This window comes from Streptacidiphilus rugosus AM-16 (genome assembly GCF_000744655.1).
GTDB lineage: Bacteria > Actinomycetota > Actinomycetes > Streptomycetales > Streptomycetaceae > Streptacidiphilus > Streptacidiphilus rugosus.
In genome coordinates, this window is record NZ_JQMJ01000004.1 from 5,210,282 (window position 1) to 5,267,485 (window position 57,204).

At 73.8% G+C, this 57,204-nt stretch carries 50 protein-coding genes and 1 pseudogene (2 of these 51 only partly in view); 16 read left to right on the forward strand and 35 right to left on the reverse strand.

Features of this window, described 5'->3' with window-relative positions:
- The 9 genes in view from BS83_RS42455 to BS83_RS32950 are tightly spaced (at most 26 nt apart) and all read right to left on the reverse strand, a layout consistent with a single transcriptional unit that may run on beyond the window.
- Nucleotides 1–2,541 carry the 5' portion of an adenylate/guanylate cyclase domain-containing protein gene (locus tag BS83_RS42455; RefSeq protein ID WP_051944463.1) on the reverse strand. 528 nt of this gene lie to the left of the window's left edge, so only the first 2,541 of its 3,069 coding nucleotides appear in the window; it begins with the start codon at nt 2,539–2,541; its stop codon lies beyond the left edge, outside the window.
- Nucleotides 2,535–2,723 (reverse strand): aroma-sacti cluster domain-containing protein, encoded by a 189-nt coding sequence (locus BS83_RS32915; RefSeq protein WP_037607083.1) that lies wholly within the window; start codon nt 2,721–2,723, stop codon nt 2,535–2,537. Before BS83_RS32915 ends, BS83_RS42455 begins: the two co-directional genes overlap by 7 nt.
- Complete coding sequence (locus tag BS83_RS32920) at nt 2,702–3,433, reverse strand: iron-containing redox enzyme family protein (protein ID WP_051944464.1); 732 nt, start codon at nt 3,431–3,433, stop codon at nt 2,702–2,704. Before BS83_RS32920 ends, BS83_RS32915 begins: the two co-directional genes overlap by 22 nt.
- Nucleotides 3,430–4,425 (reverse strand): radical SAM protein, encoded by a 996-nt coding sequence (locus BS83_RS32925; RefSeq protein ID WP_037607085.1) that lies wholly within the window; start codon nt 4,423–4,425, stop codon nt 3,430–3,432. Before BS83_RS32925 ends, BS83_RS32920 begins: the two co-directional genes overlap by 4 nt.
- The gene (locus BS83_RS32930) at nt 4,410–5,534 is read right to left on the reverse strand and encodes a radical SAM protein (protein WP_051944465.1); all 1,125 of its coding nucleotides are present in this window, start codon (nt 5,532–5,534) and stop codon (nt 4,410–4,412) included. Before BS83_RS32930 ends, BS83_RS32925 begins: the two co-directional genes overlap by 16 nt.
- Nucleotides 5,535–5,560: 26 nt before the next feature.
- Nucleotides 5,561–6,169 (reverse strand): GAF domain-containing protein, encoded by a 609-nt coding sequence (locus tag BS83_RS32935; RefSeq protein WP_051944466.1) that lies wholly within the window; start codon nt 6,167–6,169, stop codon nt 5,561–5,563.
- Nucleotides 6,166–7,011 carry a S8 family serine peptidase gene (locus BS83_RS32940; RefSeq protein WP_084714511.1) on the reverse strand — a complete coding sequence of 282 codons (846 nt, stop codon included), beginning with the start codon at nt 7,009–7,011 and terminating at the stop codon, nt 6,166–6,168. The genes BS83_RS32935 and BS83_RS32940 overlap by 4 nt, the downstream gene beginning before the upstream one ends.
- Nucleotides 7,008–8,411, reverse strand: a complete 1,404-nt coding sequence (locus BS83_RS32945) for a radical SAM/SPASM domain-containing protein (protein WP_037607086.1) — start codon at nt 8,409–8,411, stop codon at nt 7,008–7,010. The genes BS83_RS32940 and BS83_RS32945 overlap by 4 nt, the downstream gene beginning before the upstream one ends.
- 4 nt (nt 8,412–8,415) lie before the next feature.
- Nucleotides 8,416–9,492 carry a hypothetical protein gene (locus tag BS83_RS32950; protein ID WP_157597422.1) on the reverse strand — a complete coding sequence of 359 codons (1,077 nt, stop codon included), beginning with the start codon at nt 9,490–9,492 and terminating at the stop codon, nt 8,416–8,418.
- Nucleotides 9,493–9,791: 299 nt separating this feature from the next.
- On the opposite strand from BS83_RS32950, the gene BS83_RS32955 reads away from it, so the two are divergent.
- Nucleotides 9,792–10,811, forward strand: coding sequence for a helix-turn-helix domain-containing protein (locus BS83_RS32955; protein ID WP_157597423.1), 1,020 nt, complete (start codon nt 9,792–9,794; stop codon nt 10,809–10,811).
- A gap of 581 nt (nt 10,812–11,392) precedes the next feature.
- Nucleotides 11,393–12,523 (forward strand): hypothetical protein, encoded by a 1,131-nt coding sequence (locus BS83_RS32960; RefSeq protein ID WP_198035359.1) that lies wholly within the window; start codon nt 11,393–11,395, stop codon nt 12,521–12,523.
- Between the two features lie 61 nt (nt 12,524–12,584).
- Here the strand turns inward: BS83_RS32960 and BS83_RS32965 are convergent, their stop codons facing one another.
- Complete coding sequence (locus tag BS83_RS32965) at nt 12,585–13,340, reverse strand: uracil-DNA glycosylase (protein ID WP_037607089.1); 756 nt, start codon at nt 13,338–13,340, stop codon at nt 12,585–12,587.
- A 117-nt stretch (nt 13,341–13,457) separates the two neighbouring features.
- Between BS83_RS32965 and BS83_RS32970 the strand changes: the two genes are divergently transcribed.
- Nucleotides 13,458–13,817: a DUF488 domain-containing protein gene (locus tag BS83_RS32970; RefSeq protein WP_037607090.1), complete on the forward strand. Its 360-nt coding sequence runs from the start codon at nt 13,458–13,460 to the stop codon at nt 13,815–13,817.
- A gap of 585 nt (nt 13,818–14,402) precedes the next feature.
- Nucleotides 14,403–15,248 (forward strand): lytic transglycosylase domain-containing protein, encoded by an 846-nt coding sequence (locus tag BS83_RS32975; protein ID WP_051944467.1) that lies wholly within the window; start codon nt 14,403–14,405, stop codon nt 15,246–15,248.
- A 96-nt stretch (nt 15,249–15,344) separates the two neighbouring features.
- Here the strand turns inward: BS83_RS32975 and BS83_RS32980 are convergent, their stop codons facing one another.
- The 3 genes from BS83_RS32980 to BS83_RS42990 form a co-directional block, all read right to left on the reverse strand.
- Nucleotides 15,345–16,571: an agmatine deiminase family protein gene (locus tag BS83_RS32980; RefSeq protein ID WP_084714513.1), complete on the reverse strand. Its 1,227-nt coding sequence runs from the start codon at nt 16,569–16,571 to the stop codon at nt 15,345–15,347.
- A gap of 177 nt (nt 16,572–16,748) precedes the next feature.
- Nucleotides 16,749–17,150, reverse strand: coding sequence for a hypothetical protein (locus BS83_RS32985; protein WP_157597424.1), 402 nt, complete (start codon nt 17,148–17,150; stop codon nt 16,749–16,751).
- 103 nt (nt 17,151–17,253) lie between these two features.
- Nucleotides 17,254–17,802, reverse strand: a complete 549-nt coding sequence (locus BS83_RS42990; protein WP_037607092.1) for a COG4315 family predicted lipoprotein — start codon at nt 17,800–17,802, stop codon at nt 17,254–17,256.
- Between the two features lie 110 nt (nt 17,803–17,912).
- Between BS83_RS42990 and BS83_RS32995 the strand changes: the two genes are divergently transcribed.
- Nucleotides 17,913–18,284: a PPOX class F420-dependent oxidoreductase gene (locus BS83_RS32995; protein ID WP_037607093.1), complete on the forward strand. Its 372-nt coding sequence runs from the start codon at nt 17,913–17,915 to the stop codon at nt 18,282–18,284.
- 7 nt (nt 18,285–18,291) lie between these two features.
- Here the strand turns inward: BS83_RS32995 and BS83_RS33000 are convergent.
- The 4 genes and pseudogenes from BS83_RS33000 to BS83_RS42465 form a co-directional block, all read right to left on the reverse strand.
- A pseudogene (locus BS83_RS33000) lies at nt 18,292–19,174 on the reverse strand (NAD(P)-dependent oxidoreductase).
- 174 nt (nt 19,175–19,348) lie between these two features.
- A complete protein-coding gene (locus BS83_RS33005; RefSeq protein WP_232248572.1) occupies nt 19,349–22,384 on the reverse strand; it encodes an aminotransferase in 3,036 nt (1,011 codons plus the stop codon).
- Between the two features lie 124 nt (nt 22,385–22,508).
- Nucleotides 22,509–22,901 (reverse strand): hypothetical protein, encoded by a 393-nt coding sequence (locus BS83_RS33010; protein WP_037607095.1) that lies wholly within the window; start codon nt 22,899–22,901, stop codon nt 22,509–22,511.
- On the reverse strand, nt 22,901–25,399 hold the full coding sequence (locus tag BS83_RS42465; RefSeq protein WP_051944469.1) for a DUF4132 domain-containing protein: 2,499 nt from the start codon (nt 25,397–25,399) through the stop codon (nt 22,901–22,903). The genes BS83_RS33010 and BS83_RS42465 overlap by 1 nt, the downstream gene beginning before the upstream one ends.
- Before the next feature lie 191 nt (nt 25,400–25,590).
- On the opposite strand from BS83_RS42465, the gene BS83_RS33020 reads away from it, so the two are divergent.
- From BS83_RS33020 to BS83_RS33030, 3 genes are read left to right on the forward strand one after another with little or no spacing between them, the layout of a single operon-like run.
- Nucleotides 25,591–25,992, forward strand: a complete 402-nt coding sequence (locus BS83_RS33020) for a YciI family protein (protein ID WP_037607096.1) — start codon at nt 25,591–25,593, stop codon at nt 25,990–25,992.
- A gap of 3 nt (nt 25,993–25,995) precedes the next feature.
- A complete protein-coding gene (locus BS83_RS33025; RefSeq protein WP_051944470.1) occupies nt 25,996–27,288 on the forward strand; it encodes an RNA polymerase sigma factor in 1,293 nt (430 codons plus the stop codon).
- A 7-nt stretch (nt 27,289–27,295) separates the two neighbouring features.
- Nucleotides 27,296–28,003, forward strand: a complete 708-nt coding sequence (locus tag BS83_RS33030; RefSeq protein ID WP_037607097.1) for a ribonuclease H family protein — start codon at nt 27,296–27,298, stop codon at nt 28,001–28,003.
- 34 nt (nt 28,004–28,037) lie between these two features.
- On the opposite strand, the gene nadE is transcribed toward BS83_RS33030, so the two are convergent.
- The 6 genes from nadE to katG form a co-directional block, all read right to left on the reverse strand.
- On the reverse strand, nt 28,038–28,880 hold the full coding sequence (gene nadE / locus BS83_RS33035) for an ammonia-dependent NAD(+) synthetase (protein ID WP_037607098.1): 843 nt from the start codon (nt 28,878–28,880) through the stop codon (nt 28,038–28,040).
- A 23-nt stretch (nt 28,881–28,903) separates the two neighbouring features.
- Complete coding sequence (locus BS83_RS33040) at nt 28,904–29,317, reverse strand: STAS domain-containing protein (protein ID WP_037607099.1); 414 nt, start codon at nt 29,315–29,317, stop codon at nt 28,904–28,906.
- 19 nt (nt 29,318–29,336) lie between these two features.
- Nucleotides 29,337–29,519, reverse strand: coding sequence for a DUF6126 family protein (locus BS83_RS33045; RefSeq protein ID WP_037607100.1), 183 nt, complete (start codon nt 29,517–29,519; stop codon nt 29,337–29,339).
- Entirely contained in the window at nt 29,516–29,866 is a 351-nt protein-coding gene (locus BS83_RS33050; protein ID WP_037607101.1) for an ArsR/SmtB family transcription factor, read from the reverse strand. The genes BS83_RS33045 and BS83_RS33050 overlap by 4 nt, the downstream gene beginning before the upstream one ends.
- Nucleotides 29,867–29,974: 108 nt before the next feature.
- Entirely contained in the window at nt 29,975–30,643 is a 669-nt protein-coding gene (locus BS83_RS33055) for a Type 1 glutamine amidotransferase-like domain-containing protein (protein ID WP_037607102.1), read from the reverse strand.
- An 85-nt stretch (nt 30,644–30,728) separates the two neighbouring features.
- Nucleotides 30,729–32,954, reverse strand: a complete 2,226-nt coding sequence (gene katG / locus BS83_RS33060; RefSeq protein ID WP_037607103.1) for a catalase/peroxidase HPI — start codon at nt 32,952–32,954, stop codon at nt 30,729–30,731.
- Between the two features lie 212 nt (nt 32,955–33,166).
- On the opposite strand from katG, the gene BS83_RS33065 reads away from it, so the two are divergent.
- On the forward strand, nt 33,167–33,577 hold the full coding sequence (locus BS83_RS33065; protein WP_037607104.1) for a Fur family transcriptional regulator: 411 nt from the start codon (nt 33,167–33,169) through the stop codon (nt 33,575–33,577).
- 196 nt (nt 33,578–33,773) lie between these two features.
- Nucleotides 33,774–36,116 (forward strand): ATP-binding protein, encoded by a 2,343-nt coding sequence (locus BS83_RS33070; RefSeq protein ID WP_084714515.1) that lies wholly within the window; start codon nt 33,774–33,776, stop codon nt 36,114–36,116.
- Nucleotides 36,117–36,124: 8 nt separating this feature from the next.
- Here BS83_RS33070 and BS83_RS33075 read toward each other — a convergent pair whose 3' ends face one another.
- Together BS83_RS33075 and BS83_RS33080 are read right to left on the reverse strand one after the other, a co-directional pair.
- A complete protein-coding gene (locus BS83_RS33075) occupies nt 36,125–36,742 on the reverse strand; it encodes a DUF1707 SHOCT-like domain-containing protein (RefSeq protein ID WP_232248574.1) in 618 nt (205 codons plus the stop codon).
- 88 nt (nt 36,743–36,830) lie between these two features.
- The gene (locus tag BS83_RS33080; protein ID WP_037607105.1) at nt 36,831–38,375 is read right to left on the reverse strand and encodes an NCS1 family nucleobase:cation symporter-1; all 1,545 of its coding nucleotides are present in this window, start codon (nt 38,373–38,375) and stop codon (nt 36,831–36,833) included.
- A gap of 164 nt (nt 38,376–38,539) precedes the next feature.
- Between BS83_RS33080 and BS83_RS33085 the strand changes: the two genes are divergently transcribed.
- Nucleotides 38,540–38,947 carry a hypothetical protein gene (locus BS83_RS33085; RefSeq protein ID WP_037607106.1) on the forward strand — a complete coding sequence of 136 codons (408 nt, stop codon included), beginning with the start codon at nt 38,540–38,542 and terminating at the stop codon, nt 38,945–38,947.
- A gap of 59 nt (nt 38,948–39,006) precedes the next feature.
- On the opposite strand, the gene BS83_RS33090 is transcribed toward BS83_RS33085, so the two are convergent.
- Entirely contained in the window at nt 39,007–40,452 is a 1,446-nt protein-coding gene (locus BS83_RS33090) for a glyceraldehyde-3-phosphate dehydrogenase (protein WP_037607107.1), read from the reverse strand.
- 231 nt (nt 40,453–40,683) lie between these two features.
- On the opposite strand from BS83_RS33090, the gene BS83_RS33095 reads away from it, so the two are divergent.
- Nucleotides 40,684–42,522, forward strand: a complete 1,839-nt coding sequence (locus tag BS83_RS33095; protein ID WP_084714517.1) for an ABC transporter ATP-binding protein — start codon at nt 40,684–40,686, stop codon at nt 42,520–42,522.
- A 260-nt stretch (nt 42,523–42,782) separates the two neighbouring features.
- Here BS83_RS33095 and BS83_RS42470 read toward each other — a convergent pair whose 3' ends face one another.
- The 5 genes from BS83_RS42470 to BS83_RS33120 form a co-directional block, all read right to left on the reverse strand.
- Entirely contained in the window at nt 42,783–43,373 is a 591-nt protein-coding gene (locus BS83_RS42470; RefSeq protein WP_051944472.1) for an Rv1733c family protein, read from the reverse strand.
- A gap of 152 nt (nt 43,374–43,525) precedes the next feature.
- Nucleotides 43,526–44,098 (reverse strand): YbhB/YbcL family Raf kinase inhibitor-like protein, encoded by a 573-nt coding sequence (locus tag BS83_RS33105; protein WP_037607109.1) that lies wholly within the window; start codon nt 44,096–44,098, stop codon nt 43,526–43,528.
- A complete protein-coding gene (locus BS83_RS33110; RefSeq protein ID WP_037607110.1) occupies nt 44,095–44,655 on the reverse strand; it encodes an isochorismatase family cysteine hydrolase in 561 nt (186 codons plus the stop codon). Before BS83_RS33110 ends, BS83_RS33105 begins: the two co-directional genes overlap by 4 nt.
- Nucleotides 44,652–46,394 carry an MFS transporter gene (locus BS83_RS33115; RefSeq protein WP_051944473.1) on the reverse strand — a complete coding sequence of 581 codons (1,743 nt, stop codon included), beginning with the start codon at nt 46,392–46,394 and terminating at the stop codon, nt 44,652–44,654. Before BS83_RS33115 ends, BS83_RS33110 begins: the two co-directional genes overlap by 4 nt.
- Entirely contained in the window at nt 46,391–46,831 is a 441-nt protein-coding gene (locus BS83_RS33120; protein ID WP_037607111.1) for a MarR family winged helix-turn-helix transcriptional regulator, read from the reverse strand. The genes BS83_RS33115 and BS83_RS33120 overlap by 4 nt, the downstream gene beginning before the upstream one ends.
- 206 nt (nt 46,832–47,037) lie before the next feature.
- Here BS83_RS33120 and BS83_RS33125 point away from each other — a divergent pair, with 206 nt between their 5' ends.
- A complete protein-coding gene (locus tag BS83_RS33125; RefSeq protein WP_037607112.1) occupies nt 47,038–47,394 on the forward strand; it encodes a hypothetical protein in 357 nt (118 codons plus the stop codon).
- Nucleotides 47,395–47,464: 70 nt separating this feature from the next.
- Here the strand turns inward: BS83_RS33125 and BS83_RS33130 are convergent, their stop codons facing one another.
- The 3 genes from BS83_RS33130 to BS83_RS33140 all read right to left on the reverse strand — a co-directional run bounded on the left by BS83_RS33130 (nt 47,465) and on the right by BS83_RS33140 (nt 53,145).
- Nucleotides 47,465–49,024, reverse strand: coding sequence for a multicopper oxidase family protein (locus BS83_RS33130; protein ID WP_198035360.1), 1,560 nt, complete (start codon nt 49,022–49,024; stop codon nt 47,465–47,467).
- A gap of 768 nt (nt 49,025–49,792) precedes the next feature.
- Complete coding sequence (locus tag BS83_RS33135; RefSeq protein ID WP_037607113.1) at nt 49,793–52,360, reverse strand: ABC transporter permease; 2,568 nt, start codon at nt 52,358–52,360, stop codon at nt 49,793–49,795.
- Nucleotides 52,357–53,145, reverse strand: a complete 789-nt coding sequence (locus tag BS83_RS33140; protein ID WP_037607114.1) for an ABC transporter ATP-binding protein — start codon at nt 53,143–53,145, stop codon at nt 52,357–52,359. The genes BS83_RS33135 and BS83_RS33140 overlap by 4 nt, the downstream gene beginning before the upstream one ends.
- Nucleotides 53,146–53,437: 292 nt before the next feature.
- Between BS83_RS33140 and BS83_RS33145 the strand changes: the two genes are divergently transcribed.
- Complete coding sequence (locus tag BS83_RS33145) at nt 53,438–54,265, forward strand: amidase domain-containing protein (RefSeq protein WP_037607115.1); 828 nt, start codon at nt 53,438–53,440, stop codon at nt 54,263–54,265.
- 12 nt (nt 54,266–54,277) lie between these two features.
- On the opposite strand, the gene BS83_RS33150 is transcribed toward BS83_RS33145, so the two are convergent.
- A complete protein-coding gene (locus BS83_RS33150; RefSeq protein WP_232248575.1) occupies nt 54,278–54,772 on the reverse strand; it encodes a molybdopterin-binding protein in 495 nt (164 codons plus the stop codon).
- A 295-nt stretch (nt 54,773–55,067) separates the two neighbouring features.
- Between BS83_RS33150 and BS83_RS33155 the strand changes: the two genes are divergently transcribed.
- Both BS83_RS33155 and BS83_RS33160 read left to right on the forward strand, forming a co-directional pair.
- Nucleotides 55,068–56,570 carry a PucR family transcriptional regulator gene (locus BS83_RS33155; RefSeq protein WP_037607116.1) on the forward strand — a complete coding sequence of 501 codons (1,503 nt, stop codon included), beginning with the start codon at nt 55,068–55,070 and terminating at the stop codon, nt 56,568–56,570.
- Nucleotides 56,571–56,632: 62 nt separating this feature from the next.
- Nucleotides 56,633–57,204, forward strand: partial view of an SMP-30/gluconolactonase/LRE family protein gene (locus tag BS83_RS33160; RefSeq protein WP_037607117.1) — the 5' portion only. It continues 319 nt past the right edge of the window; 572 of the gene's 891 nt are visible here — the first part of the coding sequence; the start codon lies at nt 56,633–56,635; its stop codon lies off the right edge, out of view.

Consider the following 57,204-nt stretch of genomic DNA (forward strand, 5'->3'; position numbering starts at 1 on the left):
CCGCGCGCCCGCACCGTCCCCGGCGGACTGCCGCAGCAGCGCCTCGGAACAGCCGACCAGCGCGTGGAGCACCGGCGCGTCCGCGGTGTCCTCGCCCAGACCCCGGCAACGGCGCAGCGCGTCGTCGACCGGCCGGTCGCCGTAGGCCAGGCAGAGCGACAGATTGGCGTGGATCTCGGCGGTACCGAGGCCGGGACCGGTCCGCCGGACGCCGTCGTGCGCGCGCAGCAGCAGCCGCTCAGCCCGCGGGTAGTCGCCCGAACCGATCGAGTCCAGCCCGGCGAGCAGCAGCAGCCTGGCTTCCGAACGCAGGTCGCCCGCCCGTTCGGCGGGCTCCCGCGCCGAGGCCAGCGCCTCCGGCCCGGCCGGGCGCAGCGCCAGCTCGTTGGCGAGCAGTTGGAAGGCGGCCGCCGGATTGGCGGCGGCGGGGACCTCCGCCTTCATCGCGTCGATCAGGCGCAGCGCCTCGTCCGTCCGCCCGCAGGCGGCGAGGGCGTAGCTCTCGATGGACGCGATCTCCAATGTCAGCGCGGGCTCGGCGGATCCCAGCCGACGAGCCCGCGCGACGAGTTCGACCGCCTGGCGGACGTCGCTGCGGCCCACCGCGCAGCGGGCCGCCGCGACCAGGCAGCCCGCGGCGAGCTCGGCCGCCGCGAGTTCCTCGGCCGAACCCGGACGGAGTTCACGCAGGCAGGCGTGGGAACGCTCCGCATGGACCGCCGCCGGGTCGAGCGCGGAGGGGGTGTCGGCCGCGCGCCGCTGCAGATGCCGCGCCACGGCCGCGTGGACGGACGCCCGGTCGGCCAGCGACGACTGCGCGTAGGCGACCTGGGCCGCGCTGTGGCACTCGTAACGGCGACCGCCGCCCGCGGAGCGCCGCTGCTGCCTCGGCGCCAGCCCCAGCGCGGTCAACTCGGCCAGCGCGTCGCCGAGTTCGCCGGGTTCCAGGCCGCAGGTCGCGGCCAGCGCGGCCGATCCGACCGAGGTGCCCCAGGCCCCGAGACAGGCCAGGACCCGCCGGGAGGCCGGGGACAGCGCCTCGATCCTGGCCCCGAGCGCGGCGCTGGCCGAGGGGGCGACCAGATCGTCGATCCCGTCCGCGGCGAGCGCCGCCAGCTGTTCGAGGAAGAGCGGGTTCCCGCCGGCCCGGTCCACGAGCGCGTCGGCGTCGGCGTCGGCGCCGACGAAGTGCAGTTCCAGGTCGGGGACGGACCGTTCGGCCCGACCTGGCCCGGCCCTGAGCAGGCCGAGCAGCCTGCGGCTGTGTTCGGTGGAGAGCGGCCGCACGGTGAAGGCCGGCGCGACACCGTCCGTCCCGCGGACACCGCCGGGCACCTCACGCCCCGCGAGTACGAAGACGACCGAGCCGCCCGACCCGGTCGGGCCGGCCGCCGGAACCGTGCCGTCGACCACCTCCCACAGGGCGTCAGGAGCCCACTGGGCGTTGTCGACCAGCAGCACCACGGCCCGCTCCCGGCTCAACGCGGCCAGGCGCTGCCCGATCCGCCACCTGACTTCGGCCGTCGAGGCGGCGGGCCCCGGCCGGGCGGTCCCGGCGGCCGGAGCGGCTCCGCCGCGCTGGAGCGCCGCGAGGTCCCGGTCCAGCTGGAGCAGCCGCCACAGCCCCTGCTCCCGGTCGTCCCTGTCGCAGTCGACCGGCAGCACCAGGGCCTGGTCCAGCTCGGTCGATCCCTCCAGGCGGCGCAGCAGCGCGGTCTTTCCGCTGCCGACCTCGCCGTCCACGGTGATCACCGACCGGCCCGCCGTCCGCAGCCGCACCGCCAGCTCCGCCCGCACCCTGCCGAGCAGGTCCCGCTGGTTGACGAAGGGCGCGGCGGGCAGCGGCTCCTGCGCGCCGGACGCCACCGTCCAGGCCTGCAGCGCGGTGTCGAAGCCCTTGGCCGTCACCGGGGGGACCTGGTCGCAGCGGACCTGGTCGCGCACCAGCAGCCAGGTCCTGACGTCGATCAGCGCGCCGCCGACCGGCGCCGCGCTCTGCAGCCGGGCCGCGCGGTTCATCACGGCCCCGATGGCGAAGGAGGAGTCCCGGTCGGCGAGTACGACCTGCCCCGAGGCGACGCCGAACCTGACGGTGAGCCGGATGCCGTGCCCGTCCTCCGCCACGGCCTCGGCGTCGGACCTCGCCAGGCCGTCCAGCGCGGCCCGCACGGCGCGCAGCGCGTCGTCGTCGGCCGGCCGGTCCGCGCCGAAGACGCCGACCACCGCGTCGCCGATGAACTTCTCCACGCGTCCGCCGCAGCTCTCGATCGCGGCGCGCATCCTCGCGAAGTAGCGGTCGAGGACGCCGTGCCAGACCTCCGGGCTGAGCCGTGTGGCGAGCTGCGTCGAGCCGGAGATGTCGCAGAAGGCGACGGTCACGAAGCGCAGCCCCATCGGGGTCCGCTTCGGGGTGCCGACGGGCGTCCCGCAGGTCATGCAGAAGCGGGCGGCCTGCGGCAGCGGGGTGGCGCAGCCGGGGCAGTCCCTTCCCCCGTGGCGCGCCGCCGGATCGTTCGCCGGATCGTGCGCCGGGGTCACCACAGCAGCGCGCCTCCCTCGATGCCGTGCGCCTCGACGTCCGCGCCCGCCTCGTCGAGCCGGCGCTTGACATCCACCAGGAGCGCGATCTCCTGGTCGCTGAGCGAGGTCAGGACGGTCAGCTGCTCCTCGGTCGCGTACGCGAGGTCGAAGCCGAGTCCGATCAGGCGGTCCAGGTCGGCCATGGTTCCTCCGTGGGGGTGTGCGGGCGGCTGCCGGGAGCCGCCCCGGCGAGGATGGCGGCGACGATCTCGGTCAGTCCTGACGCGCTGGTCGTCGCGGCGCTCAGCAGCAAGCGGTGACCGTCGGCGTCCAGGTCCAGGGAGTCGAGGAAGTCGCCGAGGCGGTCGCCGTGGTCCCGGTCGAGACCGGCGTGGGCGCGCAGGGCACGGAAGGCCGAGGCCGGCAGACCGGTACGGCGGGCGAGCGCGTCGGCGGTGCCGGGGGCGGGCGGGTACCACTCCAGCAGGGCGATGTGGCCGAGCAGCCCCAGCGGGTGGACGTGCCGGATCCAGTACCCGGGCGCCCCGGCGAAGCGGGCGACCGCGCCGCCTGGCAGGGCGCGGCGCAGTTCCTCCTGGTCGCCGCCGACCGCCGCGTAGTCGGCGAGCAGCCAGCGGTCGTGGCCGTGCTCCTCCCGCAGGTGCGCGGCGAGCCAGGGGGCGAGCTCCGCGCTGACCGGGTCGTCGCGGCGGAGGCACTCGGCGAGGGCCTCGGCGATCAGCGGCTCGGTGGCGCGGACGATCTGATAGGCCGTCCGCAGCCAGCACCGGTAGCGCGCGGCGTCGGCGTCCGGGGACCACAGCCGCGCGCCGGCGAGCGTGACGGCGGGCGCCAGCTGGTCCAGGGCCGCGCGCAGCCGTCGTCCCGCTCCGACACGGGCGGCCGCGCTCATGGCCCGGTCCCGTCGACGCCGGCTGCGCCGGCCACCGCTCCCGCGACCGCCGCCGCGACGGGCGAGGCCGCGACCGCGTCGTGGGCCGCCCAGCAGGCCCCGCAGACGCTCGGGTAGCGCCCCGCCGACAGTCGCTCGAAGCCCGGCAGTCCGCTCAGTGCGCCGGGTCCGGTCCGCGCCATGATCCGCAACAGCGGGTCGGCCAGGAAGGCGTCCAGGGCCTCGCCGAGGCCGCCGCCGGAGCGCCGCAGCGCAGCCGGTCCGCTTCCGGTGATGACCTGCTCGTTGCAGCACCCGGTGACCGTCCCGTCGTGGCGCACGGTCGCCGCGGACGCGGGCAGGCACGGTCCGAACTCCGTGACGCGGCGTCCCGCCGCCGCCGGGAGGAGCCGGGCGGCACGCCCGAAGGGCAGCAGCCGGGTCGGATGCAGCTCGGCACGTTCTGCCCAGTCGGGGCCCAGACGCTCCGCCAGCAGCCGCTGCGCGCGCTCCCGCTGCCCCGGTCGGTCGATCAGCTGCAGCACGACGCGGCAGCCGGCCGCCGCGACCGCGTCCACGGCCTGCCCCAGCCGGTCGGGGCCGAGCCGGTCCGCGTGATAGGCGTCGACGCCGAGGAAGACCGTGGACACGCGCGCGAGCACGCCGCGGATCCAGGAAGGCACCGGCCCGGGTCCGGCCCAGTGCCCGCTGGTGAAGACCACCACCGCCAGGCCCGCGTCGGCCAGTTCGCGCACCGACAGGGTCAGCCCGCGGCGCTCGGCGAAGGGCTCTCCGCCGGACACCGCGACCACGCGCAGTCCCGGCCGGGTGGCCAGCGCCGAGACCAGGGCCGCGAACCCGGCCGGGTCGGCGAGGGCGGGCGCCTGCTTCCGCGCGGACACCGAGCAGTGGGCGCAGCCGACCGGGCACCGGTCGGTCAGGTAGAGCAGGACGCTCGCGCCGGGAGTCCGTCGCAGCACCATGATCTGATCGAGGGTCAGCTGTTCCGGCACGGCTCCCCGCTCCAACCGAGTTCCGTCAGGTGGGCGTAGCGGGCCAAGGCCCCGCGTGCCGTGGCCAGCAGCCGCGGCGGCCGGTCGGTGAGCAGTGTCGCGACGGCCGCCTCGGTCCGGGCGCCGCCCTCGGACCGCAGGTGGGCGGCGGCACGCGCGGCGGTCCCGCCCGTGGACAGGCGCAGACAGACGGAGCAGGGGTCCGCGCCTTCCGGCACGCCTCCCGCGTCCGCGAAGCGTTCGCCGGTGGCGACCGGGCCGAGCATGCGCACCGATCGCAGCACCGGGTCGCCGAGCAGACGCGCGCGCAGGGTGCGCCAGGAGTCGCGGGAGGCCTGGCCGAGGGCCAGATGGGCCGGCGCTTCGGTGCGGACCAGGCTCTGCCGGGTGCAGGCGTACACCCTGCCGTCCACGTCGACGAGCGGCCAGGCGGCGAAGGGACAGGGCATCGGCCGCAGGTCGCGCGCGGCGCCCTCGACCGCCCGGCCCGGGGGCAGCAGCGCGGCCGCGCGCCCGGTGGGCCGGACGGCGCCGACGAGCATCGGCACCCGGTCGCCGAACCGGGCCCGCACCTCGGCCACCAGAGCCTCGGTGTAGGGATCCGGCTCGGCTCCGCGCCCCGGCATGGCGGTGATGTGCAGGCTCACCGCGGGGACCAGCTCCAGCAGTTCCGACAGGGCGGCGAACACCTCGCTCCGGCCGACCTCGCGCTCGTGCGCGGCGTCGACGCTGGCCGCGAGGTGGTCGAGCCCGGCGGCGGCCGCCCGCACCGCCGGTGGGACGCGGCCCCCGCCGCGGGCGAAGAACATGCCGGTGAGCAGGGCCGTCCTGGTTCCCGCCCGCCGCGCGCCCCGGACGAGGTCGCGGACCAGGGTCGGACGCAGCAGCGGCTCACCGCCGGACAGCAGCAGCGCGTCCGGTCGACCGCCCCCGGCGTCGGCCTCGAAGGAGTCCACCAGCCGTCGGAACGGCTCGCCGGAGAACTGCGGGCTGCCCATCGTGGAGTCGGTCGAGCAGTGGGCGCAGCTGAGCGGGCAGCGGCCGGTCAGGGCGAACATCAGGCCGGCGCCCGGACGGGCGCCGAGCGTCAGGAGTTCCGCGAGATGCACGGCTCACCTCCTCGGTCGGTGGGGCGTCAGCGCTCCGCGTCGAGCAGGTCGGCGACGGCCGACAGCAGCGCCGTCACCTGGTCGGCGCGCGGTCCTGCGGCCGCGGCGGCGGCCGCGGCGATCCGGCCCAGCGCCGCCTCCCCGGCAGCGGAGGACGGCCCGGCGCCGCCCGTGCCGCTCCCCCGTGAGGCGAGCGAGAGCGCGAGCACGGACGCGCTCTGGTTGGCCAGTTCGGTCAGCAGGTCCATCGCGTCGAGGTCGCCGATGCCCACGACGGTGGGGTCGAGCACCTCCAGGACGCCGAGGATCTCGCCCGCGTGCTCCATCGGCACGGCCATGATCACGTCCGGGACCAGTCCGGTGCTCTCCGCGAAGCCGCGGTCGAAGCGGGAGTCCTCCGCCACGCCCTTGACGATCATCGGTTCCCCGGTGTTGGCCACCCACCCGGCGATCCCGTGGTCCCCCGGAATGGTCACCCCGACCAGCCGGTCCTCGCCGACCCCCGAGGAGGCCTCGAAGACCAGCGTCCCGTGCTCGACGTCGCGGACGAAGACGGAGGCGGCGGCCGCGGCGAAGCTGAGCCTGGCCAGCCGGACGGTCGAGCGCAGGATCTCGTCGAGCTCGGCGCGGCTCATCGCGGCCCCCTCGGTCCGATGTTGTCGGCGGTCGCGGTCAGGACGTGACGCAACTGCGGCGTGCGGAAGCCCGGATGACGCTCCAGGATGCGGGCGCACAGGCCGGTGATGTGCGGGGCGGCGAAGCTGTTGCCGGAGACCCGCCGGCTGACGCCGCCGACCCAGGGGACGGGGACGTCGACGCCGTGGGCGAAGAAGTCCACCGGCGGGGCCGGGTTGGACTCCACGTGGACCGGGTCGGACACCGCGTGCGCGCCGACCGAGATCACCGAGGGGAACCGCCACGGGTAGCTGTCCACCGGGCTGTTGTGGGCGGCGGAGACCAGGGTGACGCCGGCGTAGTAGGCCTGGTCGGCGAGGTCGTGCAGACGCTCCTTGAACAGCTCGCGCCGGGTCGACAGGCTGACGTTGACCAGCGCGAACCGCTCGGTGACCGCCCACTCCAGCGCGCTGAGCAGGGCCTCGCCGTTGCCGCGCAGGGTACCGCCGAGCACCCGGACGCTGGTGAGCTCGCAGTCCGGGGCCAGGCCGCGGACGATGCCGGCACAGGCGGTGCCGTGTCCGGCCACGTCCCCCAGCTCGTCCCCGGCGACGACCCACCGCTCCTCGGCGGTCAGGGTGGCGGCGAAGAGCCGTACCTCGTCCCCGACCTGCGGGCTGGTCGGGTCGACCCCGCTGTCGACGATGCAGACCCGCACACCCCGGCCGGTGGCCGGTCCCCAGGCCCAGTCGCGGTCCACCGGGTCCGGCGCGGCGATGGCCGCCGGGTCGCAGGTCCGGCCCGCCGAGGTGTGCGCGAACCTGATGGTGCGACGCGGCGCGCTGTCCACCGCCCCGCTCATCCCCGCACCACCGGGGTGCCCGCCGCGGCCTCGACGGGCGTGCAGCCGAGCCGTCGCGCGGCCAGGTCCATCCGCGCCGCCCAGTTGAACCTGACGCTGGGGCACGGCAGATGGCCCTCCCGCCAGAGCTTGGGGCAGGAGCCGCCGCAGACGGGCAGGATCGGGCAGCGGGAACACTGCGCGTCGCCCGCGCCCACCTGCTCGTACCAGTCGTCGAACGCGCCCGCGGGCCGCACCGCCGAGGCGCTGAGCTCCTCGACCCTGGCCACCACGCCGCTGTCCCTGGCTCCGGGGACCAGCGGGTGCTCCGAGCAGGAGTAGATCCGGCCCTGCGGGTCGATGATCTCCCCGGAGCGGGTGGTGGCGACGCAGGTCGTCGCGACCGGGCTGGTCGGCAGCGGCGCGAAGCCGAGTCCGAGCGCCTCGGCCAGACGCAGCCACTCCGCCTCCCGCGCGGCGTAGTCGCGGGCGGCGACCTCGACGGCGGAGACGTCGTTCCCCCAGGAGTGGACCGGGGTCAGGTGCAGGGTCACCTGCGGGTGGTTCAGGCCGAGCGCGGCCAGGTCGTTCATCAGATCCGTGACCTGGTCCTCGTTGTCCTGGTCGATGTTGACCCTGATCCCGAGCCGGAGCCCCGGCGCCCGTCCCCCGCGCAGTACCTCGGCGAGTACCGCGACGGTGCGGTCGAAACTGCCGGCGCCGTTGCGTCTGAGCCGTCTCCGGTCGTGCGTCCGCTGCGGCCCGTCCAGCGTGAGCTCGACCGCGTTCAGCGCCCACTCGCGGTGCAGCTCCTCCAGCGTCCGCACGGTCAGCAGGCTGCCGTTGGTGGCCATCCTGGCGCCGTAGGGCTTTCCGGTCCGCGCCGCGGCGGCGGTGAAACGGGCGCTCATCTCCCTGATCACGCGCAGGGCCAGCAGCGGCTCGCCGCCGAACCAGGTCACGGTGACCCGGCTGGTCCCCGGGTCCTCGAAGAGCGCCTCGACCCGGCGCGCGGTGCGGTCGGCGCGGACCTGGTCGTGGGCCGCCTTGAAGTGCTCCTGGCCGCAGTAGCTGCAGGCCATGTTGCAGTAGGAGGTCGGCATGACGGTGACCGAGCGGGCGCGCCGGTCGTCGGAGGTGGTGCGCAGTCCGCCGGTGACGGAGCCGAGTTCGTCCTCGGTCCGGTCCACGACCGCACGGAGTCCGGCCAGTCTGGCGAGCTCGGCCCGGTCCAGCCCGGCCAGGTCGCCCGAGCGCAGGGCCGCGGCGGAACGCGGGTCCAGCCGTACCAGCGAGGCGCTGCGGGTGGCGTAGCCGAACCACACCTCCCCGCCGCCGACGTCCCGGTAGGGGTGCTCGCCGAGCAGCAGGTAGCGGCTGCGGACCAGGTCCCCGGCGGCCGGGGCGGGAGAGAGGGTCATGGCGTCAGTTCCTCTCGGCTTCGCTCGTCGCCTCGCCTGTTCTCGTGCGTCTCGCGGGCCGCGCGGGCACCGGCGGAACCGCCGTCCAGTCGGCCCGGGCGGCCAGCACGATCCGCAGGTCCGCCGAGCCGGCCGGCCCGCGGCGGGCCTCGTCGGCCGTCAGGCACAGCCCCACCTCGGGCCGCCCCGCGGCGAGCGGCCGGCACCACGCCTGCCGCAGTCGGTCCACGCCGTGGACCTCCACCGCCCGCCTGAGAAAGCCCTCGGTGTGCGGGTCGGGGCAGTCGAGGCGGGTCACCCTGCCCCCGGTCAGCTCCAGGCGCACCGGGCGGCCGCGCAGCGGTCCGCCGAGCCGTACCGGGCGGTTGACCTGCAGCGTTCCCTCGGCGACGAACAGGCCCTCGGCCTCGTCCACCTCGATGCGCACCGCTCCGGCCGGAAGGGTCAGCAGCTCACCGGCCACCGGCGGGCCGGGGTCGACGACCGCCGGGCGGTCGTCCCGCCGGGCCAGCTGCAGCGCGCGGCCGTCGCCGGTCAGCACCCGCAGGCGGCCCGCCGCCGAGGTCGCCGCGCACAGCACCGCCAGCCGTTCGGCGCGCGCGTCCGGATCCTCCCAGCCGGGCAACGGGCCGCCGGGGCGGTCCTCGTCCGCCGGGAGCTGCGCGGCGATCAGCTGCGGCGGCAGGCCCAGAGCCGCGAGGTCGACCGGCGCTCCGCCGAGCAGAAGGACCAGCCGGCGCCCGGCGCCGGATCCGGTCTCCGGCTCCGCCGCGAGCTCCCGCAGCGCGGAGCGGACCCGCCGTCCCGGCGCGGGGGCCTCCCCGGGCGGCAGGGCGACGAGGCGCACCAGCGCTCCGGAGCGCCGCGCCGTCGCGGTGAGGCGGACGGCGGCCTCCTTCAGGTCGGCGGTGAAGACGACCACCAACAGGTCACCGGCCGCGAGCCGGAGCCCGCGGTCGAGCAACGAGGCGACAGCGGCACGGAGTTGGATGTCCGGCGCGGTCGAGGACGCGGCCGTGGGCGCGCTCGGGGGCGCGGCGGCGCGTCCGGCCACGGCGCCGGCCAGGCGGGCGTTCGGCAAGCTCAGCACTCCAAGGTGTCCAGAAACCGACGGTGGTGGGTTGGTCACTCTGGCGCAACGGGCTCCGCTGTGGCATGTTCTGGCCACGGTGGGGCGGAGTGGGACGGGGCTCGGCACAGCAGGACCGCTCGAAGGCAGCCGGTCCGGGCGGGCTGGTCAGAGCCGGTGGAGTCCGGCTCGCGGTGGGCTCAGTTCACCGCCGTGAACAGGTGGCTGTCCAGGATCGGGTCCTGGCAGCAACGTGCATGTCCACAAGGTGCAAAGCCGTTCGTTCCCGTCCTTGCTTCCGGGGGTGCCACGTGGCGGACCAAGTGCAGCCCGACCTGACTCCGCTGCTCGACGAGGCGGCGGTCCACCTTTTCGGCCGCGCGGTCATGCAGGGGTACGTGGACCGGACCGCGGAGGGTTCGGGCTCCGCCGAGGCGGACGCCAGGTTCGAGCGGGCCTGCGACGTGCTGGTCCGACTCCGGCTGCTGCGCCCGGTCGCCGGTCGCCCCGGGGTCCTGGTGCCGATGAGCCCGGAGATCGCCGCGGCCACCGTGATCGCGCCGCTGCAGGCGGGCATCGCCCGGACCGGCGCGCAGATCCAGTCGATCAGGGACGAGCTCGGCTCGCTGATGCCGCAGTACCTGGCCGCGCACCGGCCCCCGGCGGAACAGGAGGCCTGCCTGCTCCTCCCTGACGCCGCCGCCACCGCGGGCGTGCTGGCACAGGAGGCGGCGCGCTGCCGTGAGGAGGTGCTGGTCGTCAGGTCGGCGGACCCGGATCCGACCGGCGCCGACCCGGACGAGCTGGGCCGCGATCTCGCGATGCTGCGCCGGGGCGTGCGGCTGCGCCTGCTCGGCCGTCCGGCAGCGGGCCCCGGCGCGCAGGAGCGGATCAGGACGCTGGTGGCGGCGGGCGCGGAGTTCCGCACCACACCCGAACTGCCGGGCTGGACCACGGTGTTCGACCGATCGGCAGCCCTGGTGCCGCGCCCCGACGGCGGCGAGGAGGGCGCGCTGCTGATCCGCGGCCGGGGACTGGTCGGCTACCTCAGCCAGGTCCTCGACCGGCTCTGGGCCACCGCGGCCCCGCACGGCGCGGCACGCGAGGTCGCCGCCGGCGAGCTGCTCAACTCCGGCCTGCGCCGCGCGCTGGTGCGACTCCTGGCCGAGGGCGTCAAGGACGAGATGATCGCCCGAAGACTCGGCGTGTCACTGCGCACCTGCCGTCGGCACGTCGCCGAGATCCTCGACGGCCTCGGCGCGGACAGCCGCTTCCAGGGCGGCGTCCTGGCCGAACGCGCCGGGCTCCTCCCCCGCACCCCCGCGCCCTGACCCGAACCGCCCCCACCGCGAACCGCCCCTGCTGCCCCGAGCCGCGCCCGTCCGGCCCGGCTCACCCCACTCCGCCCCGCCCCGCCCCGCCCCGCCACGGTCCGCCACGGTCCGACCAGGTCCGTCCGCTGCGCCCCGGTCCGTCCCGGGAACGCCCGCCTCGGACCGGACGGTGCTCCGCGCCGTCGCGCCGCCGTCCGGGCCCCCACCTGCGCAACGCGCGTCACCCTGCCGATCCGTCAGACAACACCGCAGGTCGGGACAGTTGTCACGGCCTCCCGGCGAACTGGGCGTCACCGCCTGCCTCCGGGCCGGGCGTTGCCTCGCGTTCACCAGGAGTCCGTCAAAAGTGAGGATCATCTTCCGCAACCTCTTGTCGCGGCCCCGACCACTCGCTAGCGTTCACGCCCAGCTGCCACCCCGACAAAGGGTGGCCACTGGAACCGCCCCGCTCCGCCTGCACGATCCGCCGCCGGGTCACCCCCTCTGCGCGGCGGCCGCACGCCTGGTCCGCCGCCCGCGGTCCACCGATCCGGGCGACACCCGTTCGCCGAGGTACTGCCTTCATCAAGGAGAACCACGTGATCAACCCGTCCACCGCCCGCCGCTCCGTCCGCACCGGCGTCGCCCTCGCCGCCGGCATCACCCTGGCGATAGCCGGGTCCTCGGCCGCCCTCGCCGCCACCTCGCAGCACGCCGCGGCTTCGGCCGCCCCGGCCGCGTCGCAGGCGCACCGCCACGGCGTCTTCCCGACCCGCGGGCAGAGCGCCCAGGCCCACACCGCGACGAAGTCCCGCACCAACCCCAAGACCCTGTCCTACGGCGGCGGCGTCGACGGCATCGGCGTCCAGAGCGGACACTCCAAGGTCTACCTGGTCTTCTACGGCACGCAGTGGGGCACCCAGACCACGGACGCCAACGGCAACGCGAAGTTCAGCGGCGACGCGGACGGCGCGGCGAGCGCCGCGCAGCAGATGTTCAAGGGCATCGGCACCAACGGCGAGACCTGGTCGGCCGACCTGACCCAGTGGTGCGACGGCCCGAACGTGGCCAAGGGCGCGACCAGCTGCCCGGCGAACGCCAACTTCATCCCGTACCAGACCGGCGGCGTGCTGGCCGGCGTCTGGTACGACAACGCGGCCGCCTCGCCTGCGAAGGCCACCGGCCACCAGCTCGGCCAGGAGGCGGTCAACGCCGCGAGCCACTTCGGCAACACCACCGCCGCGGCCAACCGCGACGCCTACTACGTCATCCTCTCGCCCCACGGCGTGAACCCGGACGACTACCAGAACCCGACCACCGGCTACTGCGCCTGGCACGACTGGAACGGCGACACCACCCTGACCGGCGGCGCCGTCACCTCCCCCTACGGCGACATCGCGTTCAGCAACCAGCCGTACAACATGGACCTCGGCGCCTCCTGCGGCGTGAACTTCGTCAACTCCAACGGCACGCTCGACGGTTACACCATGACCCTCGGCCACGAGTGGCACGAGATGATGTCCGACCAGAACCCGGCGGGCGGCTGGACCAACCACACCAGCTCCTCCTACAGCGGCCAGGAGAACTCCGACGAGTGCGCCTGGCTGGCCCCGGGCACCACCGGCGGCGCGGCCAACGTCTCCTTCGGCACCTTCGGCACCTTCGCCGAGCAGGCGAGCTGGTCCAACGACACCAACTCCTGCGCCATCACCCACGCGATCCTTCACTGATCACCCACAGTGCGCCGCGGCCCGTGGACCTTCCCGAGGGGTCCACGGGCCGCGGCCACGTTCACCGCAGGCCCGCAAGCCCGGCCGCGCGGGCGAGGACCTCGCCGAGCATGGCGGGGGTGAGGATGCCGGTGGAGACGTTGCGCCGGCTGGGGTGGTAGCAGCCGACCAGGTGCAGGCCGCGACCGCCCGCCAGGTCCGGGAGCAGGACCTCGGCGCCGTGACCGAAGCGGGGGCGGGGGCGCGGCAGCCGCAGTCCCGCGTGCGCGAGCACGGGCAGCAGGGCCTGCCAGCCGAAGCCGCCGAGCACCACCACCGCCCGCAGGGTGGGCCGCAGCAGTTCCAGCTCCCTGGCCAGCCAGGGACGGCAGGTGTCGCGCTCGGTCACGGTCGGCGTGTTGTCGGGCGGCGCGCAGTGCACCGGCATGCTGATGCGCACCCCGTACAGCTCCAGTCCGTCGTCACGGCGCACGGCCGAGGGCCGCGAGGCCAGCCCGAGGGCGTGCAGCGCGGCGTAGAGCACGTCGCCGGACGGGTCCCCGGTGAAGGCGCGGCCGGTGCGGTTCCCCCCGTGCGCGGCCGGGGCGAGGCCGACGATCGCGAGCGAGGCGTCCGCGGGGCCGAAGCCGGGCACCGGCCGGGCCCAGTACTCCCACTCCCGGTAGGCCCGCCGCCTGACCCGGCCGACCTCCTCCCGCCAGGCCACCAGCCGCGGGCAGGCCCGGCAGGCGACCAGCGCGGAGTCGAGCTCCAGCAGGTCGCGGGCGTGGGCGGCGCGCCTGAGCGGGAAGCCAGGGGCGGTCTCTTCGTCCGCCATGCCCGCTCCTCTCCCTGCGCCCCCGCCTGCGCCGACTCTCCCTGTGCCGCGCCCCGTGATGACCCCCCTCGATAGGCTGGGAGGGTCCACGGACGCTGCCGGAAGGAGGCGGTCACGGTGCCGAAGGTCACCTGCCGCCGAGTCTACGAGGACCCCTCCCCCAAGGACGGGACGCGCGTCCTGGTCGACCGGATCTGGCCGCGCGGCATGCGCAAGGAGGACGCGCACCTGGACGAGTGGCTGCGCGAGGTCGCCCCCTCCACCGAACTGCGCCGCTGGTACGGGCACGAGCCCGAGCGGTTCTCCGAGTTCCGCCGCCGCTATCTCGCGGAGCTGGACGACCCCGGCCGTCGCGAAGCCGCGGAGCACCTGAGCGAGCTGGCCGCCCACCGCCGGCTCACCCTTCTCACGGCCACCAAGGACCTGGAACACAGCCAGGCAGCCGTACTCGCCGAATGGCTCGCCGACGCCGTATAGACGCCGCAGAGCCCCATTCTTATATCGGACATTCCCGGTTATTAACCGCTTTTGCCGCAAGATGGCAAATCGTCCGCCCGTGCCGCATCCGGGCCCGGCGATTTCCCCTCCAGGTGACGAGTGGCCCCGGTCACACCCTTGTCCGGATGGGCATTTGGGACATCACGGACAGTTCTCCAGATCCGGATGATCATGTTCCGGATAGTCCCGCCCAAAGCGGACGCTTCTCGTTCGTGGACGAGCTTCGCCGAACGCCCTCCCGGGGGCCTTCCATATCCCGCGCGAAGCTATTGAGACCCAGGTCACGGCCCTTTTGTGGTGTGCCGCACTTTACCCGGGGTAACGCTTGCTCCTCGGCTGGCGACCGTGTGACGGTTCACGAGGCAGGCGGACAGAGAGCCTGCCGGGAGCCCGGTGATCGACGCGCATCGCGTCGACCGATTCACCGAAGAAACGCTCCCCTGCTCGGTCGGGCGAGTCCCGAGCCGCCGAGCGCGCGACTTCCTTCGCAGCGACGCCCCAGTGGCGTGCGCCTGGATCCGTGCGCCCTCGGCCCAGGGGCAGTTCCGTCGACATTGGAGTGTCATGCGCAACCGCATTCGTACGTCCCTTGCCAGCACCAACAAGCGTCTTGCCGCCGTGCGCCTCAACAAGCGCATCGCCGCCGGCGTCGGTGCCGCCCTCCTCGTGAGCGGCGCCGCGACCGGCACCGCCGTGGCCCTGACCGGCAACGACTCGCACTCGGCGACCCAGGCTTCCGCCGTGGCCAGCACCCAGGCCGCCGCCCGCGCGGCCACCGACGCCGCCAACCGCTCCGAGCAGCGCGCCGCCCTGAACGCCAAGGCCGCCGCTGACGCCAAGGCCAAGGCCGATGCCGCCGCCAAGGCCAAGGCCGCTGCCGCCGCCAAGGCGAAGGCCCAGGCGCAGGCCGCTGCCGCCGCCAAGGCCAAGGCTGCTGCCGCCGCCAAGGCGAAGGCGCAGGCGCAGGCCGCCGCGCAGGCCAAGGCCGCTGCCGCCGCCAAGGCCCAGGCCGCTGCCGCCGCCCAGGCCAAGGCCCAGGCTGCCGCCGCTGCCGCGAAGGCCGCCGCGACGCCGGTCTACTCCAACGACCTGAGCGGCTGGATCGCCCAGGCCCAGGCCATTCTGGCCGCCGACGGCGACCACGTGCCGCCGGCCGCCGCGATCAGCGCGCGCGCCATGACCGAGTCCTCCGGCAACCCGAACGCCATCAACAACTGGGACTCCAACGCCGCCGCCGGCACCCCGTCCAAGGGTCTGATGCAGACCATCGACTCGACCTTCGCGACCTACGCGCTGCCGGGTCACACCGACATCTGGAACCCGGTCGACAACATCGTCGCCGCGGTCCGCTACGCGAACGCCACCTACGGCGCCTTCGAGAACATCGCCTACGGCAGCAACGGTTACTGATAGCCCGGTCACCGCACCGCCGTCACGCCGCAGCCCGCCGGTACCGAACTCTCGGTACCGGCGGGCATGTGGCGTTCCGTCACATCCGACCTCGCGTCAGGGCGCGGGCTGGGGCTGGGTCACGCAGTGGATGCCGCCGCCCTGGTTGCCGAGGTTGTCGATGTTGAGCTGGACCACGGCGCGGCCGGGGAAGGCGCGCTGCAGGACCGCCTTCGCATTGGCGTCGGCGGTCGAGTCGCCGAACTGCGCCGAGATCACCGCGCCGTTGCACACGTAGTAGTTGGCGTAGGAGTCCACGAAGTCGACGCTGGTCGCGCGGATCAGGTTGTAGTCGGGCGACTGGAGCTTGGTGACCGCGATCGCGGCGCCCTGGGCGTCCGTCGAGGTGGACAGGGTCTGGTACTGCTGCTGCTCGTCCTTGGACCAGATGTCCGAGGGATCGGCCGGGTTGGGAGTCTGCACGAGGCCGCCGCCGGGCGAGAGGAAGCGCGAGGTCGCGTCCACGTGGTCGTCCGTGATGTCCTGGCCGCTGATACCGGTGAACCAGATCACCTTGGAGGCGCCGAAGGCGGTGCACATCGCCTGCTCGATCTGCGCCCGGGTCTTCCCCGGATTGCGGTTGGAGTTGACGATGCTGCTCCGGGTGGCCATCAGCGTTCCCGCGCCGTCCGCCTCGATCGCACCGCCCTCGCTGACCACGCCCGCCGCCGTGAAGGGGACGCCCAGATAGGCCGCGACGCGCTGCGCGACCAGGGCGTCCTTGGCGTGGGTCTGCTTGTTGCCCCAGCCGTTGAAGTTGAGGCCGACCGCATCGAGCCCGCCCGCGCCGTTGGTGCGGAAGACCGGCCCGGAGTCGCGCATCCAGCAGTCGTCGACCGGGATCGTGCCGATGACGGTGACGTTGGGGTTGGTGCAGGCGCGCTGGGCCGCGGCCACGCTCGCCGAGTTGGCCAGCAGGAAGACCGGCTCGTACCTGGCGACGGTGTTCGCGATCAGGGCGATGTTCGCCTGCAGGCCGGCCAGCTTGTTGCGGTAGATCGCGGTGCTGTCGGGCCAGGCCATCCAGGTGCGGGTGTGCGGCACGCTGTCCAGCGGCACGACGAAGGAACCCGTGGCGGCGCCCGCCGCGGCCCGGAGCCCCCGCGGGGCCGTGGCGGCACGGGCGGTCCCGGCGAGTCCGGTCGCGGCCCAGGCCGCACCGGCGGCGGTGATCCCGGCGGCGGCGAGGAAGCCGCGCCGGTCCATCCGGCGCGGCTCGGGGGTGCTGCTTCGAGGGGTGCTCAGGGGGTCGTGCGGTTCCCCGACTCGATCGTGTCGGTCCATCGGTGGCCTCCCTTGGCCGGAGCGGCGCGGGTGCGCCGTCGCGGAGAGAAGCTATAACTGGCCATGCGCTCGGTCAATACTTGGCGCAGGGATCGACGCCTGCGCCGGACCGCCAGGGCGGGCGCGCATCGGACGTCCGCCGTCCCGGTCGTGCAGTAAAAGGAAGCTGACGGATACTCAGCCCGTCTCGGGGGGCGGCAGACCGAGGCTGCCGCGGATGGCCCTGACCTGCGTCTCGACCGGAGCGTTCGCCGCGGTCAGCCGCCGCTCGTCGGCGCGCAGCCCCGCCAGCGTGGGGACGCCGGCGGCGGTGGCGGTGAGGTCCGCGCGGGCCTCGTTCGCCGCCACCAGGCGTGCGGCGAGCGTGCGCGTCTCCGGGGGCAGGGCCAGCGCCGCGAGCCGCCGGTCGAAGAGGCGCTCGGTGGCGGCCGCGTCGCGCAGGTCCGCCCGCGCGGCGTCGAGCCGGGCGCGGTCCCGGCCGTCGAGCCTGTCGAAGTCCGCCTCGAGATGCCGGTTCCCCTCGCTCGCGATCGCCAGGTAGCGGGCCGCCGCCGCGCCACGGCCGGGGCTCGGCGGCACGGCCGCGGGACGCCCCGACCCGCACCCGCACCCCGCGGCCAGGACCGCGAGTCCCGCCGCCGTGACCCCGACCGCCCGCACGCCGATTCGCGACCGGCGCGCGTCAGTAGCCGTACCCGCCTCCCGAGGTGCTGGGCGAGGGCGACGGCGAGGACGGCGCCGCGGGGGCCGCCATGATCGCGTTGCCGTCGACGCCCACCACGTACCAGGTGCCGCCGAAGTTCGTGATGCCCTCGCCGTTCACGACGCCGGGAGCGGTGTCCTTGACGAAGGTGTAGAGCGGGTGACCGTTGTAGGTCACCTGAGTGGTGTGGTCGGCCCGCGTCGTGGTGGCGACCATCGAGGCGGTCACGCCGCTGTTGCTCGGCATGCCGGACGTGTGCTCCGGCGGCCACACCACCGCGCACGTACCGGAGCAGGTCGACTTCCCGCCGGTGTCGGCCGTCAGCATGTACAGCGTGTGGCCGCTGCCGTCGACGAGGATCGTTCCGTACTTCGAGCTCGCCGTGTGCACGGCCGCGCCGGAGGCCGCGGGGGCACTGGAGGCGGGCGGCTGCGAGGAGCTCGAGACGTTGTTGCCGGTGCTGCCGCACGCGGTGGCCAGCGCCGCGACGGCTACCGCACCCGCTGAGATGGCGATGACGCGGTTCATGGAGGAACTTCTTTCCTGGGTCCCTGACCCGACCCTGGGTGACCGGGTCCTACCAGGGATACGCGCGTCGGCAGGCCCGGGTTCACGAACCGCTGGGGTCTACTGGAGGCATGACAGAGCTGACCGCTGCGCAGATCGACTATCTCGGAAGTCAACTACTGGGCCGACTGGCCACCACCGGCACGGACCACAAGCCCCATGTCGTCCCCACCTCGTTCCGCTACAACGCCGACCTCGGCACCGTCGACGTCGGCGGTCACCACATGGCGGGCACCAAGAAGTACCGCGACGTCCGGGCCAACGGCTGGGCGGCGATCGTGGTCGACGACCTGGTGACCACCCACCCGTGGACCCCGCGGATGCTGGAGATCCGCGGCCGCGCCGAGGCGGTCCCCACCGGGGGCGGGCACCTCGGACCCGGCTTCGGCGAGGCGTTCATCCGCATCCACCCGGAGAGGGTCAACAGCTTCGGGATCGAGTAGCTCAGCCCTACGGGGCGTCGAAGCTGGCGAAGTACGCGGCCGCCATGTCCTCCGCGCCGTGTCCCTGGGCCGCGGCGCGGGCGAAGCGCTCGGCGCAGGCGGCGGCCAGGTCGAGGCGGACGCCGTACCGCTCGCCGGCCGCGACGATCAGCCGGGCGTCCTTCTCCGCGGTGCTCACCGCGAAGGCCGCGGGCGAGAGGCGGTCCTCCAGCACGAGTGCGGCCTTGGCGTGCAGATAACCCATGTCGAGCGGGCCGCCGCCGACGGCGTCGAAGAAGTCCTTCGGGTCCACGCCGAGCCCCTTGGCCAGGGCCAGCGTCTCGCCGACCGCGTTGGTCGCCGCGAGCACCCAGCTGTTGGCGACCAGCTTCAGCCTGGTCGCGCTACCGTCCGCGCCGTCCTCCCCGGTCCCACAGGGTCCTGGCCCCGACGGCGTCGAACACCGGCCCGACCGCGGCTCGGGAGGCGGCGGGTCCGGCGGCGAGCACCAGCAGCTGTCCCGCCTCGGCGGGCTGCCGGGTGCCGAGCACCGGCGCGTCGAAGAAGACCAGCCGGTGCTCCCGCGCGAGCGCGGCCAACCCGCCGACCAGCTCGACGCCGACGGTCGTCGACTGCACCCAGGCCGCGCCGGGCCGCAGCGCGGGCGCGGCGGCGCCCATCACCTCCAGCACGGCGGGCCCGTCGTGCAGCATGGTGAGCACGACGTCCGCTCCGTCCACGGCCTCGGCGGGACTGTCCGCGACCCGCACGCCGTCCCCGGCCAGCGGCTCCGCCTTCGCTCCGGTCCGGTTCCAGGCCCGGGTGTCGTGCCCGGCGCGCGCGAGGTTCCTGGCCATCGCCGCGCCCATGATCCCGGTCCCCAGCACGGTCACGCTCAGCTGCTCAGTCATGGCCTCCACGCTAGCCCTACCGGCGGCAAGGGCCGTGCCGCGTCCAGCCGGGCGGCCCCGCACCTCGCGTGGACGACGCGCATGCGACGCCGGTGACGGGGGGCATGCGAGCCACCCGCCCCGCCGCGCCCGCCCTGCCGTCACCGACCGACCGCGCCCGGCCCGGCCGGCGGGTCAGCTCTCGGCCAGTTCGGTCAGGGCGCGGTCCAGCATCGCGGTGAAGAAGTCGACCGCGTCCGCGTCCACGCAGAGCGGGGGCTTGATCTTGAGGATGTTGAGGTGGTCGCCGGTCGGCTGGACCACGACGCCGAGTTCGAGCATCCGGTCGCACAGCTCGGCCGTCTCCTCGGTGGCCGGTTCCAGGGTGAGCCGGTCGCGGACCAGCTCCAGGCCCAGGTAGAGACCGGAGCCGTGGACCGCTCCGACCAGCGCGTGCCGCGCGGCCAGCGCCTCCAGGCCGGCCTTCAGCCGCCCGCCGGTGCGCACCGCGTTGCCCTGGAGGTCCTCGTCGCGGATCGCGTCGAGGACGGTGAGGCCGACGACGCTGGAGACGGGGCTGCCGCCGGTGGAGGAGAAGAAGTAGCCCTGGTCGCGGTAGCGCTCGGCGACCGACGCCGAGGTGATCACCGCGCCGAGCGGGTGGCCGTTGCCCATGGCCTTGGCGACGCAGACGATGTCCGGGACGACCCCCTGCTGCTCGAAGCCCCAGAACCAGTGCCCCAGCCGCCCGTAGCCGACCTGGACCTCGTCCGCGACCGCCAGGCCGCCGTGCCGGCGGACCGCGGCGTAGAGCTGTTCCAGGTAGCCGTCGGGCAGGGCGACCCCGCCCGCGTTGCCGTAGTAGGTCTCGGCGAGGAACGCTCCCGGCGCCCGCCCGGACGCGGCCAGCTCGTCGACGAACCGGACCGCCTCGGGGGCGTACCGGGCGGCGTCCGCGCCGCGGTGACGGCCCCGGTAGGAGTTGGGCGAGTCCACCGTGTGCACCCAACTCGGCCGAGTGGTCAGCGCGTTGGGATTGTCCTGGAGGGAGGTGGAGACAGCGTCCGAGGCGTAGGTCCAGCCGTGGTAGGCCTCGCGCAGAGCGACCACGTCGTGCCGACCGGTCGCACCGATGGCGAGGCGGAGGCCGAGATCGACGGCCTCCGAGCCGGAGTTGACCAGGAACACCGTGTCCAGCGGCTCCGGCAGCAGCGCGGCGAGCCGCTCGCTGAACTCGACCACGGAGGCGTAGTGGAACCGCGAGTTGGTGTTGAGCCGCCGCGACTGCCGGGTCAGGGCCCGCTCGACGGCCGGGTGGGCGTGCCCGATCGCGCTGACGTTGTTGACGATGTCGAGGTAGGCGCGGCCACGGTCGGAGACCAGGTGGTGACGCCAGCCGCGTTCGATCCGCGGCGGGTCGTCGTAGTAGTGGCCCTGCACGGCGGCGAAGGCGGCGTGCCGACGGGCGAGCAGGCTCGCCTGACCGGCCGGTTCCGCGCCGGTACCGGCGGAGGGCAGACCGAGCAGCGCGGACGGGTCGGCGGTCAGCGCCAGCCAGCCCGCGGCGGTCTCCGGCCGGACCAGCTCGGGCACCTCGGCGAGGACGCCCGCGCGCCGCAGCGTCACCTGCGCCCTCGCGCCCGCGCCCAGCCGGACCAGTGCCTCCCCCGCCCCGACCCGGGTACCGGCCCGGACGCCGACCTCCGCCCCGACCTGTGCCTCCCCGCCGTCGAAGGACAGCCGCAGCACCAGCTCGCCGCAGTCGACCTCGACGCACCCGGCCTCCGCGCGCGACACCCGTCCGTCCCAGGGGGAGAGCAGCACGGCGTCCCGCCCGAACCAGAGCGAGAGCCCGGTGGCGACGGTGGCGGGCGACCGGGCCGACAGCACGCGGGAGCGGCTCAGCCGCACGGCGCCGTAGGGGGCCGCGACGAGCTCCGCGCCGTCGTCCAGACGCTCCCGTGCGAGCCGGTCCTCCAGACCTGGCCGCAGCCAGGCCCCGCGGTCCATCGCGTCCGCGTCGGTGCCCAGGTCGAGCAGGGCCACCCCGCTCGGCTCCAGGCCCGCGACCAGTCCGACGGCCGTGGGCGCGGGCGGCTGCGGCGCCCCGGCCAGCCCGAGCCGGTCGAGGATCAGCCTCGTCATCACCTCGACCGGGACGGAGACGGCCTGCTCGAAGATCCGCCACTCCCGGTCCAGCGCGGCCCGGACGTACGCGTTGTCGCCGTCCACCGCCGCCTGGTGCCGGCCGCTGGCCACCAGCGTGGCGGCGCGCAGCACGACCAGCGGCCACAGCGCCCGCGCCTCGGCCGGGGAGAGCGGGCGTTCGGCGTGGAAGGCCAGGATCGCGGGCAGCGCGTGGTGCGGTTCCAGTCCGGCGTGGTGCAGCAGTGAGGAGAGCGGGATCGCCAGCTCGCAGACGGCCCAACTGGTGGTCAGATCACCGAAGTCGATCACACCGTCCGGCAGCGGCGGCACGGCGCCGACCGCGGCGACCAGATTGTCGTCGGTCAGGTCCAGGTGGACGGCCTGCCGTGGAAGCTCCGCGCTCACCGCGGCGAGCCGGCTCCAGGCGTCCTCGGCCGCGGCCGCGACGGCCGCCCGACGCTCGGGTTCCGCGATGTGCTCCAGCAGCAGCGCCACGACCCGGTCCGCGTACTGCAGGTCCCACTGCAGCACCCGGTCCAGGCCGGGGTGCCGGAAGTCGCGCAGGGTGCGGCCGACCCTTCCGGCGATGCCGCCCATGGCGGCGACGGTGCGGGGCGGCAGGTGCCGCGATCCGGAGAGGGTGCCGCCCGCGAGGTGCCGCAGCAGCCGGGCGGTGACCGGACCGGACTCGGTCTCGACGACGGCCGCCCGCCGGGTGCCGTCGGGTCGCCGCAGCACCGTGGCGATCCGCAGGTCCGGGCAGGCCTGCGCGAGCAGGTCCGCGGCGTCGTCCTGGGCCTCGATCTCGGCCGCGCCGAAGGCGGGGTTCGCCACCTTGAGCACCGCGAGATCCTCGTCGTTCCCGTCGCGCAGCAGGAAGTTGGCGTCCTGCTGACTGCCCAGGGGCAACGCCCGCGCCGGGACGCCGAGCGCGTCGGCGATCTTCTCCGCCTCCGCGACCCCGACCCGGGGCGCGGGGAGGGACTCACGCGCGAAGAAGTCGACGGTGGACGGCGTGGACGGCTGCTGCGAGGTCATGGCGTTTCCTGGCTGCTCGCGGATCGGGACACGCGCGACGGACACGGGACCGCATCCTGGCGCGCGATGCACCCCACCCTACAGCTCGATGGTGTGCAGCCAAGGACCATCACACTCGATTCGATCGCCATGACAATCGATTCGAGCTCGGGCGCGCAGGAGGAGTCGGTCACCCTCCGGCCAGCGGCACCAGCCTGACGAAGACCAGACCGGCGCCGTCGCCGATCTCCACCACCTCGTCGAGCTCCTCCACCTGCCGGTCCCCGGCCAGCACGAAGAAGCCGTTGCGCAGGAAGGCCCGTTCGGCGACCTCGGCCTGCCGCTCCCAGTCCAGCTGCCGGGGGCGGCGCAGGCGGTAGCCGTTCAGCTCCACCTCGGCGTCGTCCGGGCGGACCAGACCCTGGAAGCGGTCGCCCGGGCCGGCGTTGTGGCGGGCGACCTCCTCGCGGACCCGCAGCCTGATCAGCTCCCTGAGCGTCATCCGCTCCGGCACGCCGGCCACATCGAAGGCGGCGAGCGCCCGGCCCGTCGCCGTCTCGTCCCTGAACGTCACGGTGGCCATCAGGCTCCCGCCCGGATCTGCGCGAGGATGGAAGCGTCGGTGATCTTCGTGTCGGCGGCCAACAGCGCGGCCTTGCTGAGGATCAACGAGAGGCGCTCGTCCTCGAACGGCAGGAACACCCGGCCCTCCCCCGCGCGTCGGGCGGGCACGATGCACAGGTACCGGCCGCCGGGCTCCATCAGGATGTTGGCCGAGCCCAGATGGATCCGGTAGTCGGCGAGCTCGCCCCTGACCACCAGATGGCGGGCGTCCAGCGTGCAGCGGTCCGCGATCCGCAGCCGGGGCAGGATCCGCTCCAGCGCCTCCCGACGCATCTGCGCGTTCGCGCTGAGATCCGCGAAGGCCGTCGCGCGCCGGTAGTCCGTCCAGCGGTCCTCGCCCCGGTCGGCCCAGTCGGGGTCGGCCGCGACGGAGGTGACCGCGACGAAGAGGTCGATGTCCCGCATGGCCTCGCTGAACACCTCCGCAGGCACCTCGGCCAGCTGGACCGGCCGCCAGCTGCGGCCGTCGCGGCGCTCGAAGCGGACCTGGTCCGTGGTGGCGTGGTCGAAGGAGTGGCCGCCCTCCTCGCCGACGGGTTCGTGGTGGAGACCGGCGCGCCACCGCCCGTCGCCGAACTCGGCCCTGGCCAGGCCGTCGTAGCCGTCGCTGTGGGGCCCGAGGTAGTTGGACTGCCAGCCGCGCTCCTTGAAGAGGGCATAGAGCCGCTGGTAGTGCACGATGTGGGCGGCGAACCTGTTGGACCAGGCGCCCGTCTCCTCCTCCGCCGGGGTGAGCAGGTAGACCTCCCTGAACGCCTGCTTGAACGGCTGCCGCAGCTCCCTGGCGAGGATCTCCTCGCGCCGGGCGAGGACCTCCGCCGCCGGGACCCGGATCGGGTGCCACAGCCGCACCCGCCGGGGGACGCCGTCGGGCTCACGGCCCGGCGCCACCGCCCGCCACGGGCCGTCCTCGTCCTGGAACTCCCAGATCAGCGCGCGCGTCGGCACCCCGACGACGGGATGGTCGCGGAAGTGCCTGCACCACTCCTCGTAGGGCCAGGAGCGGTCCGTCGACAGCAGCGCCTCGATCCTGGCCCGTGCGGCGGTGAGCGTCGCGCGCACCTCCTTGGCCAGCCGGGTGAGCTGTGCGAGCTCGTCCGGGCATTCCTGCCGGACGGCGGCGGGGGCGGTGCGGGAGACCCTCCCGTCGGGGGCGGTGAAGCTCAGCCGCACCGTCGCGGCGTCCTCGATCGCGAGGCGGACCCGGTGCCCGGCCAGCAGCCGCTCGTGCGAGCCGTCCGGGGCCAGGCCGTGGTCGGGCACGCTGCGCTCGACCAGCTGCGCCGGGGTGATGCCGAGCCGGCCCGACGCCGTGACCAGGGCGGTGTCGAGCTGCTTGCGCAGCGCCCGGTCCTTGATCGTGGTCTGCAGCCGCCACAGCGCCTCCAGCGCCGCCGGGTCCTCCACCTCCGCCAGCGCGTTGACGGCCGCGCCCGCGAGCTTGAGGTCCTCCGCCACGCCCTGCCGCCGACCGCCCGCCCGCAGCGCGAGCGCGGCCAGCCGCGGCACCGTGTCGGCGTCGGCGGTCAGCGCGGCGGCCCAGACCAGGCCGCGCGCCAGGTCCCTGTCGTTCTGGTGCACCAGGTAGTGGTAGTGGTACCCGTCGCCCATCCACTCGGTGTGCGAGCCGTGTTCGCGGCTGCACACCGGCTCGCCCTCGGCCAGCGCCGCCAGGACCGCGGCGACCGGGCCGCGCGCCGAGGCCGCGTCCACCAGCCCCGGGCAGGCCCTGCGCCAGCGCTGGGTCGGGCGCGGGCCGGTCAGGCTCGCCGCGTGCGTCAGCAGCGCGACCAGGGCGGCGCCCGACACGGCGCCGGCCTGCTCCCGCAGCGCGGCGGCCCAGGGCGCGTGCGCGGGGACCAGCCCCTCGGGGACCGCGCCGGGGTCGACCCTGGCGAGCAGGCCGCGCAGGCGGGCGGCCAGCCGCCCTCTGACCCGCGCCTCCACGTCGCTCTCCGGGCCCAGCAGCTCCACGTGGGCCCGGCGCAGCCACGGCTCGACCGCGCGACAGCCCTCGACGTCCAGCTGTTCGGCGGCGTCCAGCGCGTGGTGCAGGGCGTCGGCGGAGAGGCCGCCCTGCCATCCCTTCGCCCCCTGCCGCCCGCAGGCACGGCGCAGCATCACCGCGACCTCGTCCGCGCTCCAGCCCCGCAGCTCGGGCGCGAGCGCGTCGACCTCGCGGCCGGCCCAGCCGATGTCGAGCGGGTCCAGTCCGTGGACGAGCAGCAGGCAGAGGACGGCGGCCCGCTGCTCGGGCTCAGGGGAGACCGCCAACCGGCCGCCGGCCTCGGCCCAGGCCGAGGCGCGCCCGGCCAGCCACTGCCGGTACTCCTCCTGGAACGGGCCGGTCACCCCCGGTCGGCGCGGGGAGCGCCGCCGGGACTCCAGGAAGTCGACCAGCCACGGCACACGGGAGCGTGCGGCGTCCGCCGCCTGGTCGAGCGCGTCATCGATCATGGCGAGATGGTGGCAGACACGACTGACAGCTCTCGGCGAACCCCGCCCCGTGCACGCCGGGCTCCGGCAGGATGGACCCCGCCGGAAAGAACTTCGGAGAAAGTTCCGCACGGATGTCGAAATCGCCGAGCGTGCTTCTACCTGTCAGTGAGAGCGCCCCGGCCGGGGCGTCCGAGCCGGAGGAGCAGGACATGAAGTACATGCTGCTGATGCAGTTCAGCGCCGCGACCGCGGACTTCCCGACGATCGACACCTGGACTCCCGAGGAGATCCGCGCGCACATCGGCTTCATGCGCGACACCAACGTCAAGCTCGCCGCCTCCGGCGAGCTGGTCGACGCCCAGGGGCTGGCGATGCCGGACACCGCGAAGATCGTCCGCTCGCACGGCGGCGGCGCGCCCGTGGTCACCGAGGGGCCGTTCCCCGAGACCAAGGAGTGGGTGGCCGGCTGGTGGATCGTCGACTGCGAGGACGCCGACCGCGCCCTGGAGATCGCCGCCGCCGTGTCCGCCGCCCCCGGCCCCGGCGGCGCGCCGATCAACATGCCGATCGAGGTGCGCCAGGTCATGTCCGCGCCGACCGAGGAGCTGTGAGCGCTGACTGACGGAGGAACGCTCGTCGAGGACCTGCTGCGTGAGCTCGCGCCGCAGGTCGTCGGCGTGCTCACGCGGAGGTTCGGCGACTTCGCGGCCGCGGAGGACGCCGTCCAGGAGGCCCTGCTGGCCGCCGCCGTCCAGTGGCCGCAGGAGGGGGTGCCGGGGAATCCGCGCGGCTGGCTGATCCAGGTCGCCCAGCGCCGGATGACCGAGGAGGTCCGCAGTGAGCAGTCCCGGCGGCGCAGGGAGGACCGGGTCGCCCACCTGGTGCCGGACGACCGGAGGACCGCGCCCGCGGCGGACGCCGAGGACCCGGCCGGGCGGGACGACACGCTCACCCTGCTGTTCCTCTGCTGCCACCCGGTGCTCTCGCCGCCCTCGGCGCTCGCCCTGGCGCTGCGCTGCGTCGGCGGGCTGACCACCGCCGAGATCGCGAGCGCGTTCATGGTGCCGGAGGCGACCATGGGCCAGCGGATCAGCCGGGCCAAGCAGCGCATCAAGTCCTCCGGGGTGCCGTTCGCGCTGCCGGACCGCGAGGGCTGGCCGGAGCGGCTGGACGCGGTGCTGCACGTGCTCTACCTGATCTTCAACGAGGGCTACGCGACGAGCGTCGGCGACGACCTGCAACGGGTCGAACTGACCCGTGAGGCGATCCGGCTGACCCGCGCCGTGCACGCGCTGCTGCCCGGGGACAGCGAGGTCACCGGGCTGCTGGCGCTGATGCTGCTCACCCACGCCCGTAGCGCCGCCCGCACCGGCCCCGGCGGCGAGCTGATCCCGCTGGCCGAGCAGGACCGCGGCCGCTGGGACGCCGCCGCGATCGCCGAGGGCGTCGCGCTGGTCACCGCCGCCCTGCCGAGCGGCCCGGTCGGCCCGTACCAGGTGCAGGCGGCGATCGCCGCGGTCCATGACGAGGCCGCCACCGCCGACCTGACGGACTGGCCGCAGATCCTGGCCCTGTACGGGGTGCTGGAACGGATCTCGCCGAACCCGGTGGTCGGGCTCAACCGCGTCGTCGCCACCGCGATGGTCCACGGTCCCGAGGCCGGCCTCGGCGCGCTGGACGCCGTCGCGGCGGACCCCCGGCTGAAGGACCACCACCGGGTCACCGTGGTGCGCGCCCATCTGCTGGAGCTGGCCGGACGGCGCGCCGAGGCGGCCGAACTCTTCCGCGCGGCCTCCCGCGCGACGGCCAGCCTGCCCGAACGCCACCACCTCGCCATCCGCGCCGCCAGGCTGTCGGAGCCCGGCGACCCGGGGACGGTGCCGAACGGGCGCGCGGACCTGGGATGATCGAGGCATGGTCGACCGCATCATCGCCGCCTGTGACGGCGCCGCCAAAGGCAATCCAGGGCCCGCAGGCTGGGCCTACGTCGTCGCCGACTCCTCCGGCGCCCCGCAGCGCTGGCGCTCCGGCGCACTCGGGCACAGCACCAACAACATCGGTGAACTGACCGCCCTGGAGCAGCTGCTGACGGACACCGATCCCGCCGCGCCCCTGGAGGTGCGGCTCGACTCCACCTACACCCGCGACGCCGTCACCAAGTGGCTGGCCAACTGGAAGCGCAACGGCTGGCGTACGGCCGGCGGCAAGCCGGTGGCCAACCAGGAGCTGATCCAGCACATCGACGAGCTTCTGACGGACCGCGAGGTCACCTTCGTCTACGTCCCTGCACACCAGGTGGACGGCGACCCGCTCAACGCCATCGCGGACAAGGCCGCCAGCGACGCCGCCCGGCACCAGCGGGACGCCTCGGGCACCGGCGCGGACCTGCCCGTCCCCGAGCCGGTCACCCCGGCCGGGCGCGCCAAGATCTCCCGGCCCGCGCGGACCGGCGGCGCCTCCTCGGGAACGGCCGCGAAGTCCGCGGGCGGCGGGAGTGCCCGCACGCTGGCCGCGCGCTACCCGGGCACCTGCGCCTGCTCGCGCTCCTACGCCAAGGGCGACAAGATCACCAAGGTCGGCTCCGGCTGGGGCCACCCGGAGTGCGCCGCGTCCTTCTCCTGATCCGGTTCGCCGCCCGGCCCGGGCGGCGGCTGGATCAGCCGCGCCACCAGTCGTCCAGCGGGGTGACCGGGACGACGCGCTTGTGCCGGGTCGCGAGGAAGATCGACTCGACCTTCGTCGCGACCTCGGGCGTGACCTCGGCGCCCTCGAGGTAGTCGTCGAGCTCGGCGTAGGTCAGGCCGAGCGCCTCCTCGTCGGGCAGCGCGGGCCGGTCGTCCTCCAGGTCGGCGGTGGGCACCTTCTTCCAGACGCTCGGCGGCGCGCCCAGCTCCTGCAGCAGGGCCGCCCCCTGCCGCTTGGTCAGGCCGGTCAGCGGGGTGAGGTCCACCCCGCCGTCGCCGAACTTGGTGAAGAAGCCGGTCACCGCCTCGGCCGCGTGGTCGGTGCCGACCACCAGCATGCCGAGCTGGCCGGCGACGGCGTACTGGATCACCATGCGCTCGCGGGCCTTGATGTTCCCGCGGACGAAGTCCCGCAGCTTGGGCTCGTCGCCCAGCAGTTCGCGCAGCCCGGAGGCCGCCTCCGCGGCGACCGCGTCCGCGCTCGGCCGCACGTTCACCGCGATCGACCGGTCGGGCCGGATGAACCGCAGCGCGATCTGCGCGTCGTCCTCGTCCGACTGCACGCCGTAGGGCAGCCGCACGGCGACGAAGGTCGCCTCGTGCCCCTCCGCCCGCAGCTCCTCGACGGCCAGCTGGCACAGCCGGCCGGCCAGCGTGCTGTCCTGACCGCCGCTGATCCCGAGCACGTAGCCCTTGGCCGGGGTGGAGCGGAGGTAGTCCTTGAGGAAGTCGACCCGCTGCCGGATCTCGGTCCCGGCCACGATGGCCGGCTTGACGCCGAGCTCGGCGACGATCTGGTCGCGTAGGTTCGCCATTCGATCACCCTACCGCGAGGGCCTCAGCGCTCCGGCGGGTCCTCGGGCCATTCGCTGGTGTGCCAGACCGGGCCTTCGGCGGGCCCGGGCGCGGCGGCGTCCCGGCGCGGGCCGTGGGCGGCCAGGGCGGTGGTGAGGTCGGGGTGGAGCGGGACCTGGCAGTCCGCCGCGAGCTCGGCGGCGGCGCGGGACAGGGCGACCAGTTCCAGCGGACGCTGCTGCTCCGCGAGGTGCCGGGCGGCGAGGGTCAGCGCCTCGTGACCGGCCGGGGACCAGCCCTTGAGGTGGGTGAGGTCGAGCAGCAGCGGGCCGTCGCCGCGGGCGACGGCCCAGCCGACGGCGCCGGTGAAGCGCGTGACGGCGTCGTCGCCGAGATAGCCGGCGACCTGGAGGACGTCGGCGGTCGGACGGGTGGTGAGGTGCCACTGGATCGTCATCGGGCGGCTCCTTCCGTGGTCAGTGGCGGTGACCGCCGACGTAGAACATCAGCATGATGAACGCGGCGAAGACATGGAACCCGATGACGTAGATGAACGCACGGATCCAGACGCCCTTGCTGGCCCGGCGGCCGCCGCCCTCGCTGCCGTCGTCCTCGGGCTCCGGCGCGCGCTCCGGGCGGCTGTCGGCGTCGAGGCTCATCGGGCCACCGCCTCGGCGGTGTCGGCCTCGCGGAGCTCGGCGAGCAGGTCCTGCTGACCGGCGAGCAGCTCGGTCAGGATGCGGCGGGCCGCCCGCAGCAGCTCGGCGACGTCGCCGCCCGCGAGCGAGTAGACCACGGTGTCCGCCTCCCTGACCGAGACCACGATCCCTGAGCGGCGCAGCACGGCGAGCTGCTGGGACAGGTTGGAGCGTTCGACCTCGATCCCGGCCAGCAGGTCCCGCACCGGCATCGGCCCGTCCTGCAGCAGTTCGAGGACCCGGATGCGCACCGGGTGGCCGAGCATCCTGAAGAACTCGGCCTTGGCCTGGTACAGCGGAACCGGCACTGCTCTCTCCCTGGTCTCGCACCGACGGCGGTCCTCGCCGACGGCGTCTCTCACCGAGGCTGCGGTGGCGCCGCCAGCATTGCAGCAAGTGAAGAACTTTTCAATTCACTACATCGGCCCGTGCAGGCCCTCCGCATCCACCACGAGCACCTGCCCGTCCCGCAGCGCGACGTGCGGCGTCCCCGCCGCGCGGTAGCCGGCCGCCACCCGGCCGACCTGCGCCGTTCCCGGGTGCGCCGGGGAGTCGACGTGCGGCACGAAGGCGAAGTCGAGAAGCCCGAGCCCCTCGGTGACCGCGGCCTCACCGTAGATCCTGGGCACCGCGTCACGGTCGTCGCACAGCTCGAGCCCGTCCAGGCTGGGCGCCAGCACGCACGGCCCGGCGCTGTAGCCGGCACAGACCAGGGCGTCCTCGCGCAGCAGCGCGGTCAGCGCCACGTCCGCGCCGCTGCGGGCGAGGGCGTGGCGCAGCATGAAGACGTTCCCGCCGCGCAGCCAGACCGCGTCGAAGCCGGAAAGGGCCGCCCGCACGGCCTCGGCGGGGCGGTCGAACCAGTCCCGCAGATCGAGCTCGGTCGGCCGCAGCCCCAGCCCGGCGAGCGCGGCGAACTCCCGCTCCACGCCCGCCGGCCGCTCGTGCGCGGGCTGGTCGTCCATCGCGTTGGCGACGACCGCGACCGACGCCGCGCCTCCCGGTCCCCGGCCCGACGCGCCGATCAGGGCGAGGAGTTGCTCCGGCTTGTCGCCCATGCGGAAGGACGAGAGATACAGACGCATCGGTCGACCCTACCGGCGCAGACGTGCGGGCCGCCCCCGGAGGGGACGGCCCGCACGCGGTGGAACGGATCAGCGGCGGAGCCGATCAGGCCCGGTCGAAGCGGTCCAGCTCCATGACCTTCGCCCAGGCGGCGACGAAGTCCTTGACCAGCTTCTCCTTGGCGTCGTCGCTCGCGTAGACCTCGGCGAGGGCGCGCAGCTCGGAGTTGGCGCCGAAGACCAGGTCGACCCGGCTGCCGGTCCACTTGACCTCGCCGGTGGCGGCGTCGCGGCCCTCGAAGGAGCTCGCGTCCTCGGAGGTCGCCTTCCACGTCGTACCCATGTCCAGCAGGTTGACGAAGAAGTCGTTGGTCAGCACGCCCGGGGTGCTGGTGAGGACGCCCGTCGAGGACTGCTGGTGGTTCGCGCCGATGACGCGGAGGCCGCCGACGAGCGCCGTCATCTCCGGGGCGCTGAGGTTCAGCAGGTTCGCCTTGTCGAGCAGCAGGTACTCGGCCGGCAGGCGGTTGCCCTTGCCCAGGTAGTTGCGGAAGCCGTCCGCCGCCGGCTCCATGGCGGCGAAGGACTCGACGTCCGTCTGCTCCTGGGAGGCGTCCGCACGACCCGCGCGGAACGGCACGGTGACGTCGAAGCCGGCGTCCTTCGCGGCCTTCTCCACGCCCGCGGCGCCCGCGAGCACGATCAGGTCGGCCAGCGAGATCTGCTTGCCGCCGGACTGCGCGGCGTTGAAGCCCTGCTGGACGCCCTCGAGCGCGCGGAGCACCACGGCGAGCTGGTCCGGGTCGTTGACCTCCCAGTCGGCCTGCGGCTGGAGCCGGACGCGGGCGCCGTTGGCGCCGCCGCGCTTGTCGCTGCCGCGGAAGGAGGCAGCCGAGGCCCAGGCGGTGGAGACGAGCTGGGCCACCGAAAGACCCGAGCTCAGGATCTGGCCCTTGAGCGCGGCGACGTCCGCGTCGGAGACCAGCTCGTGCGTCACAGCCGGAACCGGGTCCTGCCAGAGCAGCACCTCGGAGGGGACCTCCGGGCCCAGGTAGCGGGCGATCGGACCCATGTCACGGTGGGTCAGCTTGAACCAGGCGCGAGCGAAGGCGTCCGCGAACGCGGCCGGGTCGGCCAGGAAGCGGCGGGAGATCTGCTCGTAGGCCGGGTCGAAGCGGAGCGACAGGTCGGTCGTCAGCATCGTCGGGGCGTGGCTGCGCGAGGCGTCGTGCGCGTCGGGGACGGTGCCCGCGCCCGCGCCGTTCTTCGGCTTCCACTGCTGCGCGCCCGCAGGGCTGCGGGTGAGCTCCCACTCGTTGCCGAAGAGGATCTCGAAGAAGCTGTTGTCCCAGGCGGTCGGGGTGTTGGTCCAGGCGCCCTCGAGACCGCTGGAGATCGTGTCGACGCCCTTGCCGGTGCCGAAGGCGCTCTTCCAGCCCAGGCCCTGCTGCTCGAGCGGGGCCGCCTCGGGGTCCGCGCCGACGAGGTCGGCGTCGCCCGCGCCGTGGGTCTTGCCGAAGGTGTGGCCGCCCGCGATCAGCGCGACGGTCTCCTCGTCGTTCATCGCCATCCGGTGGAAGGTCTCACGGATGTCGCGGGCCGCGGCGAGCGGATCCGGGTTGCCGTTGGGGCCCTCGGGGTTGACGTAGATCAGGCCCATCTGGACGGCGCCCAGCGGGTTCTCCAGCTCACGGTCGCCGGTGTAGCGCTCGTCGGCGAGCCAGGTGGTCTCCGGGCCCCAGTAGACGTCCTCGTCCGGCTCCCAGACGTCGGCGCGGCCGCCGCCGAAGCCGAAGGTCGTGAAGCCCATGGTCTCCAGCGCGACATTGCCCGCGAGGATCATCAGGTCGGCCCAGGAGAGGCTCTGGCCGTACTTCTTCTTGACCGGCCAGAGCAGTCGGCGGGCCTTGTCCAGGTTGACGTTGTCCGGCCAGCTGTTGAGCGGCGCGAAGCGCTGCTGACCGGCGCCGCCGCCGCCGCGGCCGTCGCTGATCCGGTAGGTGCCGGCGCTGTGCCAGGCCATACGGATCATGAACGGACCGTAGTTGCCGTAGTCGGCCGGCCACCACTCCTGCGAGCTGGTGAGCACCTCGGCGATGTCCCGCTTGACGGCCGGGAGGTCCAGCGTCTCGAAGGCCGCGGCGTAGTCGAAGTCCTCGCCCAGCGGGTTCGCCACCGCGGGGTTCTTCGCGAGGATCTTCAGGTTGAGCTGCTCGGGCCACCACTGGCGGTTGCCGCCGCCCTGCGTCGGGTGCGCGGCGCGCCCGTGCGCGACAGGACATCCGCCCCCGCTCTGCGCGTCTACGGCGTGTGCTTCGTGGTTCTCAGACATCGGAATCCTTCCGGACCAGGCGGATCACGGGGAGCGGGGCCCGACGGGCTCGAGCCCGGCAGACGGCCTGCCGTCTGCCGTACTGGAGTCTGCCTGCCCCTTGGCTATCACCAGATCCGATCCTACGATGGACACAGTCCAAGTCAAGAAGAACACCAAGACGGTACCGGTAAACTTCGGCCATCCCCACGGAAACCGATAGGTGAACCCATATGAGTGACCTGCTGCAGCGACTGCGAGGGCGCGGCTGGCGGATGACCTCCCAGCGGCGTGTCGTCGCGGAGGTCCTCGACGGTGAGCACGTGCACCTCACCGCCGACGAGGTGCACGCCAGGGCGAGTGCCAGACTGCCCGAGATCTCGCGGGCGACGGTCTACAACACGCTGGGCGAACTGGTCTCCCTCGGCGAGGTCATAGAGGTCGCCACGGACGGGCGCGCCAAGCGCTACGACCCGAACGCCCACCACCCGCACCAGCACCTGGTCTGCTCCAGCTGCGGCACCATCCGCGACGTCCACCCGGCCGGCGACCCGCTGGCCGACCTCCCTGCGGCCGAGCGCTTCGGCTTCACGGTCTCCCAGGTCGAGGTCACCTACCGCGGCCTCTGCCCCTCCTGCGCCTGACCCGCACGTGCGCGGCCCCGAGTGACCCGGGACCGCGCACCCTCCGGGCGGCCCGTGCAGGCGGTCGTGCGGCGGGAGATGACGAAGTACGCGCCGTCCCCGGCGGCCCGACCGCCTTGTCCTGACATTGCCCTGACACTCCGCTCTCCGGACAGCTAGGCTCGGATCCCGGACACGCACGGGGGCGGGGGGAAGTGTGGGGACGTCTGTCTTCGCTGCGCTGCTGCGGGATCGACGCCTGTCGGTCGGCTTGAGCCAGGACGAGCTCGCGGCGCGCTCGGGGGTGTCGACGCGGTCTATCAGCGCACTGGAGGCGGGCCGACGCCGGCCGCGGATGTCCTCGGTGGTCCAGCTCGCCGAGGCGCTCGGCCTCGACGCCGACACCCGCACCCGCTGGCTGCAGGCGGCCAGAACACCGGACCAGGACGCGGCCGCGCCGGGCCCGTCCCCGGCGCCGCCCCTGGCCGGACCGCCCGCCGGGCCCGTCGTGCCCCAGCAACTCCCCTCGGCGATACGGCACTTCACCGGGCGGGCCGGGGAGCTCAAGGAGCTCGACGCGCTGCTCGGCGATCCGCTGCCCGAGTGCGGCGCGGTCGTGATCTCGGCGATCGCGGGCACCGCGGGCGTGGGCAAGACCTCGTTGGCCGTCCACTTCGCGCACCGGGTGGCGCACCGCTTCCCCGACGGGCAGCTCTTCGCCGACCTGCGCGGCTTCGACCCGGTCGGCCCTCCGCTCGACGCCGCCGCCGTGGCGCGTGGCTTCCTGGAAGCGCTCGGCGTGCCCGGCCCGCGCATCCCGGCCGACCCCGAGGGTCAACTGGCGCTCTACCGCAGCCGCCTGGCGGGCACCCGGACGCTGATCGTGCTGGACAACGCCCGGGCGGCGGACCAGGTCCGCCCGCTGCTCCCGGGCTCGGACCGCTGCCTGGTGCTGGTCACCAGCAGGAACCGGTTGGCCGGGCTGGTGGCCCTGGACGGAGCCGTGCCGCTGGCCCTCGACGTGCTGCCCCCCGCCGAGGCGCGCGAACTGCTCGCCCGCCGACTGGGCGCGGAGCCCGTACTGGCCGACCCGGCCGCGACCGACGAACTGGTCGAGCTGTGCGCCAGGCTGCCCCTGGCCCTGAGCATCGCCGCCGCGCACGCGGCCGGTCACCCCGGCGTCCCGCTGCACGTCTGGACCCGCGAGCTGCGCGACACCCGGGCCCGGCTCGACCTGCTGTCCACCGGGGAGAGCCACGCAGACGTCAGGGCCGTGCTGTCCTGGTCCTACCGGACCCTGGCCCCGCAGGCGGCGAGGCTCTTCCGTCTGCTCGGCCTGCATCCCGGCCCGGACATCAGTGCGGCGGCGGCCGCGAGCCTGGCCGGGCTGCCGCTCGCCCAGGTCCGCCCCCTGCTGGACGAACTCCGTCGCGCCCACCTGATCACCGGCGCGGACCGCGACCGCTCCTCCTTCCACGACCTGCTGCGCGCCTACGCCGCCGAGCAGGCGGCGGCCTTCGAGCCCCCGGAGGCACGGGCCGAGGCGCTACGGCGGATGCTCGACCACTACCTGCACACCGCGCAGTCGGCCGGCTCCCTCGCCTACGCCGACGACGCCTCCTGGCCGGCCCTCGACCTCGGCGAGCCGGCTCCCGGCACGGCTCCTGAGCTCCCGGCCGACCGGGAGCGTGCGCTGGCCTGGTACCGGGAGGAGCAGCCGGTGCTCGAACAGGTCGTCGAGCGGGCCAGGCAGGCGGGATTCGACGACCATGTCTGGCAGTTGGCCGCCGTGCAGGTGTCCTACCTGCTCAAGTCCGGTCTCTGGCAGCAGTGGGAGCGGGTCAGCGAGGCGGCCCTGGCGGCGGCCGAGCGCAGCGGCGATCTCGCCCACCAGGCGCACGCGCACCGATGGCTCGGCCAGGTGCACCGCTCGCAGGGCCGCCAGCCGCAGGCCCACAGGGAACTGCGCAGTTCCCTCGACCTGTTCGCCGCCCTCGGCGACCGGGCCAGGCAGGGCAGGACCAGGCTCGACATCGCCATCACCCACGGCGAGGAGCACGCCTACGCCGAGGCGGTGGCCGAGTCCCGCCGGGCGCTCGAGCTCTTCGAGGAGCTCGGCGACCGCACGGGGCAGGCCCTCGCGCTCAACGGCGTCGGCTGGTACCTGACCTTCCTCGGGCGGCCGAGGGAGGCGCTCCCCTGGTGCCGCCGGGCCCTCGAGTTCGCCCGCGCGGACCGCAACCTGCCGGCGCAGTCCTCCGTCCTGGACAGCGTCGGCTTCATCCACCACCACCTCGGCGAGTACCGCGAGGCGCTGCCGGCGTACCAGGAGTCGCTGCGCCTGCGTCGGACGGTGGGCGACTACTTCCTCCAGGCCGAGATCCTCACCCACATCGGCGACACCCGGCTGGCCCTCGGCGAGACCGGGGCCGCCAGGCGCGCGTGGACGGAGAGCCTGGACATCCTCGACCGGCTCCAGCACCGCGACGCCGACGAGGTCCGCGCGCGGCTGGACGCCCTCGACCGGGCCGGCTCAGCGCCGGAGCCGGAGCCGGACTGAGCCCCTGCTCAACGCCACTCCCGCCACGGGTACTTCGCGTCACCCGCGCGGCGCACCCGCACCTGACCGAGCACCGCGCGCCCGGTGATCCGCAGGATCGGCCCGTCCGGGGCCGTGCCGTCCACCGCGCCCAGCGGCAGGACCCGCTTGGCGAAGAGCGCGCTGCCCTCGTCGTAGACCCGGACCTCGGGCGGCAGGATGATCTCGACCAGGCCGAACAGCGCCTCCGCCTCGATCACGACCTCCCGCCGGGTGAAGACGGCGTGCCGCAGGTCGATCACCAGTTTGCCCCAGCGCGCCCGCGCCACGCTGCTCGGCGGCACGGGCAGCTGTCCGCCCCGCCGCACCTTGCTGAACAGCGCCGTCACCGGGCGGGCGCTGGGCGGCACGACCGGCTGCAGCTCGGTCGCCGACACCGGCAGGTCCAGCGTGAGCGGATGCAGTTCGGCCAGCGTGCGGGCGGAGTACGCGGCCTCCAGCCGCTGCGCGTGCTCGTCCGGGTCGAGATGCCCGGTCGCCAGCGCGTCCGCCAGCACGGCGGCGACCCGGTCCCGGTCGACGTCACCGGCGCGCAGCACGGGACCGTCGACCGGGAGCCCGGGAAGCCGGACGGACTCGTTCACCACGGACACTCCAGCTGCCGAAGACGGGAAGCACTCGATACGGCAACACGATATGTCGCGACTGTGGCGCGAGTCAACGCTCCCGGCCGGCTCAGTCCCGACCGCGGCGGCCGAGGCCGAGCAGGGCGTGGAGCAGGAAGGCCGAGGCGAGGCCGACCGCCCAGCCGTAGTCGGCCAGCGGCTTGAGGAAGGGGATCAGGCCGTCCGCGGGGAACGGGCCCTGCTTCACGCCGCCGACGACCGTGGAGTACGAGCCGCCGACCGCCAGGACGCCGCCGACCGCGAACGCGAGCACCGCGCGCAGGTTCCAGCCGCCGGTGAACCAGTAGCGGCCCTCGCGCCGGTACAGGTCCGCGAGCGCGAGCTCGGTGCGGCGCAGGAACCAGTAGTCGGCGATCAGGATGCCCGCCACCGTGCCCAGCAGGCCGCCGACGAAGCCCAGCCAGGTGAAGATGTAGACGTGCGGGTTGGCGATCAGCTTCCACGGCATGATCACGATGCCGATCACGCCCGTGATCAGCGCTCCGGTACGGAAACTGATGAACCGTGGCACCAGGTTGGACAGGTCGTAGGCGGGCGAGACCACATTCGCGGCGATGTTCACCGACAGCGTCGCCACCATGACGACCAGCAGCGCGAAGACCGCGCCGGCCACGTTGCTCATCCGCGCGCTGAGCGCGATCGGGTCCCAGACCGGCTCGCCGTAGACGGCCTGGGATCCCGAGGTGACCAGCACCGAGAGGACGGCGAAGAGCGTCATGGTCGTCGGCAGCCCGAGGGCCTGGCCCCTGACCTGGGCCCGCTGGCTGCCGCCGAAGCGGGTGAAGTCGGGGATGTTCAGCGACAGCGTCGACCAGAAGCCGATCATGCCCATCAGCGCGGGGAAGAACACCTTCCAGAAGCCGCTCCCCCAGCCCAGCCGCGAGGGCTGGTCCAGCAGCGGACCGAAGCCGCCCGCCTTCGAGGCCATGAAGCCGAGCAGCACGAGCGCACCGACGATCACCAGCGGCGCGGCCCAGTTCTCCACCCGGCGCAGGGTCTCCATGCCGCGGGTGATGACCGCGATCTCGACGAGCCAGAAGAGCAGGAAGGACAGCCACTGGGTCCACGGCGTCCCGGAGATCGTCGAGGCGGTCAGCCAGCGGTGTCCCAGCACCTTCCCCGCCAGCAGGTAGATCCCCTCCCCGCCGATCCAGGTCTGGATGCCGAACCAGCAGCAGGCCACCGCCGCCCGCACCAGCGCCGGCAGGTTCGCCCCGCGCACCCCGAACGAGGCCCGGGCGAACACCGGGAACGGGATGCCGTACTTGGTGCCGGCGTGCCCGGTCAGCAACATCGGCGCCAGCACGATCAGGTTGGCCAGCGCGATGGTCAGCACGGCCTGCTTCCAGTCCATCCCGAGCGCCACCAGCCCCGAGGCCAGCGTCCAGGAGGGAATGCAGTGGGCCATGCCCACCCACAGCGCCAGGTAGTTGTAGGTGCGCCAGGTCCGGCGCTCCACCGGCACCGGCGCCAGGTCGCCGTTGGCGAAGCGCGGGTCGTCCAGCACGACGCCCCCGGCCAGCGCCACCCTGCCGTCGGGATACGTCAGCTGCGTCGCACTCGGGTCGGTTCTCGGAACTGCGGCTGAGGACACAGAGCCACCTCGGTTTCTCGCTGAGCGGCACCACCGGAAGCAGCAGCGTGAACCCTCCGCCCCGACCGCACAACGGGACAAACCAGACGCACCCGCCACCCGCGCCAGAGCCGGCCCCCGCCCCCCAGCTCAGCGCGGTCGCAGCGGCCCCGTAGGGTGCCGCAGTGATCTTCAGGAACTCTGCCCTCGCCACCGCGGCGATGCTGCTCTGCGCCGGCGCCCTCTCCGCCTGCTCGGCCGCCGCCGGGGCGACCCACCCGGGCCCGGCGCGCACCGCCACGCCGGTCTTCTCCCCCTCCACCGCGCCGACGCCGACCGCGAGTGCGACGCCGACCGCGTCCCCCGACGCGTCCGCCTCGCCCTCCCTGACGCGTCGACCGGCCGGCACGGCGACGCACCGGCGCACGCAGACGCCCCGGCCGGACCCGCACACCATGGCGCCCAGGACGCCGGGCCCCGGCGAGGTCAGCACGCCGCCGCAGAACGGCGACTGCAAGAAGATCCCGAGCGGGGCGTGGGTGTGCGGCACGACCAAGACCGGCATCCCGATCCCGCGGCCCTCCGGGACGTGAACGCGCGCGCCCCCGCGCCGGAGACCGGGGCGGGGGCGGACGGGACGGCGTGGGGCGGGTCAGACCGCCGGGGCCGGGAAGGTCGGGTACTCGACGCCGGAGACGTGCTGGACGACCCGGACCACCTGGCAGGAGTAGCCGAACTCGTTGTCGTACCACAGGTAGAGGATCGCGTTGTCGCCCTCGACCTTGGTCGCGCCGGCGTCGACGATCGACGCGTGGCGGGAGCCGATGAAGTCGCTGGAGACCGCGTCGGGCGCGGTGGTGAAGTCGATCTGGCGCTTCAGCGGGGAGGTCAGCGAGACCTCGCGCAGGTGCTCGAGCACCTCCTCGCGGGTGGTCTCCCTGGCCAGCTGGAGGTTGAGGATGGCGATCGAGACGTCCGGCACCGGCACGCGGATCGAGCTGCCGGTGATCTTCGCCTTGAGGTCGGGCAGGGCCTTGGACACGGCGGAGGCGGCGCCGGTCTCGGTGATCACCATGTTCAGCGGGGCCGAACGGCCGCGGCGGTCGGCGCCGTGGTAGTTGTCCAGCAGGTTCTGGTCGTTGGTGAAGGAGTGGACCGTCTCCACGTGGCCGCGGAGCACGCCGAACTCGTCCTCCATCGCCTTCAGCGGCGGGACGATCGCGTTGGTGGTGCAGGAGGCGCAGGAGATGATCTGCTCGTCCGGCTTGATCGTGTCGTGGTTGACGCCGTGCACGATGTTCGGGACGTCGCCCTTGCCCGGCGCGGTCAGCACGACCTTGGCGATGCCGGGGCGCAGGTGCTTCGACAGGCCCTCGCGGTCGCGCCACTTGCCGGTGTTGTCCACCAGGATCGCGTCGTTGATGCCGTACTCCGTGTAGTCGACCGTGGTCGGGTCGTCGGAGTAGATGACCTTGATCGCGTTGCCGTTGGCGATGATCGTGCTGGTCGCCTCGTCGACGGTGATGGTGCCGTGGAACTGGCCGTGGATCGAGTCGCGGCGCAGCAGCGAGGCGCGCTTGACCAGGTCCTCGCCGGCGCTGCGGCGCACCACGATGGCGCGCAGACGCAGGCCGTTGCCCGAGCCGGCCTTCTCGATCAGCAGGCGGGCCAGCAGGCGGCCGATCCGGCCGAAGCCGTAGAGGACCACGTCGCGGGAGTCGCGGCGCTCGCGCTTCTCGGCGCCGACGGCGCCGGCGACGGCCTGGGCGGTGAACTCCTCCACCGAGAGGCCGTGGTCGTCGGCCTTGTAGGTGGCGGCGAGCATGCCGATGTCGATCTGGGAGGGGCCCAGGTCGAGGGTGGTGAGCGCCTGCAGGAAGGGGAAGGTCTCGGTGACCGAGAGCTCCTCGCCGGCTATCTGGCGCGCGAAGCGGTGGGTCTTGAGGATGCTGACCACCGAGCGGTTGACCAGGGAGCGGCTGTGCAGCAGAACGGTGACGTCACGCTCCCGCTGCAGCCTTCCGATGATCGGAATCATCGACTCCGCGATCTCTTCGCGGTTCTTCCAGTCAGTGAACAGGTCTTCGTTGACAGTCACAGGTCCATCTTTCGCGAGCTCGGTGGTACCCCCATGGTAGCTTTCGGCCACTTTGATCATTCGCGTGGTCTCGCACACATGTGCGCCACAGCTGTGCGGACGCCTCCGCTCTGTGGCGAAATGCGGAGAAAACACTTGGACGCCGTGAGCAGCGTCACGGGACACTCTTGGTTCCGTCCCGCCCACCGACCGTGACCCGGTCCGCGTGGGCCCTCACCCGGACAGGTGGCCATGAATGCGCCGGACCACCGCGAGCCCGCGCCCGGCAGGAGCGCGGTGCTGCTCGCAGTTCGCTACTACGCAAGGGAGTTGACCCGACTCCGCAGGCTGACCCTACCCGCCATGCTGCTGCCGGCCGTGGGCAACATCGGCATCGGTTACATCGCTCCGCTGCTGGTCGCCAAGCTGGTCGGCCGGATCGCCGGCACCGGCGGCGTCTCCGTCGGCGCCGCGCTGCCCTACGTCATCGGCTTCACCGGCGTCCTGCTGGTCGCCGAGGCACTGTGGCGGATCGGGCTGCACTGCCTGAACCGACTGGACGCCCTCGGCATCGAGCACCTCTACGTCATCGGCATGGACGAGCTGTTCGCCAAGGACAGCGCCTTCTTCCACGACAACTTCGCCGGCTCGCTGACCAAGCGGGTGCTGAGCTTCGCCTCCCGTTTCGAGGAGACCGTCGACACGCTCACCTTCCAGGTGGTCGGCAGCCTGGTGCCGCTGGTCTTCGGCTCGGTGGTGCTGTGGCGCTACGACCCGATGCTGGTGGTCGCCCTGCTGACGCTGATCGCGGTGACCGCGCTCGGCGTGCTGCCGCTGATCCGGCGGCGTCAGCGGCTGGTCGACGAGCGCGAGGAGGCGATCGCCAGGGTGTCGGGCCACGTCGCCGACAGCCTGATGAACATGGACACGGTCCGGGCCTTCGCGGCCGAGGAGCGCGAGGCCGCCGAGCACCGCAGCCGGGTGGCCGAGTCCCGGCGGCTCTCGCTGCGCTCGTGGGACTACGGCAACCTGCGCATCGACACGCTGGTCGCGCCGATGTCCGTGCTGACGAACGCGCTGGGACTGCTGCTGGCGATCATGCTCGGCGGGGGCAGGCACGGGGTCGAGGCGATCATCGTCGCCTTCACCTACTTCTCCAACGCGACCCGGATCATGTTCGAGTTCAACCAGATCTACCGCCGCCTGGAGAGCGCGATGACGGAGGCCGCGCAGTTCACCGAGCTGCTGCTGGTCCCGCCGACGGTGGTCGACCCGCCCTCCCCCGAACCGCTGCGCACCCGAGCCGCCGACGTCCGCTTCGAGCGGGTGACCTTCGCCCACGCGGGCGCGGAGCCGCTCTTCGAGGGCCTGGACCTGGCGGTGCCCAGCGGGTCCAAGATCGGCCTGGTCGGCCGCTCCGGCGGCGGCAAGACGACGCTCACCAGACTGCTGCTGCGGATGTCGGACGTCGACGGCGGCCGGATCCTGATCGGCGGCCAGGACATCAGCAGGCTCCGCCAGGCGGACCTGCGCAGCCTGACCGCCTACGTGCCGCAGGATCCGGCGATGTTCCACCGGACCCTGCGCGACAACATCGCCTTCGCCCGTCCCGACGCCACCGAGGCCGAGATCCGCCGGGCGGCTGAGGCGGCGCACGTCACCGAGTTCGCCGACGCGCTGCCGGAGGGCTTCGACACCATGGTGGGCGAGCGCGGCGTGAAGCTCTCCGGCGGACAGCGCCAGCGGGTCGCGCTCGCCCGCGCGATCCTGCGGGACGCGCCGATCCTGCTGCTGGACGAGGCGACCAGCGCGCTGGACTCCGAAAGCGAACTGCTGGTCCAGGAGGCCCTGTGGCGGCTGATGGAGGGGCGGACGGCGCTGGTGGTGGCGCACCGGCTGAGCACGGTGGCCGGGATGGACCGGCTGGTCGTGCTCGACCGGGGCAGGGTCGTCGAACAGGGCACCCACCAGGAGCTGCTGGCGGCGGACGGCGCCTACGCCAAGCTCTGGCAGCACCAGTCCGGCGGTTTCCTCGACGACACCGCCGCGGCCGACACGACCCCCGCCCCGGCCCCGGCCGACGCGCGCTGAGCGACCGCTGAGCGCGCGTCGGCCGACCGGCTCCCGGGCCAGGATCGCCCCGATGAGCGCGTCGCCGGGGTAGTCCATCAGCACCGTGCCGGTCCGGCCGGGGTGTAGGTGGTGTACAGCGCGCCGGAGCCGTCCGCCGCGGCCCCCGCCAGGTTCGCCTGCGCCTCGCCCCACTTGGTGGACGGCGTGCACTGCGTCCAGTCCTTTTCGACGTGGGCATGTCCGCGATGCTGTCCCCGGTAACCTCTCCGGCTGAGTGCTCAGCGGCCGCCGTCGCCCGCGTCGTGGCGGCGGCGGCCGGACCACTCCGGCTCCACGCGCGCCCACTGCTCGGCCCAGGTCCGCAGGTCCCGGCGGTCCAGCCGCAGCCGCAGCAGCCGACCGCCGACCACGGCGAGGCCGCCCAGGACGGTGAGCGTCCCGCCGCCGACCAGGGCGCTGCCCAGGACCAGGTCCAGGGCGCCGGGCGGCGTGCCCAGCGGGCGGCCGAGCGGGTCGACCCAGACGACCACCGGCGACCCGGCCGGAGTGCCCGCCACCACCGACTCCCGTGCGAGGTGCCGGACCCCGGCGGGGAAGTCCCAGGCGACCGACACCACAGCGCGCTCCAGGTAGGCCGTGGCCCGGCCGCGCGCCGGCACCGACGGAGCGTCGGCCACGGTGGTCGCGGTGACCGGTCGGGCCGTGGACCGCTCCGACGCCGCCCGGCCCGCCTCGGACGCGTGGAACAGCACGCCGGAGGCGACCGCGCCGAGCACCGCCGCGACGACCGCGACCGCCTGCCACAGGCGCAGCCGGCTCCGGGCGCGGTCGGTCTGCCGCGTCAGCTGATTGACGGTCGACGGGCGCACCGGGCCACGGGCCCGTCCACGACGAAAGTGCCACCAGCCCGGCATGACAGTGCCCCCACCCCGACAGTCGAATCCCCTGGGGACACTCTGCCGTCTGCACGGCGATTTCGTGCGTCAACCGCTCAAGACCGGGTGGGGAGCAGACCGTTTCGTCAGCGTTCGTAGACCCCGGTCAGTCGGCCCCGGCCGAGCACGGGCGAGCCGACCGAGGGCAGCAGCACGCGGGGCCTGGCCCGGTCCGGAGGGGTCGCGGTGACGTCCCCGCCCAGCGGGTGGGCCAGGGCGAACAGTTGGAAGACGTACCGGTGCGGCCCGTGCCCCTTGATCGGCCCGGGGCCGTGGTAGCCGCGTCCGAGGGTGGAGCGCAGCACGCGCACCCCGGCCGCGGGCCGTTTCGCGGCCAGCGCGCCGGGCTCCAGCCGGCCGATGTCCGGATCGACCAGGGCGACGCAGTGCACGGCGGGCTTGGCGATGGGGACGTCGACGTCCTCGACGACCAGCAGCAGCTGCGCGGTGCCGGCCGGCGGCGGCGTCCACGACAGCTGCGGCGAGACGTCGCCGCCGCCGACGCGCTTCGCGCAGTGCGGCAGCGCCATGGAGTCGCCGTCGCCGAACTCCACGCTGGTGAGCGAGAGCAGGTCGGGGCCCTGGAGATTGGGCAGGTTCCAGGCCAGGTGGGTCTCGCCCGCCCGGCGGTCGACCAGGAGTCGTCCGAGCAGCGTCATCGGGTCGCCCGCGCCTTCTCGGCGACCTCGGCGGCGGTCGCGGTCTCCCCCAGCTTGGGGAAGATCCGCTCGATGCTGTGGCGGTGGCAGACGGGGTCGGGGTCGGCCATCGCGTCGGTGACCAGCACGACGTGGTAGCCGAGGTCGCAGGCCGAGCGCGCGGTCGACTCGACGCCGGAGCTGGTGGAGATCCCGGTGAGGACGACCTGGGTGACGCCCAGGTCCCGCAGCAGGGTGTCGAGGCCGGTGTCGTGGAAGGCGCTGCGCCGCCGCTTGGTGATCAGGTGGTCGGTCGGCCGCACGTCGAGCTCCGCGACCAGCTCGGTCCAGTCGGCGGGCAGCTGCGCCCTGCCCGACCATCCCTTCTCGGTGCGTCCCGGCGCGACGCCGTCGACGTTGACCAGGACCACGGGTAGACCGTGCCGGCGGAACTCGGCGGCCAGCCGCGCGGACTCCTTGACCACGGCGGCCGCCTCCTCGCCGGCGGCGGGGACGATGCCCTTCTGAAGGTCGATCACGACCAGCGCGGCCGTGGGATCGAGGACTGTCAGTGTCACGGTTGCTTCTCCAGTGAGTGGGGGGACGGCCGGTTCGCGCCCCGCTCCCCGCGGTCGGCTCGGCGCCGCGCCGCGAGGGAGGCCAGGGCGGCCAGCAGGGCGAGGGTGGCGCCGAAGGCGAACACGATCACCAGGCCGGAGTGGAAGGGGCCGGATATCAGGTGGGGGAAGAAGGCGGTGCCGGTCAGGGTCTGCCGCTGTGCCGCGGTCAGGTGGTCCAGCGCGCCGGTGGGTTGGAGCAGGTGCTGGACCGGGTTGACGCCGAGCTGGGCGGCGAACAGGGACGCGACCGGGGGCAGGCCGCCCACCTGGGCGGCCTGCCCGGGCGGAACCCCCTGCTGCTGCAGTCCGGCGGTGAGGGTGTGCGGAAGGCTGCCGGCCAGTCCGGCGATCATCAGGGAGAAGAAGACGCCGATGGAGACGGCGGTGCCCGAGTTCTGGAAGGTGGCCCGCATGCCCGAGGCGACGCCGCGCAGCCGGCTGGGCACGCTGCCCATCACGGAGGAGGAGTTCGGGGCCGCGAACATCCCGCTCGCGATCCCGTTGAGCGCGATCAGCACCGCGAAGACCCAGTAGCCGAAGTCGATCGGCAGCAGCATCAGACCGACGAAGCTGGCGCCGAACAGCAGCGCGCCGCCGGAGGCCAGGCCCCGGGAGCCGATCCGGTCCGACAGGTACCCGGACACCGGTCCCGCGGCGAGGAACCCGGCGGTCAACGGCAGCATGAAGATGCCGGCCCACAGCGGGGTGTCGCCGTAGTCGTAGCCGTGCAGCGGCAGCCAGATGCCCTGGAGCCAGATGATCAGCACGAACTGCATCCCGCCGCGGCCGATCGAGATGGCCAGGCCCGCCAGGTTGCCGAAGGTGAACTCCCGCAGCCGGAACAGCCCCAGCTGGATCATCGGCGAGGCGACCCGCGTCTCGATCAGCACGAACGCCGCCAGCAGCAGCAGTCCGCCGACGATCAGCACGTCGACCGTCGGGTCGGTCCAGCCCATCGTGTGGCCGCCGTAGGGCTGCAGGCCGAAGGTGACGCCGACCAGGACCGCGCTCAGCCCCACCGCGTAGGTGATGTTGCCCCACCAGTCGATCCTGCCGCCGCCGCGGACGCCGGTGTCGCGCAGGGTGCGGTAGGCCCAGAGCGTGAAGAAGACGCCGACGGGCACGTTGACCCAGAACACCGCCCTCCAGTCCCAGGCGACGAGCAGGCCGCCGGCGACCAGGCCGATGAACATCCCGGCCAGCCCGGCGACCTGGTTGATCCCCAGGGCGAAGCCGCGCTGCTCCTCGGGGAAGGCGTCGGTCAGGATCGCGGCCGAGTTGGCGGTGAGCATCGAACCGCCGACCGCCTGCACCACCCGCCAGCCGATCAGCCACAGGGCGCCGTGGCCGCCGTCGAAGGGGTCGAAGGAGAGCAGGACGGAGGCGAAGGTGAAGATCGCGAAGCCGGAGTTGTAGAGCCTGACCCTGCCGTACATGTCGCCCAGCCGGCCGACGGTGACCACCAGCACGGCCTGGACCAGCCGATAGCCCATGATCATCCAGAGCAGGTAGGCGATGTTGCCGGGGGCGAGCGGGTCCAGGTGCACGCCGCGGAAGATGGCGGGCAGCGCGATGAGCACGATCGAGCCGTCGAGCGCCGACATGAAGACGGCGGCGGTGGTGTTGGTCAGCGCCGTCCACCGGTACCGGTCGCCGACCGCCGCCTCGGGGCCCTCCCCACTCCTTCGGCGCGTCATATCTGCTGCGCGAGCCGCTCGAGCAGCGGCCCGGCCGCGGCGAGCTGCTCCAGCTCCGCCCGGGTGAAGCCGCCGTCGGCCATGGCGCGCGCGACGAGCTCGGCGCGCGCGTTGCGCTTGTCGTCCAGCGCCCTCCGCCCGGCCTCGGTCACCGTCAGCAGCGCGCGCCTGCGGTCGTCCGGGTCCGGCCGGCGTTCGACCAGCCCGCGGTCGCGGAGCCCGGCGAGCGTGGACCCCATCGCCTGGGCGGTGATCTGCACCTGCCTGGCCAGCTCCGAGGAGGTCGCGGGCCCCGAGCGGTCCAGCACCGAGAGCGCGGTCCGCTCGGGCATCGTCAGTCCGCCGTCCAGGGGCACCTGCCGCGCCCTTCGCACCAGCGCGCCGACACCCGCCAGCAGCGAGGCGGCGATCGCGCCGGGATCCTGATCGTCATCCATATACTAAGGCTAGCTTATCAATCTGCTTTATCAACCAGCCTTAGCTGTTTCCGCCGTCGTTTCCCCAGCGCCCGGCAAAGGGCATCCCAAGATCACCCCGGCGCCCGTACAGAACGCGTCAAGATCGCGACGGGCGCCCGCCCACCGGTGTCCAATGTCCTCTGCGGCGGCCCGCGTGGGCGTCGACACAGCAGACCGGGGGAACCGTGGCACAGCTTCTGATCGAAGAGAACTTCGAGCACCTCGACGGCCAGGACGTCGAGGATCTCATCGAGGCCTTCCAGGCCCTCGGCCTGCGCGCCGAGCCCACCCAGCCGCGCACGGCGCCGCAGCGCCGCGGCTGGGTGCTGGTCCTGCACTGGCTCAGGGAGGGGGAGGAGGCCAGGATCACCGACGCGTCCCTCTGCGCCTCGGTCGTGGACGTCGTCCGCAGCACCCTGACCGCCGCCCACCCGACCGGCCTCGGCGGCACCTGCGTCCGCGGACGCACCCTCCCGCTCCGCATCGAGGTCCGCGCCCGCGACGGCGCCCTCCTCACCTCGCTCGCGATGCCCGCCCGCTGAGAAGCCGACGCCGGGCCGACGTCAGGTCAGGTGACGTCGGTCCGGCGGGCTGTCCGGCTCCTGCGGGGGATCAGGGCTGGACGTCGAGGGGGCGCATCATCTCGTTGTCCTCGTGGTCGAGGATGTGGCAGTGGTAGACGTAGCGGCCCGGCAGGTCGAAGCGGGCCTTGAGGCGGGTGCGTTCGCCCGGGTAGGCGATGACGGTGTCCTTGAAGCCCGTCTCCCAGGGCTCGGGTCCGCGCACGGTCCCGTCGGCGGCGGTGCGGCTGACCACCTGGAACTGGGTCTGGTGGAGGTGGATAGGGTGCCCGTCCTCGGTCAGGTTGACCAGGTCCCACTCCCCCACCGCGCCCGCGATCGGCTTGACCGTCACCGGGTCGTCCCACATCTCCATCGCCCCGGTGCCGTCCGGGTTGAGGGAGCCGAGCGCGCCGACGATCGGGGCGCCGGGGAAGCTGGAGGAGTCCGCCTCGTTGAGCGAGACGGTGAAGGACTGCCGCGCCGGGCCGAGCCCGGCGACCCTGGGCAGGTACAACTGGGCGGGCGGGACGGACGGGTCGTGCGCCGGGCCGTGGTCCACCACGATCTTCATGACCTGGCCGCTGGTCCAGTGGTCGGCGGCGACGAAGTCCGTGTCGGGGACGCCCCCGTGGTACGGGACGTCGGGGCCCTCGTTGACGACGTAGAAGGTCGTGCCCGCCGGCACCTTGCTGAAGTCGAGGATCAGGTCGGCCCGCTCCGCCGGGGCGACCAGCACCTGGTCGAGCTCGACGGCCCTGGGCAGGAAGCCGCCGTCGCTGCCGATCTGCCAGATCGGCAGCGCAGCGGTCGCCGGTCGCTTCGCCAGCGGGTCGGCGACGATCTTGAGCACCAGGGTGCGGGCGTTGCAGGAGTTGAGCAGGCGCAGCCGGTAGCGCTTGCGCGAGGCGTGCCAGACCGGCCAGGCGGAGCCGTTGACCAGCATGGTGTTGCCGAAGGACTCCGGGTTCCAGTACGGCGGCACGTCGCTGGCGGGCAGCCAGGGCCCGCCGGGCGTGGTGTCACCGAAGAAGGTTCGGCTGTCGGGGAAGAACAGGCTGCCGTCGGTGTTGAAGCAGCGGTCCTGGACCACCATCGGGATCTCGGCGTCGCCGGAGGGCAGCACGCCGTGCGGCAGGTCGGTCGGGCCGCCGCGCAGCAGGTACATCCCGGCCAGACCCGCCTGGACGTTGAGGCGGGTCATGCCGAGGACGTGGTCGTGGTACCAGAGCGCCGCCGCCCGCTGGTCGTTGCTGTACCGGTAGACCGAGGAGCCCGGTCGCCAGGCGACCCCGTAGCGGGCCTCGGACTCGAGCCCGTAGCGGTCGTACCAGCTGCCGGTGGTGGCGTAGTGGGCCGGGATGCCGACGGCGTCGGGAAGGGTCCAGGCCTCGGGGTAGCCGTCGCTCTCCTGGGTGACGTGCGCGCCGTGCAGATGGGTCACCAGCGGCACCGGGCCGGTGTACGGCGCGGGGGTGGAGGTGAAGGTCGGCCGGCTGTCCCGGCCGTGGACGCCGCCGCCGGGGTTGGCCCAGTGCAGGCTGGGGTCCACCGTGAACAGGTGCGGCAGCGGGCGCCGGTGGGCGTCCACCAGCTCGTTGGTCCAGGTCACCCGGACGGGGCGGCCGACCCGGGCCTCGATGGTGTGGGCGGGGCGTGCAGGGTGCCGGGCGCACCGGCGGCCCGTAGCCCCACAGCGTGGTGCGCGGGTAGCCGTGCGGCAGGACCTGCTGGGTGAACTGCCGGGCGGTGATCTCGTAGACGTCGACGTCGCCGTGGCCGGAGCGGTTGCGGGACGGCATGACGGGCAGGCGCACCAGCTCCGTCCGGTACTTGGGCACCGAGACCGGGTCGAGCGAGCCGCCCGGCAGCGGGTTGGGACCCGGCGTCGCGGCGACCAGTCCGGGGGCCCGGCGGTCGGCCCCGTGGCCGACCGAGGCCGCGCCGGTCGCACCCACGGCGACCACGGCCCCGCCCGCGGCGGCGGCACGGAACAGCGTGCGGCGCGCGACGGACGTTCTCAGCCCGTCCCCGCCGGAGGCGGAGATTGACTCAGTCATGACAACACTCCATTCGTCACGTTCCCCGGGCGTGGACGAGTCGACGGACGTGCGCGGGCATGCGACCGCGGACGAGTCGTCGTGTGAGAGTTCCCCCGGTGCTGAGATGACCGAGCAGCGGGCCGGCGAGCCTGACCTGCCACCACGGCAAGTGACCCCACATGAGGATCACGTCTGGACTCTAGCGGCTGGGGCGTGCGCCCAGAAGCGGTATCAGGGAGATTTTTCTGGGTTCGCTCTGAACGGGCGCCCCAGCACGCACGACAGCCCCGCCCGCCCCCGGAGTCCGGGGCGGGCGGGGCCGAAGAGCCGACGGCCGGTCAGTCCGTGGCGATCGCCCGCAGGACGTTCATCCTGGCCGCGCGGAAGGCCGGGAAGAGCGCCGCCACCAGGCCCACGACCGCCGAGCCGAGGAAGACGACGCCGATCGTCGTCCACGGGATGCTGAGCACCCCGAGCCCGACCAGGCTCAGCAGCCGCTGGGCCGCGATGCCCCAGCCCAGGCCCAGGCCGACGCCCAGGACCGCGCCGAACAGGGCGATCACGACCGACTCCAGCCTGACCATCCGGCGCAGCTGACGCCGCGACATCCCGATGGCCCGCATCAGCCCGATCTCCCTGGTGCGCTCCACCACCGACAGGGCCAGCGTGTTCACCACGCCCAGCACCGCCACCACGATGGCCAGCGCCAGCAGTGCGTAGATCATGTTGAGCAGCTGGTCGAGCTGCTGCTGGATCATGTCCTTGTATCCGGCCTGGTCCCGGACCTTGACCTGCGGGTACTCCGCCGTGGCGGCCTGCAGCGCCGCCGACGCCTCGGCCTGCTGACCCGGCTTGGCCGCCGCGAACATCATGTCGTCCAGCGGGAACCGGTCCGCGGGCAGGTACTTCCGCGCCTCGGCGATGTTCATGTACATCGCGCCGCGGTCGAAGACGGTGTCGTCCGAGGTGATCGCGTCGACGGTGAGCCGCGCCGTGCCGCCGCCGACGAAGGCGACGGAGAGCTTGTCGCCGAGAGCGACCTTGTGGTCCTTGGCCCAGCCCTCGGGAACCGACATCGCGCCGGGCCCGTAGGCGTCGATCAGCTTGCCCTGCACGGTCTTGGCCTGCAGGTCGTCGGTGTAGGAGGGGCTGGCCGCGCCGATCTCGGTGGCGTCCTTCGTGCCGTTGGGCGCGGTGACGGTCACCTGGACGTCGGTGCGGTCGGTGACGTGCGCCAGGTGGTCCGCGGCGCGGATCGCCGCGGACGCGGCGGGGCTGATCGGCAGGCCGTTGCCGGACTGGATGATGAAGTCCGCGCCCACGGACCGGTCCATCTGACGGGTCGCCGAGGCGACCATCGAGTCGCCGACCACCGACAGCCCCGCCACCAGCGCGAGCCCGATCATCAGCGCGGCGGCGGTCGCGCCGGTGCGGCGCGGGTTGCGCAGCGCGTTGCGCTCGGCCAGCCGGCCCACCGGGCCGAACCAGCGCAGCGTGACCGCGCCGAGGACCCTGATGACCAGGCCCGCGAGCAGCGGGCCGACCACCACGAAACCGACCAGCGACAGCACCACGCCCAGGGCCAGCAGCCCCGACCCGGCCGAGGCGCCGGACGAGCCCGCCGCCAGTGCCAGCGCGGCGCCGCCGGCCGCCGTGAGCAGTACGCCGAGGGTCGCCCTGATCCGCCCGGCCCTGGCGTCGGCCGGCGTGCCGGCGTCGCGCATCGCGGCCATCGGCGAGATCGCACCGGCGCGGCGGGCGGGCAGCATCGCGGAGACGACGGTCACCAGCACGCCCAGGGTCAGGCCGACGATCGGCGTGGCCGCCTTGATCGTCAGATCGGCGGTGTTCAGGTGCATCCCCATGGCGCCCATGATCTTGATCAGGCCGACCGCGAGGCCGATGCCCGCGCCGATCCCGGCTACCGAGCCGACCACCCCGAGCAGCACCGCCTCCACCAGCAGCGAGCGGTTGACCTGGCGCCGGCTCGCGCCGATCGCCCGCATCAGGCCGATCTCGCGGGTCCGCTGGGCGACCAGCATGGAGAAAGTGTTGACGATCAGGAAGACGCCGACCAGCACGGCGATCCCGGCGAAGCCGAGCAGCACGTACTTCATCGGGTTCAGGAAGGAGCCGATGTCCTTCTGGCCCTGGGCCTTCTCCTCGGCGGCGGTCTGCACCTGATAGGTCCCCGCGCCCACGGCCGCCTCGACCCGCGCCTTCAGCTGGTCGTCGCCGACACCCTTGGCGGCGGTGAGCGCGTAGTCGGTGTAGGCGTCGGTGGAGCCGAGGAGTTCGCGCTGGGCGGCGCCGGTCTGCAGATAGACCAGCGTGGCCCCCGGATTGGTCGTCCTGAAGGTCGCGATGCCGGCGACGCGGACCGTGACGTCGCCGCGGGCGGAGATGATCCGCAGGCTGTCGCCGATGCCCAGATGGTGCTTGGCGGCGCTGTCGGCGTCGAGCACGGCCTGGTCCGGCTGGAGCGGGACGTGTCCCGAGGTGATGCCGACGGTCCTGGTCTGGGTGGGGTTCCAGTTGGAGACGATGGTCGGCGCGCCGGTGCTGGAGCCGATGTCCTGGTTCCGGCTGTCGGCGACGGTCACCTGCTGGCTGGTGACCTCGGGCACGACCGCCGCGACGCCCGGCACCCGGGCCAGTCGGCCCTGCAGTGAGGCGGGGAGGGTGTCCGGCGTCCCGGTCTGCTGGGCGTGGTCGACCTTCTTCGGCTGCACCGTGACGTCGGAGTAGGTCGACGCGAAGAGCCGGTCGAAGGTCGCGTTCATGGTGTCGGTGAAGACGAGGGTGCCGCAGACGAAGGCCACCGAGAGCAGCACGGCGACGGCGGAGAGGGCCATCCGGCCCTTGTGGGCCAGGAAGTTGCGCAGGGAGGTCCGCAGCACGGTCATGACGTCCGGCCCCGGGAGTCGAAGGACTTCATCTTCTCCAGCACGGCGTCCGCGGAGGGCGCGATCATCTCGTCGACGATCCTGCCGTCGGCGAGGTAGAGCACCCGGTCCGCGTAGGAGGCGGCGACCGGATCGTGCGTCACCATGACGATGGTCTGGCCGAGTTCGTCGACGGACCGGCGCAGGAAGCCGAGGATCTCCGCCCCGGCGCGGGAGTCGAGGTTGCCGGTCGGCTCGTCACCGAAGATGATCTCGGGCCGGGCGGCGAGGGCCCTGGCCACGGCGACCCGCTGCTGCTGACCGCCGGAGAGCTGGGCGGGCCGGTGCTTGAGCCGTCCGGCCAGGCCCACCGTCTCCACCACCCGCTCCAGCCAGTCCCGGTCGGGGGTGCGGCCGGCGATGTCCATCGGCAGGGTGATGTTCTCCAGCGCGTTCAGCGTGGGCAGCAGGTTGAACGCCTGGAAGACGAAGCCGATGCTGTCCCGGCGCAGCCGGGTGAGCTTGCGGTCGCCCAGCTTGGTGATCTCCGTGTCGCCGACCCAGATCTGGCCGCCGGTGGCGGTGTCGAGTCCGGCGAGGCAGTGCATCAGCGTGGACTTGCCGGAGCCCGAGGGCCCCATGATCGCGGTGAACCTGCCGCGCGGCATGTCGACGTCCACCGCGTCCAGCGCGACGACGCGGGTCTCGCCGCTTCCATAGGCCTTGGTCAGCGCCCGCGCGCGGGCGGCGACAGCCGTGCGTTCTCCGTTGCCCCGGATCCGGGGGCTCGATACGGACGTGGTCACTGACGTCTCCTGAATACTCGGCACGGGCGGTGCGTCCTTGTGTCTCAAGGCTCCTGGACCGCCCACCCGTGCCGCGATGGTGCAGGTGTCCGTCCGGGGGTGGTGCTAGCCCCACCCAGGCAGCCCGCGTACGGCCGAAGATTCACAAGTGAGGGATGTCATTCCTGCAACGGGCACCCCCGCTCGGGGAGTCTCCGAGGTGGGGCTGCACCACCGATCTCGTTCCGTCACAGCCGACACCACGTCAGCCCCGGTCGGCGGTACGGAACCCAGCACGTGACAGGGACTGACCATGCATCGTCTCCTCGGCCGCAGGCTCGCCGCGACCGCGCTGGCCACCGGCGTCCTGCTCGCCGCCGCTCCGGCGTTGGCCGCACCCGCCCTGGCCGCCCAGCCCGCTGCCACGCGGCACCACACCGCGCCCACCGCCGGCCGCTCTGCCGCGGATCTGCTCGACGCGCTGACCCGGGCCACCGAGGTCCGCTACGCCGACGCGCACTGGAACTGGACGGCGTGGAACGACAGCACGCCGGTGACCGGCGGCGCGGACCAGCCGAACTACCAGTGCGCGGAGTTCGTCGCCCGCTCGATGGCGGCCGCCGGGCTCATCCCGGGCCTCGGCCCGAACGACCCGCAGAGCGACTACTTCACCTACCAGGCCCCCAACGGCAAGGTCTACGACCTGCTGCTGATCTCGGACCTGCCGCAGTACCACAACCTGTACGACTACCTGATGGACAGCGGGGTGGCCAAGGACATCGGCGACCACCCCGAGCTGGCGCAGCCCGGGGACATCGTCGTCACCTACGCCGGCCCCGGCGGCACCAAGAGCCACACCGGTCTGGTGGCGCAGGCGGCGACCGCCACCGCCGAGGCCACCGTGGACGGCCACAACCACGCCAGGCTCGACTACGGCTACCACTACTTCGCGCCCTCGCACCTGGTGCAGCTGGTGCCGGACGCGGCCGTCGAGGTGTGGACCTGGGCCGCCGAGCAGGAGCTGCTGCACGGCACCACGCCCGGTGGCGGGACCGGATCCGGTACCACCACCGCGCCGAAGAACCTCGCCCCGCGCCTCGCCGCGCCGGTCGTGAGCGACCCGGCGGGTCCGCAGGTCTAGGCGTTCCGCAGGCTAGACGCCGGTCACCCCGGCCCGAGGGCGGTCTCCCCCGAGGCCGCCCTCCCATGCGTGCAGCGGCCCGACCCAGACGTCGGTGATGCCGCTGATGTAGCGGGCGCCGCAGACGTCGTCGGGGACGACGAGCTGCGGACCCGCCTCGTCGAGCGGGCGGTCGTCGATGCTGGTGGCGAGCAGGATCGGGCGGCCGCTGAACTCCGGGTCGATCTCGGCCCAGGAGAGCAGCACGAAGTGGCCGTCGGCCCCGGTGACGGTCAGCAGGTGGCCCAGCTTGCCCTTGCGGGTCGCGGACGCGAGGCGCGGTCGGGCCGTGCCGAGCACCTCCCACAGACGGGGGCCCTCGAAGGTGTGGTGCTGCGGGCCGTTGGTGCGGCAGTCGAAGGTGACCTCGGCCCGGTGGGCGGCGAGGCGGCGGAGCTGATCCACGGTCAGTTCCGCGGGCTGGTCCAGGTGGCCGTGCAGACGGACGGCGGCGACGGCGCGGTTCACGGGTGAGCGACCCCTTTCCGGCAGAGGTGCGGCGGTTCTGCGTGGGCGATACCCCGCCACGGGCGTGCCCAACCGCAGATGCGGTGGATGCAGCACTCGATCCATGGCAGGTGCCATGGATTCAACTACCCGCCCTTGGCAGATGCGATGTCCCTGACCGTATTCCCCTCCATCGGTGCTGGACGATCGCCCAATCCTTTCGGCGGGCGCACGCATCTACGATGCGAAAGCACGACATTCCCTCGTATCCGCCACCCAGCCGGTCGACACGGGGCGGGAACGACAGGAGCGGGCGATGATCACCAGAGATCTGCTGGGCTGGGACGACCTGCACATCGGCCTGGCCTGGGGCCCGGGGGACCTGCTCGACCGGCGGGTCACCGGCGTCACCTCGACCGACCTCCAGGACCCCGCCCGCTATCTGCAGCCGGGCGAGCTGGTGCTCAGCGGCCTGGTCTGGTGGGAACCCGACGACGCCGAGGCCGCGCTGCGCTTCGCGACCTCGCTGCGCAGCGCCCGCGTCGCCGCCCTGCTGGCCGGGGAGAGCACCCACGGACCGGTCGGGCGGAGCCTGGTCGACGCCTGCCGCACGCACCGGATCCCGTTGCTGAGCGTCCCGGCCGGCACCAGCTTCCGCGCCGTCACCGACCGGGTCTACCTGCGGCTCTGGGGCGGTCTGCGGCTCGGCGCGGACGGTGCGGGCGCGGCCGGGCTGCCCGCGTCGGTCCGCGCCGAACTGCTGGAGCTGCTGCATGCCGACGCACGCCCGGCCGACCTGCTGCGCCGGGCCGTCGAACAGCTCGGCCTGCCCGACTGCTCGATCGTCTCCGCGGCCGGCCGGACCGTGGCGAGCTCGACCGGGACCGGCCGGCGTCCGGCCACCGCGGCGCGCGCCGTGGCCGTCGGACCACCGGGCGAGTCGCCCTTCGACGCCTGGCTGCTCCAGCCCTGGGCCCCCTGCGCCCACCCGGAAATGCTCCGCGGCCTCGCCGACCTGCTGGCCCCTCTCGCCGTCCGCGCCCACACCGCGCGGACCGAGCGCCGGACCGCCGCCGTGCGGCTCCTGGACCTGCTCGACACGTCCGCCCCCGTGGACCTCTCCGACGCCCTCACCCGCTGCGCGCTGCCGACCCGGCAGGCGCTGACCGCGGTGGCCGCCAGGATCGACGGCAGCCCGCAGGCCCCCGACGGCTGGGCCGCCGCCGCCCTCACCGAGGCGCTCTGCACGCTCGACGCCCCCTTCGCCGCCGCCCCCGACGGTGACGGCTGCGCCAAGGCCCTGGTCGCCGCGCCCGCGGAGCAGGTCACCGGCGCGCTGCGCCGGGTCAGGGCGCAGCTTCAGGCCCGACTGGGCGAACGCCAGTCCCTGGCCGTCGGCGTCGGCCCGGCCGTCGCGCCCGAGCCCGCCCGGCTGCGTTCCTCCCTGGTCCAGGCCGACTACGCCCGTCGCGCCGCGGACGCCTCGGCGCAGCCGGTGCGCAGCGCCACCGAGGTGGACTCGCTCGCCGCCCTGCTGGACGGTGTGCCCACCGCGGTCAGGGCCGCCTTCCAGCACCGGCTGCTCGCCCCGCTGACCGCCCACGACCGGGACAACGGCGTCTCGCTGACCGACACCCTCCAGGTCTTCCTGGCGCACGACGGCTCCTGGGCGCGCACGGCCAAGGCCCTGCACATCCACGTCAACACGGTCCACTACCGGGTGCAGCGGATCGAGGAGCTGACCGGCAGGAACCTGAGCCGGCTCGCCGACCGCCTCGACCTGCGCGCCGCACTGCTCTGCGCGGACGCCCCGCGCTGACCGGCGGGCGGTCGGGTACGGTGCGGGGCGACCGTCCTCCGCCCTGCCCCAGGGAGCGCCCCGTGCCCGTCGTCCACCAGCCCCGTCCCGCCCTGGACGTCCGTGCCGCTCTCGGCGAGAGCCCCCTGTGGGACGCCCGCGCGAACGTCCTGTGGTGGGTCGACATCCCGCGCGGGGAGCTGCACCGCTTCGACCCCGCCACCGGCGAGGACACGGTGCGCGGCTTCGAGGGACCGCTGAGCGCGGTCGCGCTGCGCGCCTCCGGCGGGCTGCTGCTCGCACTCGGCGCGCAGGTCGCGGCCCTCGATCCCGGGGCGGGATCCGGACCGGCGGCCGAGCCCCGCCCGCTGCTGCGGCTGCCGATGCCCTCGTCCGAGCACCGGCTCAACGACGGCCGCTGCGACGCCCGCGGCCGGTTCTGGGTCGGCAGCATGGCCGAGGACGCCCCGGGGACCGCCGCGCTCCACCGGCTGGAGTCCGGCCCGGCCGGGACCGAGTCGGTCCAGGTGCTGGGCGGGGTCAGCATCTCCAACGGCCTGGACTGGTCGCCGGACGGCACCCTGGCCTACTACGCCGACTCCCCCTCCGGCGAGGTCGCCGTCTTCTCCTGCGCCGACGACGGCTTCACCCGCAC

Coding starts and splice junctions, on each gene's coding strand:
- BS83_RS33045 (WP_037607100.1), bottom strand. CDS start 29,519: ATGAGCCTCGACGCCGACAGCCGCCCGGAGCGCGCGCCGGAGCCCGAG.
- katG (WP_037607103.1), bottom strand. CDS start 32,954: ATGTCTGAGAACCACGAAGCACACGCCGTAGACGCGCAGAGCGGGGGC.
- BS83_RS32935 (WP_051944466.1), bottom strand. CDS start 6,169: ATGAGCCGCGCCGAGCTCGACGAGATCCTGCGCTCGACCGTCCGGCTG.
- BS83_RS32980 (WP_084714513.1), bottom strand. CDS start 16,571: ATGGACCGACACGATCGAGTCGGGGAACCGCACGACCCCCTGAGCACC.
- BS83_RS32945 (WP_037607086.1), bottom strand. CDS start 8,411: ATGACCCTCTCTCCCGCCCCGGCCGCCGGGGACCTGGTCCGCAGCCGC.
- BS83_RS32965 (WP_037607089.1), bottom strand. CDS start 13,340: ATGGCGGACGAAGAGACCGCCCCTGGCTTCCCGCTCAGGCGCGCCGCC.
- BS83_RS33155 (WP_037607116.1), top strand. CDS start 55,068: ATGATCACCAGAGATCTGCTGGGCTGGGACGACCTGCACATCGGCCTG.
- BS83_RS32940 (WP_084714511.1), bottom strand. CDS start 7,011: ATGAGCGGGGCGGTGGACAGCGCGCCGCGTCGCACCATCAGGTTCGCG.
- BS83_RS32915 (WP_037607083.1), bottom strand. CDS start 2,723: ATGGCCGACCTGGACCGCCTGATCGGACTCGGCTTCGACCTCGCGTAC.
- BS83_RS42465 (WP_051944469.1), bottom strand. CDS start 25,399: ATGATCGATGACGCGCTCGACCAGGCGGCGGACGCCGCACGCTCCCGT.
- BS83_RS33105 (WP_037607109.1), bottom strand. CDS start 44,098: ATGACGCTGCTCGGACGACTCCTGGTCGACCGCCGGGCGGGCGAGACC.
- BS83_RS32920 (WP_051944464.1), bottom strand. CDS start 3,433: ATGAGCGCGGCCGCCCGTGTCGGAGCGGGACGACGGCTGCGCGCGGCC.
- nadE (WP_037607098.1), bottom strand. CDS start 28,880: ATGGCGAACCTACGCGACCAGATCGTCGCCGAGCTCGGCGTCAAGCCG.
- BS83_RS33095 (WP_084714517.1), top strand. CDS start 40,684: ATGAATGCGCCGGACCACCGCGAGCCCGCGCCCGGCAGGAGCGCGGTG.
- BS83_RS32975 (WP_051944467.1), top strand. CDS start 14,403: ATGCGCAACCGCATTCGTACGTCCCTTGCCAGCACCAACAAGCGTCTT.
- BS83_RS32995 (WP_037607093.1), top strand. CDS start 17,913: ATGACAGAGCTGACCGCTGCGCAGATCGACTATCTCGGAAGTCAACTA.
- BS83_RS33135 (WP_037607113.1), bottom strand. CDS start 52,360: ATGACCGTGCTGCGGACCTCCCTGCGCAACTTCCTGGCCCACAAGGGC.
- BS83_RS33065 (WP_037607104.1), top strand. CDS start 33,167: ATGAGTGACCTGCTGCAGCGACTGCGAGGGCGCGGCTGGCGGATGACC.
- BS83_RS33010 (WP_037607095.1), bottom strand. CDS start 22,901: ATGGCCACCGTGACGTTCAGGGACGAGACGGCGACGGGCCGGGCGCTC.
- BS83_RS33115 (WP_051944473.1), bottom strand. CDS start 46,394: ATGACGCGCCGAAGGAGTGGGGAGGGCCCCGAGGCGGCGGTCGGCGAC.
- BS83_RS33020 (WP_037607096.1), top strand. CDS start 25,591: ATGAAGTACATGCTGCTGATGCAGTTCAGCGCCGCGACCGCGGACTTC.
- BS83_RS33120 (WP_037607111.1), bottom strand. CDS start 46,831: ATGGATGACGATCAGGATCCCGGCGCGATCGCCGCCTCGCTGCTGGCG.
- BS83_RS42990 (WP_037607092.1), bottom strand. CDS start 17,802: ATGAACCGCGTCATCGCCATCTCAGCGGGTGCGGTAGCCGTCGCGGCG.
- BS83_RS33055 (WP_037607102.1), bottom strand. CDS start 30,643: ATGCGTCTGTATCTCTCGTCCTTCCGCATGGGCGACAAGCCGGAGCAA.
- BS83_RS33030 (WP_037607097.1), top strand. CDS start 27,296: ATGGTCGACCGCATCATCGCCGCCTGTGACGGCGCCGCCAAAGGCAAT.
- BS83_RS33040 (WP_037607099.1), bottom strand. CDS start 29,317: ATGACGATCCAGTGGCACCTCACCACCCGTCCGACCGCCGACGTCCTC.
- BS83_RS33145 (WP_037607115.1), top strand. CDS start 53,438: ATGCATCGTCTCCTCGGCCGCAGGCTCGCCGCGACCGCGCTGGCCACC.